The sequence below is a fragment of the Rhodoferax sp. GW822-FHT02D07 genome (assembly GCF_058802405.1).
In genome coordinates, this window is sequence record NZ_JBXAOD010000002.1 from 284,406 (window position 1) to 340,376 (window position 55,971).

Here is a 55,971-nt window from a genome sequence, read left to right on the forward strand (position 1 = left end):
GAAACGGGCGTCGGTATCGGGGAAATGCTTGCCAATATCACCCAGCGCAGCAGCGCCCAGCAGGGCATCGGTGATGGCGTGCAACAAGGCATCCGCGTCTGAATGGCCCAGCAGGCCCTTGCTGTGGGGAATCTCCACACCACCCAGTATGAGCTTGCGCCCCTCCACGAGCTGGTGCGTGTCCCAGCCCTCACCGATACGGATATTCATGCCTTGCATCCTGTGTTCAGACCACCGCAAAGGTGGTGACCTCCATGCCCGAAATGGAGACTTGCATCTCCGAAAAGCCTAACGCCGTGTCGGCACCCAGTGCCTCACGCACCGCACGCGTCACCAGCACCTCGCCTGGGCGCGCAATGTCCTCGCCCAGCTTGTAGGCCAGATTGACCGCATCGCCAAAGCAATCCTCCTCGTGAATCAGGAGGATGTCTCCGACATCAATACCCACGCTGAAGGCCAGCACCGGGATATGGCCTTCTGTCACCGCGCCACGGACCATGGCGAGACCGGCGGCCACTGCATCCGCCACGTCATCAAACACAGCCAGCAGGTTGTCGGCCTCGTTTTTTACGACTTCGCCCCGGTGCGCATGGACGATGGGGCGGGTGATCTTGTGCATGCGCCGGATCTGGCACAGATAGGCCAAAATGCCATCGCGCCGCACGGCCAGCGTGAACCCGCTCATGTCCAGCGCCAGCACCGCCTTGCGGCACTGGAAGGCGTCCAGAATCATCTGCTCCACGGCAGGCCGGCGTTCGGTCGGGGCCGCAATCAGGGTGTCCAGCAGGGCTGAAAATGCTTGCATACGGCTAGCCTCCGGGTGGTGTGAACCGCTACCTGCCGCGCGCCGCCAGCACTGCCTGGGCCAGCGCAAAATCTTGCGGATAGGTGACCTTGAAGTTCTGGGCACTCCCCTCGACCAGGCGTGGCGCCTTGCCAGCCAACTCCATCGCACTGGCTTCGTCCGTCACGGCATCCCCCGCTGCCAATAGCGCAGCCTGCAGGGCCTCCACGCGGAACATCTGGGGCGTCTGCGCCAGCCATTTGTCACTACGGTCCACCGTGGCCGCCACGCGACCGTCCCGGGCCTGCTTGAGGGTGTCTGGCAAAGGCAGTGCCAGTAAGCCCCCAACTGAGTCCTCCTGGCAGGCATCCATCAATTTTTCGATCTGGGCGGGCGTAATCAGACAGCGCGCTGCGTCGTGCACCAGCACCCAGTCCTGCGCTCTAGCACCTTGCGCGCGCAGGGCAGAAATACCGTTAAAAACACTCTCTGCCCTCGTAGAACCTCCGCAAGCAGCTATCGAAACCGTAGCATCCAGGGGCAGTTCCGGAGTCTCGAAAAACCGGTCACCGGGGCTGACCACCACTAGGGTGCCGCTCAATCTGGGTACGGCCGCAAAGGCAGCCAAGGTGTGCAGCACCATGGGCAAACCCGCCACCGGCTGGTATTGCTTGGGGCCGGCCGCGCCAGCACGGTTGCCGGTTCCGGCACAGGGAATCAGGGCAAAGAAGCGCGCGGGCAAAGCTGTCTGCATGGTCAGGACCACTCGCGGACCGGGATACTCAAATGGGAAGCAGGGAGAACCATGGGCGCAACAGGGGCAGAGAAAAAACGGGGCAGCTGTGGCAAAATTTTCGCATCCATCCGCAGGGCAGAGATTCACCACCGTAGGTGAACAATGGATGTCAATCCTTAGCAGCAATGCATCATAGCAACTGAGCCCATGCCCTATCTTGTGCCCCAATACGAACCCACTACCGTCGGCCTCTCGCTGCTGATTGGGTGTTTTGCCTCCTTTGTCACCCTGGAGCTGGCCAAGCGCATGCGCTCGCCCGACCAGTCGCTGGCCCGTTTCTGGTGGTTTGGCGGTGCCCTGACCATGGGCACCGGCATCTGGTCGATGCACTTTGTGGGCATGTTCGCCTTCTCGCTGCCCATCGAACTGGGCTACCGCGGTTTGCAGACCTTTGTGTCCTGGGTCGCCGCAGTCGTGGTCTCGGCCATTGCCCTGCGGGCGGCCAACTTGGGCGAGCTCAGCCGCCAGCGCCTGGTCGTCAGCGCCCTGCTAATGGGCGCCGGCATTTGCGCCATGCACTACACCGGCATGGCCGCACTGGACATGGCGCCAGGCATCGTCTGGAACTGGTGGCTGGTACTGGCTTCGGCCTTCATCGCCGTTGCTGCGTCGGCCGTGGCCCTGCTCATCTTCTTCTGGCTGCGCCGTGTCAAGCGCCAACAGCTGTGGGCCTACCAGCTGGCCGCCGCCATCGTCATGGGCATTGCCATTACCGGCATGCACTACACCGGCATGGCCGCCGCGCAGTTCCCGGCCGACTCCATCTGCCTGAGCGCAGATGCACTGGCGGGGCGGGATCTGGGCCTGTTCGTCATGCTCGGAACCGTGCTCCTGCTGAGCATGACCATGATCACCTCCATCCTGGACGCGCGTATGCAGGGCAAAGCCAACCGGCTCTCGGAAAAACTGCAGTCCGCCAACCAGGAACTTCAAAAAGCCAATCAGGAATTGCAGCAGCATGCCTTCACGGACGCGCTGACCGGCCTGTCCAACCGCCTGCTGCTGGAAGACCGGCTGCGCCATGCCCTGAGCCGCTTTGAGCGGCAGGAGCGTCCACCAGGTACGCGCGGCCAGCAGCGCATCGCCGTGCTGTTCATCGATTTGGACGGCTTCAAGCCCATCAACGACACCTTTGGCCACGCCACGGGCGACCTAGTGCTCAAGGAAGTGGCGAGTCGCCTGCTGCAGTGCGCGCGCGACGCAGACACCGTGGCCCGCATAGGCGGCGACGAATTCGTACTGCTGCTGGAAGACCTGGGTAACGCGGCAGACGCCGTGGCCCTCGCGCAGCGCATCATCAGCCTGTTTGACAACCCCTTCGAGATCAACGGCCGCGCCCTCCAGTTAGGCGCCTCCATCGGCATTGCGCTATGCCCGGACCACGCGCAAAGCGAGAAACTGCTGGTGCACGCCGATGCCGCCATGTACGCCGCCAAACGCCTGGGCGGCCGGCACTATGCCCTGTTTGAAACCCATATGGACGCCAGCCACCATGGCGAGGTGGGCCTGCATGCCGACCTGAGCCAGGCCTTGGCGCGCGGCGAGATGAGCCTGCACTACCAACCCAAGGTAGACAGCCGTCGAGGCAAGATCCGCGGTGTAGAAGCACTGCTGCGCTGGCAGCACCCGCAACGCGGTGCTGTGGGCCCGAATATCTTCATCCCCATCGCCGAACGCTATGGCCTCATCAATGCGCTGGGCGACTGGGTCATCAACGAAGCCTGCCGGCAAATGCAGGTCTGGCAAGCCATGGGGCTGAACATCTCGGTAGCGATCAATCTCTCGGTCTACCAACTGCGCCAGGAGACGCTGGGTGAGCGCATAGCGGCGGCTCTGGAGCGCCATCAGATTCCAGCCGAACGCCTGGTGTGCGAGATCACCGAATCGGTCGCCATGGAAGACATCCGCGCCACCCAAGCCGCCTTCGACGCCATCAGCCGCCTGGGCGTGCTGCTCTCCATCGACGACTTTGGCACCGGCTACTCCAGCCTCAGCTACCTGCGCCAACTCCCGGCCAAGCAGCTCAAGATCGACCGCAGCTTCATCCTAGACATTCACGACAACGTGGACGCGCGCGCCATTGTGGACGCCGTCATCAAACTTGCCCATGCCCTAGGCCTGCGCGTGGTCGCTGAAGGCGTGGAGACGGCAGGCCAGCGCGACATCCTGCTGGAGCTGGGTTGCGACGAAATGCAAGGCTATCTGTTTGCGCGCCCCATGCCCTCGGATGCCTTGCAGGCACTGGCGCAAAACCTGCAGGGCGACAACGGCACCAGCTTTTCGCCTTCGGTGTTGGGCCAGGGCCCAGCCACTTAAAATACGTCTGATCCTTTTTCACACCCCCACACTTTTGTGTTTGGGGGTGTTCTGCATTTCTCGCCGCCCTGCATACCCCTATGGAACTCCCCAAGCTCACCAGCGGCAAACGCTTCACCCTGCCCCGCCCCGCCGGTTCGGCCGACGCCCTGCTGCTGGCCCGCCTGGGCGAGCGTGAAAAGGCTGCCGGCCGGCCCATGACCGTGGTCACGGCCAACGCCGGCGACGCCCAGCGCCTGCTGGAAGAAATTGCCTTTTTCGCACCCGCGCTGCGCTGTGCCCTTTTCCCCGACTGGGAAACCCTGCCCTACGACACCTTTTCGCCGCACCAAGATCTCATCAGCGAGCGCCTGGCCACTCTGTGGCGCATCAGCCAGCGCGACAAGGACACAGGAGCTGACGTGGTCATCGTGCCCGCCACCACCGCGTTGTACCGGCTCGCTCCGCCGAGCTTTCTGGCGGGCTACACGTTTGAGTTCAAGGTCAAGCAAAAGCTGGACGAGGCCCGCCTCAAGGCCCAGCTCACGCTGGCGGGTTACAGCCATGTGACGCAGGTGGTGAGCCCTGGCGAATACGCGGTGCGCGGCGGGCTGATCGACCTGTTCCCCATGGGCAGCCCGGTGCCCTACCGTGTCGACCTGTTTGACGACGAAATCGACAGCATCCGCACCTTCGACCCCGACAGCCAACGCAGCCTCTACCCCGTACCCGAAGTGCGCCTGCTGCCGGGCCGCGAGTTCCCCATGGACGACGAGGCGCGCGCCAAGTTCCGCAGCCGCTGGCGCGAACTGCTGGACGGGGACCCGACCAAGAGCCGCATCTACAAAGACATCGGCAACGGCGTGGCGACGGCCGGCATCGAGTACTACCTGCCGCTGTTCTTTGAAGAAACGGCCACGGTATTTGACTATGTGGGTGCGGACGCCACCGTGGTGCTGCATGGAGACCTGGAACCCGCCTTCCAGCGCTTCTGGCAAGACACCAAGGACCGCTACCGTCTGGTGCAGGGCGACCCCGAACGCCCCGCGCTGCCGCCCGAGGCCCTGTTCCTGGGTACCGAGCAGTTCTTTGCCACAGCCAATGCTCACGCCCAACTGGCCATCCGCGCCCAGGGCGAGGGCACCGAGTTTGTGGAATGGACCGGTTTGCCGCCGCTGTCCGTGGAGCGCGGCACCGAAGACCCGCTGGCCCGCCTCAAGACCCATGCGCGCAACACGCAGCACCGCATCCTGGTGCTGGCGGAAAGCGATGGCCGCCGCGAAAGCCTGCTGGACTTTGTGCGCGCCAGCGGTATCCAGCCACCAGCCTTTGATTCCCTGCAGGAATTCCTCTCCAGCGACGAGAAGTTTGGCATTGCCACCTCTGCCCTGACCGTGGGCTTCAGCTGGCTGGAAGCTGGTATCGACCTGGTCACCGAGACCGAGCTGTTCGCCTCCGGCCCCACCACCCGCCGCCGCAAGAAGCAGGAGCAGGTCAGCGATGTGGAAGCGCTGATCAAGGACCTGAGCGAGCTGAACCTGGGTGACCCGGTGGTGCACAGTGCCCACGGCATAGGCCGCTACCGCGGTCTGGTGAACATGGACCTGGGCAACAAGAACGCGGCCGGCGAGCCCGAGCTGCAAGAGTTCTTGCACCTGGAGTACGCCGACAAGGCCACACTCTATGTGCCCGTGAGCCAGCTGCAGCTCATCAGCCGCTACACCGGCGTCAGTGCCGACGAGGCACCGTTGCACAAGCTGGGCAGCGGCCAATGGGAAAAGGCCAAGCGCAAAGCGGCCGAGCAGGTGCGCGACAGCGCAGCCGAGCTGCTCAACATCTATGCCCGCCGTGCCGCACGCGAAGGCCACGCCTTCCGCTACAGCCCCGGCGACTACGAACAGTTCGCTAACGACTTCGGCTTCGAGGAAACCGCCGACCAGAAGGCCGCCATCCACTGTGTCATCCAGGACATGATCTCGCCGCGCCCCATGGATCGCCTGGTCTGCGGCGACGTGGGCTTTGGCAAGACCGAAGTCGCCCTGCGTGCGGCCTTTGTGGCGGTCACGGGTGGCAAGCAAGTCGCCTTTTTGGCACCCACCACGCTGTTGGCCGAGCAGCACTACCAGACGCTGGTGGACCGCTTCAGCAAGTGGCCCGTCAAGGTGGCGGAGATGAGCCGCTTCCGTTCGGCCAAGGAAATTACCGCCGCACTCAAAGGCGTGGCCGATGGCACAGTGGACATCGTGGTCGGCACCCACAAACTGCTCTCCGAATCCACCCAGTTCAAGAACCTGGGCCTGCTCATCATCGACGAGGAGCACCGCTTTGGCGTGCGCCACAAGGAGCAGATGAAGGCGCTGCGCGCCGAGGTGGACGTGCTCACGCTGACCGCCACCCCCATCCCGCGCACGCTGGGCATGGCACTGGAGGGCCTGCGCGACCTCAGCGTGATTGCCACCGCACCGCAGCGTCGCCTGGCCATCAAGACCTTTGTGCGCGCCGAGGGCAACGGCGTGATCCGCGAAGCTGTGTTGCGCGAACTCAAGCGCGGCGGGCAGGTCTACTTTCTGCACAACGAGGTGGAAACCATCGAGAACCGGCGCCAGAAGCTCGAAGAGCTGCTGCCCGAGGCCCGCATTGCCGTGGCCCATGGCCAGATGCCCGAGCGCCAGCTGGAAGCCGTGATGCGCGACTTCATCGCCCAGCGCTACAACCTGCTGCTGTGCTCCACCATCATTGAGACCGGCATCGACGTGCCCAGCGCCAACACCATCGTCATGAGCCGCGCCGACAAGTTCGGCCTGGCGCAGCTGCACCAGTTGCGGGGCCGCGTGGGCCGCAGCCACCACCAAGCCTATGCCTACCTCATGGTGCCCGACATCGAGGGCCTGACCAAGCAGGCCCAGCAGCGCCTGGACGCGATCCAGCAGATGGAAGAGCTGGGCAGCGGCTTCTACCTGGCCATGCACGACCTGGAGATCCGCGGAGCCGGCGAGGTGCTGGGCGAGAACCAGAGCGGCAATATGCTGGAAGTGGGCTTCCAGCTCTACAACGAGATGCTGAGCGAGGCGGTGCGTTGCCTCAAGAACGGCCAGGAGCCGGACCTGCTGAGCCCGCTCAACGTCACGACGGAGATCAACCTGCACGCCCCCGCCCTGCTGCCCGACGACTACTGCGGCGATGTGCACCTGCGCCTTTCCTTCTACAAGAAGCTGGCCACGGCCAAGAACACCGACCAGGTGGATGCGCTACTGGAGGAAATCGTGGATCGCTTTGGCAAGCTGCCGGCCCAGGCACAGACGCTCATTGATGTACACCGCCTGCGCGTCATCGCCAAACCCTACGGCGTGGTGAAGGTGGACGCGACGCCCGGCGTGATCACCATCACCTTCAAGAAAGATGCGCCCATTGACCCCATGGGGGTGATCGCGCTGATCCAGAAGAACAAGCACATCAAGCTGGTGGGCAACGAAAAGCTGCGCATCGAGCGCGAGCTGCCCGAGGTGAAGGCCCGGGTGCAGATGGTGCGGGACGTGCTGCGCAGCCTGGGCACACCGGTCGCAGCGAAATCCGGCGCCTAGAGGCGGCCTGTCACGGAATCCGCCACTTTTCCGGCTACATTTTCGGCACAACTTTTTACCGGGGAGCCCATGGATCAAGACAACACCAACATCACGGCCAAGAATGTGCAAGAACTGGGCGGCAAGTCCTGGACCGCCTACATCGGGACCGTGATTCTGACCCTCATCCTGGCGATCCTGGCCTCCATGTTCCTGTACGCCAACATCATCGGCGGCCTGATCGTCTCCAGCGTGTTCACGATCGGCATCATCCTGCGCATCTTCTCCATCAAAAGCCACCGCCTCTACATGGACGACATCGGTGTCTGGCGCTCGTCCGGCTTCCTGCCCTGGACCAAGGGCACCAGCGGCGTGAAGTGGCGCGACCTGGACGAGGCGGTGTTCTACAAATCCCTGTTCAGCTGGATGTTCAAGTCGTATTCCATCCGCATCGGCCACCGCTTCACCAAGGACAGCGAAGTCTTTCTGCACCACTGGGACCGGGGCGACAAAGCCGTGATGGCTATCAATGCCCGCCACCAGGAGCTGGTGCGCGCCAACGCGCTGCATTGAACGCCAGCCGGGCTATGAAAGAAATAAGCCTCTAACCCCCGTGGAATATGCGCAAGCAGCTACCAAATACATAGCAGTCGATTCAATCATGTCAGAACTCTCTCCCGGCCTTGTCGTCCAGAACCTGCCCGCTGCGCTGCGCCTGAGCGACTACAAGCTCATCGCCTTCGACATGGATTCCACGCTCATCAACATCGAGTGCATTGACGAGATTGCCGACGCCGTGGGCCGCAAGGCCGAGGTGGCTGCCATCACCGAAGCGGCCATGCGCGGGGAGATCACCGACTTCAAGGACAGCCTGCGCCGCCGCGTGGCGCTGCTCAAGGGCGTGACCGTGGCGGACCTGGAGGCCGTCAAGCGCGAACGCCTGCAACTGAACCCTGGCGCAGCTGCGCTGGTAGCCGCCTGCAAGCAGGCTGGACTCAAGGTCTTGCTGGTCAGTGGCGGCTTCACCTACTTTGCCGAACATGTGCGGGAACTGCTGGGCATCGACTACACCCGCTCCAACGTGCTGGAAATTGCTTCAGGTCCCAACTGCGGCGAATTGACAGGCGGCCTGGTACTGCAAAGCTGGGGCGACATCTGCGATGGCGCCGAGAAACGCCGCACCCTGCTGGAAGTAGCCTCGCTGCTGGGCATTGAGCCCGCGCAGTGCATCGCCATGGGCGACGGCGCCAATGATCTGCCCATGATGGGCGCTGCCGGCCTGTCGGTGGCTTACCACGCCAAGCCTGCCGTGCGCGCGCAGGCCCAGGTCGCCATCAACACGGGTGGGCTGGACCGGCTGCTGGAAGTCCTGAGGTAGACCCCTTGCGCCGGGCACCTCAGGCCCGGTGCAGCTCTGTCCTGCCCGGCTCCACCGCGAATGCCGCCAGCGTCTGGACGCCGGAATCCGCACGCGTCGCATCGACCACCGCACGCAAAGTCACGCTGAGCTGTTTGGGCGTGAACTCCGCCACGCCATAGCCCCGTTTTTCCCGGTCTGCGAACACAAAGTGCGGGTTTTCGGCCAGCACCTCTGGCAGGTTCTCGTTGCTGCCACCACGCGAAGTAATGCTGGTGCCGCAGAACTCCACCCCCACCGCCTTGCTCTGCGGCTTGGCGTAATCAGCCTTCACGTGGCCCACCCAGCTGGAGTGCACATCGCCCCCCAATAGCACCGGATTGCTCACTGCGTGACGCTGCAAGGCATCCGTTACGCGGATTCGCGCCGCCGCATACCCGTCCCACCCATCGTTGGAGACACGTACGCCCTCGCCCATGTGGAAATCCCGTTGGCCAAATGCGGTCTGCTGGCCCAAGACCGTCCATTGCCCGCCTCCGGTGGCCAGGGACTGGTCCAGCCAGCGCTCCTGCGTTGCGCCCAGCAAGGTGCGCTTGGGATCAGCCAGCGCCGCACAGTGGGCCGGATTCACGGTACTGGAACCTGGCCCGCCTCCTTTGGTGCAGGCCTGAGGGTCACGGTACTGCCTGTCATCCAGCAAATGCAGTGTGGCCAGGCGCCCAAACGCCACGCGGTCATACAGGCGCAGCTCCCGGTTGGCGCCCCATACGCCGTTGAAAGCGCGCCCCAGCGTTGCCGCGCGCAGCGGCATGTGTTCGTAATAAGCTTGGTAAGCAGCGGCTCGGCGGGCGGCAAAGTCGATCCCCTCGGGCCCCTTGTTGCCCGGCGTCTCACCCGCGTAGTCGTTCTGGACCTCGTGGTCGTCCCAGGTCAGCAACCAGGGGCAGGCCGCATGCATGGCCTGCAGATCGGCATCGGTCTTGTGCAGGGCGTAGCGGGCACGGTATTCGTCCAAGCTGACGGCCATGCCGCTGGTCACGCTACGAACGGCTTTACTGCTACCGGCGTACTCGTAGATGTAGTCACCGAGGAACAGCACCGCGTCCAACTGCTCGGCCAGCATGTGGCGGTAGGCGCTGTAGTAGCCGTGCTCCCAGTGCTGACAGGAGGCATAGGCCAGGCGCAGGCGCTGTGCGGCAGCGGCGGGCGCTGGAAAGGTGCGCGTGCGCCCCACCGTGCTGGTCGCCGCCCCCAGCTGGAAGCGGTAGTGGTACCAACGGTCAGGCTCCAGGCCCTGTACCTCCACATGCACTGAATGGGCCAGCGCGGGCACGGCCTGCACCTGGCCAGATTGCACGGGACGGCGAAACTGCTCGTCCTCCGCCACTTCCCAATGCACCGCAATGGGCGCGCCACCCCATGGCGCAGTGCCCTGCGGGCCGTCCTGCACCAAGCGCGTCCATAACACCACAGACTGGTGCGTGGGCGAGCCGCTGGCCACGCCCAGCGCAAACGGGTTGCTCTGCAGCCGCGGCTGGCTCCAGGCACTGCGCGGCAGCCAGAGTGTGCTGGCGCTGGCAGCGGCCAGGCACACAATTTGCCTGCGATCCATCAACCCGCAGCGATCTGGCGCAGGGCCTGCTCAAACACCTCGGGCGGCTGCCCGCCAGAGATCAGGTGGCGCTCATTGATCACCACGGCTGGTACCGAATGGATTCCGTTTTGCAAATAAAACTGTTCCTGCTCGCGCACTTCGTCGGCGTAATCGCCCGAAACCAGCACGCGCTGCGCCTCGTCCACGTCCAGCCCGGCCGCGGCTACCGCACGCAGCAGCACCTCGTGGTTGCTGGGGTCTTCGCCATTCGTGAAATAGGCGGCAAACAAAGCCTGCTTGAGCGCCAGTTGGCGCCCGGACGACTCTGCCCAATGCAACAGGCGGTGCGCATCAAAGGTGTTGTAGATGCGCCCGCGCTTGTCCATGTTGAAGGTAAAGCCCAGGGCCTCGCCGCGCTGGCGGATGTTCTCGCGCGCGGCCGCAGCCTGCTCGGGGGTGGAGCCGTACTTCTTGTTCAGGTGTTCGGTGATGTCTTCACCCTCCGGAACCATCTGGGGGTTCAGCTCAAAGGGCTGGAAATGGATGTCGGCCTGGACCTCACCCTCCAGGCGCCCCAGGGCGGTCTGCAAGCTCTGCAGACCAATGGCGCACCAAGGGCACGATACATCGGAAACGAAGTCGATTTTTAGAGTCTTTTGCATCAATTTTCCTAGTTGCTTCATCGGTTTTTAACCGTCCGTACCATTATGCTAGGTGCTCCCTGATGGTGCCGCGTCAGGGGTTTGTCAGTCCTTTCAACCGCATGTCGACGTCATGTCCGCGATCCGTTTTCTGGTGGCCGATAGCAGCCCCGCCCTGCAAACTTTTCTGCGAAAACTTCTGGAAGGCCATGGGTTTGAGGCCGGCAGCATCAAAACTGCCAGTACGCCCCAGGCCGCGCTGGAAGTCGCCGCCGATCACCCGCCCCACCTGCTGCTGAGCGACCACTTTCCCAAGGAATCCCTGTCGGGCCTGGCGCTGCACGAGGCCGTGTTGCGCCACAACCCACAATGCAGGCTGGGATACATGGCCGAGCTTCTCGATGCCAACTTGCAAGCGAAGGCGGAATCGGCCGGAGCCCTGTTCGTGCTGGGAAAGCCATTCACCGCCGCAGACATCAAGACTGCGGTGGGACGGGCATTGGAAGTTTTGTCTTCGCACCACCCCCATGTGGCCAGCCTACTGCGCTCCACGGCAAGGGCACGTCTAAGCGTGCCTGCCCTGCCCCGCCTCCGATCTGGAGATGCAGTGATCTACCAAGGGCGCCAAGACATCGTCAAGACCGTGATCCTGCGGCAAGGTGAGCTGGTGGTGCACCTGCAGGGCACGCCGGGCATGGTGCCGGCGAGCAAACTCAGCAGGGTGTAGACGCGCCGCTCAGAGTGCCTGGCCCAGGCGGCCAATACCCTCTTCGATTTTGGCCACGTCGGCCGTGGCAAAGCTCAGGCGCAGCGAGCTCAGGTCCGGGTCGTGCGCATAGAACGGCGCGCCAGGCACAAAAGCCACCAGCTTGTCGATGGCGCGCTTGGCGAACTCGCCCGCATTCTTTTCCTTGCCATTCGCGCCGGTCAGACGTGCCCAGAAGAACATGCCGCCCTGGGGCCGGTCAAACGCAATCGCATCGCCCAGCTCGCGCTGCAGGCTTTCAGCCATCACACGGGCACGCTCGGCATAGGTGGCACGCACTGTGGCCAGGGCCGTGGGCAGGCGGTTCAGCGTGAGGTAATGGGCGGCGGTGGCCTGCGTCAGGTTGCTGGTATGGGCGTCGCTGAACTGCTTGCACATGGTGGCTTTGGCCAGCAGCTCGGCCGGGGCAATGAGCCAGCCCACGCGTAAACCCGGGCTCAGCACCTTGCTGAAGGAGCCGCAGTGCGCCAACCACGCACGGCTGCCGGACACGCTGTCGCTCAGCGCCAGCAGGCTGGGCGGCGGAGCCTGGTCGAAGAACAGTTCGCCGTAGGGGTCATCCTCGACCACCAGGGTCTGGGTGCGGACGGCGATCTCCAGAATGCGTTTGCGGCGCTCCAGGCTCAGCATGGCGCCACTGGGGTTGCCAAACGAGGGGATCAGGTAGACCAGCTTGGGTTTGTGCTCTTCGATCAGCGCTTCGAGCTTGTCCACATCCACACCGTTGGCGTCAATCGGCGCGCCGATGACCTGCGCGCCATACAGGCGGAAGCACTGGATGGTGGCCAGGAAGGTGGGCGCTTCCATGATGACCTTGTCGCCGGGCGAGATCATGGTCTTGCCGATCAGGTCCAGCGCCTGCTGGCTGCCCGTGGTGACGATCAGGCCATCGGGGGCTACCGTGGCACCCTTGCCGGCCATGTGGGTGCTGATGCCTTCACGCAGGGGCTGATAGCCCTCGGTGGCACCGTATTGCAACACCGGGCCGGGCGTGGCCTTGAGCACTGCATCCGTGGATTCACGGATGCCTTCGACGTCGAACATGGCGGGGTCAGGAAAGCCCCCGGCAAAGCTGATGATGCCGGGCTTGCCCAGCAGCTTGAACAGCTCGCGGATGGCGGAAGTCTCGACGTTGTTGAGGCGGTCGGCAAATTGCATGAAACTTTCTTTCGGCTGGCAAAGGACTTGAAAAATTTGTCGCAGGCCCGGGCTCAAACCGGGTAAAACAAGGCTGCGCTTGGGGTAAATTGTCACCGATTGGTGTCGCAATCTTTTTTGAGGGGAATCCATGGTCAACCTTGAGTCTTTCTTCGCAAGCGTCAAATTGCCATCCATGTCCGAGGTCGCGCATGCGCTGATCCAGACCCTCAACGATGACGATGCCTCGGTCGCCCAGATCCGCGATCTGATCGCCAAAGACCCCGCACTCTCTGCCAAGCTGCTGCGCCTGGCCAATAGCGCGCAGTTCGGTTTGCCGCGTGGCGTGGGCACGCTGGACGACGCCATCACCATGGTCGGCATGGCCAAGGTGCGCACCCTGGCGCTCGGGGCCTGTCTCAGCGAATCCTTCCCCAACCTGCCTGACCTGGACCGCCAGGAGTTCTGGCGCTCCAGTATGGCCTGCGCGGGCTACGCCCAGTGGCTGGCCAATCGCCTGGGCATCGACACCCAGCTCGCCTGGCTCACCGGCATGATGCTGCGCCTGGGCGAACTCCTCATTGCCCAGGCCGACCCGGCCACGCTGCATGAGATTGAACGGCTGCCCCACCTGCCCGGCGTGCGCTGGCAGCGCGAACAAAGCCTGGTGGGCTTTACCGAAGGCCAGATCACCGCCGAACTGGCACGCCGCTGGAACTTCCCCATGCAGATGGTGCAGGCCCTGCAGCGCTCAGCTGACCCCATTACCGAACAGGCCTTCTCGCGCCTGGGCGCGGTGATCCATCTGGCCGGCCTGCTGGCCGAAACCGACCACGCCGGCCCCGATGCGGTCGAAGACCTGCCCGCCGACGTGATTTCCGCCCTGACGCTGGACAAGGACTGGCTGCGCACCAAGTTTCCGGACCCCAGCACCTTCCTGGATGTAACCGCCTAGTGACTCCGGCCGCCGTAGAAACCTTTTTCGCCACGCTGCAGGCGGCCAATCCGCATCCGCAGACGGAGCTGGAATACAGTTCCGTGTTCGAGTTGCTGACGGCCGTGCTGCTCTCGGCCCAGGCCACCGACGTGGGCGTCAACAAGGCCACGCGCCGCCTGTTTGCCGTGGCAAACACCCCGCAGAAGATTCTGGCCCTGGGCCAGGAGGGGCTGGAGCAACACATCAAGACCATAGGCCTGTACCGCAGCAAGGCCAAACACCTGCTGCAGACCTGCCGGATGCTGACCGAGCTGCATGGCGGCCGGGTACCGCGCACCCGGGAGGCGCTGGAAGCCCTGCCCGGCGTGGGGCGCAAGACTGCCAATGTGGTGCTCAACGTGGCTTTTGGCGAGCCCACCATGGCGGTGGACACGCATTTGTTCCGCCTGGGCAACCGCACGGGCCTGGCCCCGGGGAAGACACCACTGGAGGTGGAGCTCAAGCTGCTCAAGCGTATCCCCAAGCCCTACCTCGTGGACGCGCACCACTGGCTGATCTTGCACGGCCGTTACATCTGTCAGGCACGCAAACCACTTTGCTGGCAATGTAGCGTGGCCAAGGTCTGTGGCTTTACACTCAAGACTCCGGCCCCCACCTCCTGAAACACGCCCTTCCCATGACGGACATCAGCGCCTTTATCCAAGCGGTCAAGCTGCCTGTCATGCCGGAGGTGGCCCATGCCCTGATCCGCACCCTCAACGACGAGGATGCCGACGTCGTCACCGTTCGCGACGTCATCGCCAAAGACCCCGCCCTCACCGCCACCCTGCTGCGCATGGCCAACAGTGCGCTGTTTGGGCTCTCCCGCTCCGTCACCACGCTGGACAGCGCGGTCAGCGTGGTTGGCATGTCCCAGATCCGCGCCCGCGCGCTGGGCATCTGCATGGCCCAGGTGTTCACCCTGCCTGCAGGCATGAACCGGCTGGAGTTCTGGCGTTACAGCATGGTGTGCGCGGGCTATGCCAAGTTCTTGGCCTGCGAAATCCATATTGATGAACAACAGGCCTGGCTGACGGCCATGATGATGCGGCTGGGCGAACTGCTGCTTGTGCAACACCGTCCCAGCCTGCTGGAGGCGCTGCAACAGCAGCCCAGTGCGCCCGGCGAACGCTGGCAACGGGAACGTACACTGGCCGGATTCGACGAAGGCCGCGTCACCGCCGAAGTAGCCCGCCGCTGGGACTTTCCCGATGACGTGGTCCAGGCGCTGGCGCATTGCGGCGATACCCAGTCTGCCATCGCACAGTCCAAGCTGTCCGCTGTCGTCCATCTGGCCGGCTGGCTGGCTGACCAGGCCGGCAGCCACACCCAGGTTCAACAGGGCATGCTGCAGCTGCCCGCCGGCTTGCAGCAGTACCTGGCACTGGTACCCGACACACTGCACAGCCCCCTGCCCGACCCGGATACCTTCAGTGACGTCTCCACGCTGCTGAGCTGAAGGAGATCTGTTGGGGGCCTTTCTGAAGCTGGACGCTCGCACGATTCTGGTCATGACAGCCCTGATGGGCCCGCTCATGGCGATCGTGCTGTTCTCGCTGCGGCGCAACTACCCGGTCAGCGTGCGCGGCCTGGGGTGGTGGGCCAATGGGGCGCTGGTCATGTTTCTGGGCATCGTGCTCATCGCCACGCGCGACCTGCTGCCCATGGGTTTCTCCATCTTGCTGGGCAATGTGCTGCTCATGTCCGGCAGCCTGATGTGGGTCGCGGGCACCGAGAAATTCCTGGGCCTGCCCTCCAGCATGCGGCTGTGTGTGCCACTGCTGGGCCTGTCCAGCCTGGCCGTGGCCACCCTGCTGCTGGTGTGGCCAGACTATGCGATCCGCGTGCTGGTCATTAACTGCAGCATGATTGCCATTGCCCTGCTGCATAGCCACCGCCTGGTGCTGCACAGCCGCTTCGAGTTTGCGGGCCGCTTTCTGGTGCTGGCGCTCATGGCGGGCGCCTGCACCTGGCTGGTCCACGCGGCCGGAGCCATGGTGGGCTACACCGGCGGCAGCGTGTTCGCCCCCACCAGCTTCAACATCATCTGCAACGCCGCCCTCACGGGAAGCACCTTGCTCACGCTGATCGGCTTTGTGCTGCTGGCCAGCGAGCGGGTCCGCGAAGAGTTTGAGCGCCTGGCCACGCGGGACTCACTCACCGGAGCGCTCATGCGCCGGGCCTGGAACGCGGCAGCCCAGCTGGAGCTGGACCGCCACCGCCGGCACCAGCGCGAGCTGTCCATGGTGGTCATGGATTTGGACCACTTCAAGCGCATCAACGACACCTATGGCCACCAAGCTGGCGACAAGGCGCTGGTGGATTTTGTGGAGCGGGTCAACGCCCATTTGCGCAGCCAGGACCAGATGGGCCGCCTGGGTGGCGAGGAGTTTGTACTGCTGCTGCCCGAAACCACGGCCGACGAAGCCTGGGTGGTGGCTGAGCGCATCCGCGAGTCTTCGGCCAAAGCCGGCAACGATGTGCGCTACACGGTGAGCATGGGCATTGCCACACTACGCGAGGAAGACCATTCCGTTCAAGCCCTGCTGGCCCGGGCGGACGAAGCCCTGTACCGCGCCAAGGGCAACGGACGCAACCGCATCGAGTTTGCGTGAAGCTAAACGCGACAGACCTCAGGGCAGCACGCGCATCCATTGCCCATAAGCCGGGGCCTGCGCCGGCCACTGCTCGGCACAGTCCACCCGACGTATGCCCTGCGCCAGCAGCGTCACCGCCCGGGCCACGCCCGCATGGGTAATCCAGACCTGCGCCTGGCCCACTGCCCGTGCAGGCTGGCAGGCGTCCCACACCTCGCCCACGCGACCCATGAACTCCGCCAGAGACTCCTGCCCGCCAAAGCGGTGGTTCCAGAAGTCTGCTGTCCAGGCGTCCAAGGCCGCCTTGCCAATGTCCGCCCAGGCCGCGCCCTCGTGCAGGCCAAAGTGCATCTCCACCAGCCGCTGCTCGGGCTTGAAGGTCAAATCAGGCCGTAGCCCTCGCAGATATTGCGCGAGCAGCTCACATCTTTGTAGCACCGAGGTATGCACAAGTGCCCCTTGCGGCAGCACCTGGGCCAGTGCGTTTGCCGCAGCCTGCGTCGCCTCAGGCTCGGCTGGCAAGTCCAGCGCGCCATAGCAAACACCGGGCGCCACCCGCGGCTGCGCATGGCGCACCACCCACAGCGTCATGCCAACCCGCCGCGCGACGCCGCACCCCAGGCCAGCGCTAGGCCCAAGTAGAAAGCCAGCTCGCAAACCTGCTGCGTGGCGCCCAGACAGTCGCCCGTGAAGCCCTGCAAGCGTCGCGCAAACCAGCGCAACATGCCCCACCAGGCCAGCCCGCTGGCCACAACCCCGGCGGCGAGCCACGGCATGAGAGCTTGAACAGCTGATACCGGCACTACAAAAACCATAGCTGCTTGCGCAATCAGCACGAGGGCTAGAGCACCAAAAGACCAAAAACCGGCCACCCACAGGCTACCCAGGCTGATCTGGTCCGCCAGCGGTTTGGATTTGGACCCCGCCACATCGCCCACATGCGGCAATAGGCGGATGGTCAGCAGCGGCCAAAAGCGCGACACCACATGGCCTGTGAACAGCGCCACGCACAACACAGCACCGTGTAGCGCCCCCAGCAGCGCCAGCAGGCTCACCTTTGCCAGCAGCGCCAGCACCACGGCAATGGCGCCAAAGGCACCGACGCGCGAATCCTTCATGATCTCCAGCGCACGTTCCCGGCTCTGCGTGCCGCCCAGGCCATCGGCCACATCGGCCAGGCCATCTTCGTGGAAGGCGCCCGTCATCAGCACGCTGACCACCGTGCCCAGCACGGCGGCCACCAGCGGCGCAAACGGGCTGGCGGGCAGCAACGCGAGCAACACCCAAGTGACCAAAGCCACCACGCCGCCCACCAGCCAACCCACGCCCGGCAGGTGCGCGGCACTGGCACGCAGCATGGCGGGGCTGAAGCCCACCCACTCCGCCAGCCGGCCGGTCACCGGCACGCGGGTGAAGAACTGCAGCGACAGCAGGTAGTGGCGGAGAAAACGGGCCATGGCGGGCTTAGTGCGCGGTCACGGGGTCGGCGCTTTTTTCGGACACCCCGGCCGAGGCAAAGCTGGCCATGTCGCGCAGAACGGTGCAGGCCGACTGCAGCAACGGCCAGGCCAGTGCGGCGCCCGAGCCTTCGCCCAGGCGCAGGCCCAGGTCCAGCAGACCCTGCACGCCCAAGTGCTGCAGCATGAACTCATGCCCGCGCTCGCCCGAGCGGTGCGCGAACACACAGCGCTGCAACACCAGCGGCTGCAGCGCGTGGGCCACCAGCACCGCGCTGGTGGCGATGAAACCGTCCACCACGATCACGCGCCGCTCATGAGCGGCTTGCAGCACTGCGCCCACCATGGTGGCAATCTCAAAACCGCCCAGAGCCGCCAGCGCATCCAGCGGCGCGGTGGCGTCCGCATGGCGCGCCAGCACCTCGCGCAGCACTTCGGTCTTGCGCTGCACGGCGGGAGCGTCCAACCCGGTGCCGGCGCCGGTACAGACGGTGATGTCCAGCCCGGCCAGACGCGACAGCAGCAGCGACGCGGCCGAGGTATTGCCAATGCCCATCTCGCCCAGCAGCAAGGCATTGCCCGGCAGGGCCTTCACCAGATCGACACCGTGCTGCAGCGCTTCGTCGCACTGAGCCGTTGTCATGGCTGGTTGCACTGACGAATCCGCCGTGCCCAACTCCGCACCCGCAGCCTTGCGCACTTGCAGGCCGGGCCGCGTGCTGCCGGCGGGCAAACCCGCCAGAAAGTCGCGCTTCACGCCGCAATCCACCACCGTCAGCGCAATGCCGTTCTGCTTGGCCAACACGCTCACCGCCGCACCGCCCGCCAGAAAGTTCTCCACCATCTGCCACGTCACGTCACTGGGAAAGGCCGAGATGCCACGCGCCGTTAGCCCATGGTCCCCCGCAAACACCACCATCTGCGGCTGTTCCAGTACCGGTGCAGTACTGCCCAGAATCTGACCAATCTTTAAGGCCACGTCTTCCAGGCGGCCGAGAGAACCGAGCGGCTTGGTCTTGTTGTTGATCGTCGCCTGCAGGGCTTCGGTGAGGTTGGCGTCGGAGATATCGGCGAGGATAGGGAGGGAGAGAATCATGCTGATGTCCTAAGAATTGCAATCAAAAGAATTGCGGGGAAACGTAAACCACCTTGCCCAGCAAATTGGCCTGCGGCACAAAGCCCCAATAGCGACTATCGAAACTATTGCTGCGGTAATCACCCATGAAGTAGTAATGCCCTTCGGGCACTTTGCAGATGATTTCATGGACTTCGTAGCGGCAGTTCTCCATGTGCGCGAATTTCTCTTCCGGCGCGGAGATAGGGGCTAATTTTTCATCTAGCAAGATGTCATAGCTATGTGATCCCAGACGCTCCTGAAAGCGTTTGATATAGCGCATGGAGGACTCTTCCATGTAGTCCGCCTTCGGAGTAAGCGGCACGATTTGCCCATTGATCGTGAGCCGTCCATCACGAATCAGCAGCGTGTCTCCGGGTAGAGCGACAACGCGCTTTATATATTGCGTTTTTTGCAGCGGAGGTAATTCAAACACCATGAGATCGCCACGCTCCACAGGCTGCGTGAGCGCAGCGCGAACGATGTGCATCCCATAGGTTCCGTAATTACCGTAACCCCACTTTTGCACTATCAGGCGTGCACCAGCGGAGATCCCGGGCTGCATGGAACCAGATGGCCCCCTGAATGGTTCGTATAAAAAAGCGCGAAACGCCACGATGGAGGCAACTATGACAAAACCGCAAAGCAACAGCCCAGGCCAGCGGCTGTAGCCCGGCCGGGGACGCTCAGGATCAAAGTCACGCGCCTGCACGTACGCAAAGCGACTAACCGTAACGGCTACTGCCAAGTTAAAACAGGTAGCAATTTCCGGTAACCCCGAGAGATACAGGACGTCCAACAAGGCCATTGCCAGCACAGCGACGGTAACAACCACAGCCCAACGCCAACGAGCTACATACAACAGGCCAAGCGCTGATACAAAAAAACCCAGCACAGCGGCCAACCATTTGTTCGGACGATTCTTCAATTTTTTTTCTCCCTATTTTTTACTTATCAACTGCATCAGATAACCTGTTGCAAAGTGCCTTTCCACATAGTCCGCCAAGCCGTCAAACACCGTCTCCAACGTAGGCACGGCGCCGCCGATCTGGGCGCCGAACAGGGCCTGCAGCACGGCTGGGTCTTCAAACATGCCGTGCAGGTACAAGCCCAGCACATTGCCCCGGGCGTTGATCCAGCCTAGATCGTTGGGCAATACAGCCTTAGCCACATTGCCAGCGGCAGCCATGGCGGCATGAGGGGCGGTCTGGCCGTGGTGGATTTCATAGCCAGAGACAGATACACCCGCAAGGGAATACCAAGGCGATGGCGTCGAGTTCGCCGATCGCACGCCCTGGTCCAAGCGCGAGGCGGCGAAGCCGGGGGCCGATTTGTGCGCATTTGGCACCATGAGGTCCCCGGTTTCGCCGCCTCGCGCAGGCGAAAGCGAAGGAAAGAATGCCGCAGACGTATGCCGCACCGTCTTGTCCTCCGCAAACACCGTCACCGCCGGCAACAAGCCCAGCCCAGGCGCATTGCCATCAATCCCATGCGGATCAATCAGCGCCTCCCCCAGCATCTGCAAGCCACCGCAAATGCCCAGCACCGCCCCACCCTGCTCCGCATGGCGCGCAATGGCGGCATCCAGCCCTTGCGACCGCAGCCAGGCCAGATCGCCACTGGTGTGCTTGGAGCCGGGCAGGATGATCCAATCCGAAGGCGTGAGCCCAGCCAGTTCTGACGGGCTGCGCACCCATTGCAACCGCAGCCCCGGAATATTCTTGAGCGGCTGGAACTCGTCCAGGTTGCTGATGCGCGGATAGGCCACCACCGCCACCGTCAGATTTACCGAGCCCTTGGCCACACTACGGTCGTCAAACACACCGTCTTCTTCCGGCAAGCCGTGCTGCCACCACATGGGCAGCGTGGCCACCGTGGGCACACCCGTCAGGTCCTGGAGCATCTGAGGCGCAGGGGCCAGCAGTGTGGTGTCACCGCGAAACTTGTTCAGCACAAAGCCCTTGATGAACGGCCGCTGCTCTTCCGGCAACAGCGCCCAGGTGCCATACAGGTGGGCGAACGCACCGCCCCGGTCAATGTCGGTGACCAGCAGACAGACTGCGTCGCCATGCTGGGCCACGCGCATGTTCACCACATCACTGGCCGCCAAGTTGATCTCGGCGGGCGAACCCGCGCCCTCGATCACCACCACATCGTTCTCGGCCCGCAGCGCGTCCAGCGCCGCGGCAATCTGCGGCCAGACCTTGAGGCTTCGGCCGCGCCATGGCATGGCGCTCAGCTCGGGGCTCACCTGCCCCATGAGTACCACCTGGCTGTGCGTGTCGCGCTCGGGCTTGAGCAGCAGCGGGTTCATGCGCACATCGGGTACGGCATTGGCAGCCAAGGCTTGGAAGTACTGGGCTGAACCAATCTCGCCCTGGCCATTGTCCGACGCAACCACCCGCGCGTTATTGCTCATGTTCTGCGCCTTGAAAGGTGCCACCTTGAGCCCCTGGCGCGCGTAGTAGCGGCACAGCGCCGTGGTGAGCCAGCTCTTGCCAGCGCCGCTGGTGGTGCCCAGCACCATGATGCATTTGGCGGTCATGCAGCAGTTTCCAGGGCCTGGACCAGCGCCTCTTGCGCTGCCGGGGCCAGCGCCCCCAGCCGTACCCAGCCCGGCAAGCCAAACGAGGTGGCGTCACGCAGCTTGATGCCCTGCGCGCGCAGGCGCTCGCACAGTGCAACCGCATCCACACCCTCGGGCGGGCGGGCGCATAGATAGTTCGCGTCCCCCGGCATGCACTGCCAGCCCAGCGCTTGCAGCGCATCGCATTGCCGCGCTTTCCAGTTGCGCAAGGTGCCCAGGCTTTGGGCCAGCCAGCTCGCGGTTTGCGATTGGGCCCAGGCCTCCAGCATGGCCGCGCCGTGCGCACCCAGCACCCAGGAGGGGGCCATGGCGTCCAGCGCGGCTGCGGTATCCGCGCTGTGCAAGGGCGCGATGGCGTAGGCCGCGCGCACGCCCGTCAGCCCCAAGGCCTTGTTGGGCGAGAACAGTTGCCACACGGCATCGCGCTGCGCGCCCTGCAGGGTGGGCAATCCGTCCAGGCGCAGGGGTTCATAGGCGCAATCCAGCACCAGCGGGCTGCGCGCCAGTGCTTCGGGCCAGCCGGCATGGGCCTGACCGGTAGGGCTGGCGGGCTCGCAGGCCCAGACCAGATCGGCCACGTCCGCACCATCCACGCGGCGCAAGCCCCATGCATTGGCCGCCGCCGCATAGTCGCCATAGGCATGGGCTGGCAGGTGCACCGTGCCTCCGCCCGCGCGGCGCACCCAGGCCGTGATGCGGAAGATGAATTCGCTGGCGCTGCCGGCCAGCACCACGCGCCAGACATCCACACCATGCCGGTGCGCCAGATCGGCGCGCAGGCGGGTGTAGGCCGGGTCGGGGTAGCGCGTGGGGTCCGCCGCCTGCACGGCCGCCAGGGCATGGGGGCACGGGCCGCAGGAATTGCTGTTGGTGGAAAAGTCGTATTGCGGCGCACCTTGGGCGTCGGGGCCGCCATGAACGCGCGGCAAAGGCGGAGGCGTCATGTCCATGACTTGCCTCCCATTACTATCAAAACCATAGCTGCTTGCGCAATCAGAACAAGGGCTAGCAGTGCTTTGGATGCATAGACCAGCGCACCGGCTGTGTCGGCCACCGCCGCCGCGCGGCCGGTGGGGTTGAGCACATAGACGCCGGGCTTGCGCAGCGCCACATCCAGATTCAGCGCCATGGCGGCCATGGGCCAGCCGCTGTTGGGCGACGGCGTCTGGCGCGCCTGCGTGGGCAGTTGTCGCGCCAGGCCCCATCCCCGCCAGCCGGCCGCCAGCAAGAGCATGGCAGCGGTAATGCGCGCCGGCACCCAGCTCAAGCCATCATCCACCCGGGCCGCCCATTTGCCAGCCCAGGCCCAGTTGCGGCCCTTGTAAACGCCGGGGTAGCCCCACATGGCGTCGGCCGTGTTGGCAAAGCGGTACAGCGCCGCACCGGGCAGGCCCAGCAGCACAAACCAGAAGATTGGCGCGACGACCGAGTCGTTGAGGTTCTCGGCCAGCGTTTCAATCGCGCTTTCGCGCACCTGCGTGTCGCTCAGTTGCGCCACGTCCCGGCTTACCAGCCAGCGCAGGCGCTCGCGGCCCGCGTCCAGCGATTCACCCAATGCGGACTCCACCGCCAGCACTTCGCGCCTGAGCATGGCCCAGGCCAGCAAGGGCTTGAGCGCGAGGCCCAGGCCCAGGCCGGCGGCCCACCAGGGCAGCGTGAGCAAGGCAGCTTGCAGCGCCCATGCCGCTCCTGAAACCATAGCTGCTCCCGCACACCAGACGAGGGCTGCAAGCCAAAAAGCCTTGAAATCCCGGGCTTCAGGCTGCTGCAGTGCATGGCCTTGCACCCAGGCACCCACGGCGCCCAGGTAGTTACCCATCCACACCACAGGGTGCAGGCGCAGGCGCGGCTCGCCCCACCAGCGGTCTACCGCCAGTGCGACGAGCAATGCCAAGGCCAGCGCTTCCATGCTCGGTGGGCAGCTCTTCAGGGCGCAGGCTCGGGCTTGCCGGTGCGCAGACCCAGGCGCTGCAGCAGCGCGACGTCGGCATCCACATCGGGGTTGCCAGTGGTGAGCAGCTTGTCACCGTAGAAGATGGAGTTGGCACCGGCCACAAAGCACAGGGCCTGCACCGCGTCGCCCATGCTTTTCCGCCCGGCCGACAGGCGCACGCGGGCACGGGGCATGGTGATGCGCGCCACCGCGATGGTGCGCACAAACTCCAGCGGGTCCAAGTTGGGCTGGTCAGCCAGCGGCGTGCCCTCCACCTTCACCAAGTGGTTGATGGGCACCGACTCCGGGTACGGCGACAAGTTCGCCAGCTCCGCAATCAGCCCCGCACGCTGCAGACGCGACTCACCCAGGCCCACGATGCCGCCGCAGCAGACGCTGACGCCTGCGTTGCGCACGCGCGCCAGGGTGTCCAGGCGGTCCTGGTAATCCCGCGTGGTGATGATGTCGCCATAGAAGTCGGGCGCGCTGTCCAGGTTGTGGTTGTAGTAGTCCAGGCCGGCATCGCGCAGGGTTTCCGCGTGGCCGTCATTCAACATGCCCAGCGTGGCACAGGCTTCCAGACCCGTGGCCTTGACGGCCTTGACCAGCTCGGCCACGGCCTCCACATCGCGGTCCTTGGGCGCGCGCCAGGCGGCACCCATGCAGAAGCGCGTGGCACCCGCGGCCTTGGCACGCTCGGCCGCCTCGCGTACTGCGTCCACGCCCATCAGCTTGCCGGCCTCCACGCCGGTATCGAAGTGCACGCTTTGCGGGCAGTAGCCACAGTCCTCCGGGCAGCCCCCGGTCTTGACGGACAGCAGCGTGGCCAGCTCCACGAGGTTGGGGTCGAAGTGCTGGCGGTGCACCGTCTGGGCCTGGAACAACAGGTCGTTGAAAGGCAGTTCAAACAGGGCCTGCACTTCCTCCACGCTCCACACCCGCTGCCCCGCATCGGGGCGCTGCACCTTGAGGTGCGCGGGCGTTTTGTGGGGTGCGTGGAAATGCAGGGTCTGCGGCTTGTCGAGCGTGGTATCCATCGTCAAACGGTCGCTCACTGGGGTGCCTGCACCGAGCCCACGGCGGGAGACTGCAGACGCTGCAGCACGGTCAGCAGTGCCGGGCGTACCCAGCGCTGGAAGGCGAAGCCGCTTGCCAGTGCCATGCACAGCCAGAAGGACAGCGACACCCAGGTGGTGGCCCAGATGAACTGCTGGCCCAGCACGCGCAGGCTGGCCTGGGCTTCACCGCTGAAGCCTGCCAGGGGGTCGGCCGTGATGTGCGGAGCGCCCACCACAAAGGGCAATGCCAGCCACGCAGCAGCGGCTACCCAGCGCCAGTGGCTGCGCAGCAGGGACAGCGACACACAGGCCAGCGCAGCGCTGCCAGCGGCCAGCACCCACCAGCCCTGGCGCGAGCCCAGACGGGCAGCGTCCATGCCGGGGATCTCTGCATGCAGCCCCAGCGAAGGCCAGAAATGGAAGGCCAGCCAGCCCGCAGCGGCGACCCAGCCCGCCAGCGCCATGGAGCGCAGATTGCTGTTGCGCGCCAGGCTCAGGCCCATCACGGCAAACACCAGCAGCGCCATGCTGAAGGCGTGCAGCACATTGGCCACCCAGGTCCAGAAGATGCGTTCTGCGCCATCGGCGGGAGCCCATTCTTCAGCGGCGTCGTGGCTATGGGCCGCTGCGGCGTCACCATGCTCGTGGGCCGCGGCCAGGGCCACAGGCTCAGGCGCTTCCACCTTCTGGTTCTCGAACACTTCGGCGGCCAGGATGATGGGCACGGCCTGCAACTGCTGCACACCGGTCTGCACGCTGCCTACCAGCAGGGCCACGGCCAAACCGGCCCAGATCAATCGTTGAAAAATCATGGCTGTCTCCTTGGGTAGCGGGTGCTCAGTGGCAGGGCTTGACGGTCACGTGGCGCACATCGTGCGCGGCGTTATGGGCCAGCGGGCTTTCGGCAAAAGCCACGCCGTACAGGACCACCAGGCCCAGTGCGGCCGCAGCCAGCAGCGGGCCCACCAGGGCCAGGGTCAGATGGGCGCCCTGAGAGGGGCTGTGGGTCAGCGTCGTCGGATCGGTCATCGGGTTCTCCTTGGGGTTACGGGTTGAAAAAACGGTTCGACTAAAAAACAACTCATGCCTGCGCCCGGTGGTGCTCTGCGCCCCAGCGCATCGCCCAATCGGCACACCGGCCCAGATTCTTGCGTGGATCATCAAAATCCACGATCACCACATGTTGCGGCGTGCGCGGCGCCCGGGGCTGCTCCAGGGTACGCCCATCGGTCAGCAGCCACAGCCAGCTCTCCTGCGGACCGCTGGTGCGCGCAGCGCGCTGCAACAACTGCTCCGCCTGCGCCAGTGCCTCGGCCAGTGGCGTGCCACCACCACCGCCCACCGGGCGCAGGCGCTGGCTGCCAGAGGCGCGCGCGCGGCCAGGGGGCAGCAGCAGCTCCACGCCCTGCCCGCCAAAGCGCAGCAGCGCCACATCATCGCCCTGGCGCGCGGCCTGCTCGATCATCAGCGCCGCATGGCCCTTGGCCAGGGCCAGACGGCCGCGCTGGCGCATGGAGCCCGAGGTGTCGAGCACGATGCAATGCAGTCGACCCGTGCGCAAGGCGATGGGCTGGTGGCGCAGGTGCGCGCGCTGCAAGGGCACCGGGCCTTTGGCGACCAGCGTGGGCAGCCAGGCAATGGCCGAGCCGTGCTGGCGCGCACCAGGCCCGATGCGGCTTGCAGAAAGATTCTGGGGCGGAGGCCACCGCCAGCTGCCAGGCCCGTTGTGCGGGCGGCGGCTGGGGTGGCCTAGACTTTTTTTGGCGGCCACCCGGCGATTTTCTGCACCTTAGTCGTGCCCTCGGGCTGGGCGGGCAATGCGCCCCAGTCTCCCTGGGGGGTGGGAGCGGCGGCTTGCGGGTCGTGCGGACGTTGCGGGTTCTGTGGTGGCGTCTGCGATGCGCTGGTGCCGCTGGGTTGCTGCGCCGCACTGCCCTCGGGGCGTCGATGCGCCAGCGCCAGTTCAGCCACGGCGTCCACATCGGCCGTGGTCACGTCGCCGCGCCCCTCCAGCGCTGCCAGCGCACGCGCCGCACGCAGCATCACCAGATCGGCTCGCATGCCATCCACCCCGGCGGCGATGGCGCAGGCCGCAGCGTGGTGCAGCACCTCGTCGGACCAGGTCAAACGCGGCAGGACTTGGCGCGCGCTCACCAGCGCGGCGCTCAGGGCCGCTTGTTCTTGTGCATGCTGCTTCGCCAGCGCAGCGGGGTTTTCATCAAAGCCCAGGCGGGCGCGCAGGATCGCCGTGCGCTGCGCAGCGTCGGTGGGGTTGGCCAGCGCCACCGACAGGCCAAAGCGGTCCAGCAACTGCGGGCGCAGTTCGCCCTCCTCCGGGTTCATGGTGCCCACCAGTACGAAGCGCGCGGCGTGTTGCTGGGAAATACCGTCGCGTTCGACTGTATTGACGCCACTGGCGGCAACGTCCAACAAGGCATCCACCAGCGCATCGGGCAACAGGTTCACCTCATCCACATAGAGCACACCATCGTGAGCCCGTGCCACCAGGCCGGGCGAGAGAACGACCTTGCCATCGCGCAACACGTCTTCCACATTCAAGGTGCCCACCAGCTGCTCCAGGCTGGCGGCCAGAGGCAGCGTCACAAACGGGGCGCCGGGCAACAGCGCCGCCAGCGCGCGCGCCGCCGTGGACTTGGCCGTGCCGCGCGGGCCGCTGATGAGTACGCCCCCAATGCCGGGGTCAATGGCGGCGAGTTGCAGCGCGCGTTGCAGTTGCGGCTGGCCCACCAGGGCGGTGAATGGAAAGGCCGGGGTCTTTGTCGATGTACTCATGCCAGAGGTCCTTCTCCGTATTCTTCAACGCGGCGCTCCAGCGCCAGCAGATGGTCTTCGATGCGTTCGCGCTGGTCGCCCGGCTCGGCCCACAGGCCGCGCTGCATGGCCTCCAGCAGGCGCTCGCCAATGCTGCGCAGCGCACCGGGGTTGTGCTGTTCCAGGAACGCGCGGTTGGTGTCGTCGTGCAGATAGGCATCGGCCACCAGCGCGTACTGGTGGTCGCCCACCACGCCGGTGGTCGCGTCAAACGCAAACAGGTAGTCCACCGTGGCCGCCATCTCGAACGCGCCCTTGTAGCCATGGCGGCGCACGCCCTCCAGCCACTTGGGGTTGACCGCGCGTGAGCGCACGACGCGCGCCACCTCTTCGCCCAGCGTGCGGATGCGCGGCGCACCGGGCACGCTCAAGTCGCCATGGTAGAGCGCCGCGGGGCTGCCGGTCAGGGCTTCCACGGCCACCGCCATGCCGCCGTGAAACTGGTAGTAGTCGTCCGAGTCCAGCACATCGTGCTCGCGGTTGTCCTGGTTGTGCAGCACCGCGTCCAGCCCGGCAATGCGCTGCTCAAAGCTGCCGCGCGCCGCCGCACCGTGCTCGCCCTGCCCGTAGGCAAAGGCCCCGGCGCGCAGATAGGCCTGGGCCAGATCGGCGCCATCGTTCCAGCGGCCGCTGGCCATGAGTTCCTGCAGGCCGGCGCCATAACCGCCGGGCCGCGGGCCAAATACCCGCCAGCTGGCCTGCCGTTCTGCCGCCTCCGCGCTCAGGCCCTTGGCCTGCGCATCGGCCGCCTCGCGGCGCACGCGGGCGCGAATGGGGTTCACTTCATCCGGTTCATCCTCTTCGGGGATCGCGGCCACGGCGCGCACCGCGGTATCGAACAGGTCGATCACATTGGGAAAAGCATCGCGGAAGAAGCCCGACACGCGCAACGTCACATCCACGCGCGGGCGGCTCTTGAGACTCATGGGCAGCACCTCGATATCTGTTACCCGGCTGCTGCCATCAGCCCACTTGGGCCGAACGCCCAGCAGTGCAAAGGCTTGGGCAATGTCCTCGCCGCCCGTGCGCATGGTGCTGGTGCCCCAGACCGACAGGCCCACCTGGCCCGGCATGCAGCCATGGTCCTGCAGGTGACGCTCGATCACGCGGTCCGCCGCCGCCGCGCCCATGGCATAGGCGGTCTGCGTGGGCACGGCGCGCGTGTCCACCGAGTAGAAATTGCGCCCCGTGGGCAGCACATCGGGACGACCACGGGACGGCGCACCGCTGGGGCCGGGTGGCACCAGGCGGCCTGACAGCCCGCGCAGGCATTGGGCGATTTCCTGCGGGCCACAGGCATCCAGGCGCGGGCGCAGCACGTCGCGCATGCGCTGCAACACGGGCGCCGCATGCGGCCAGGTGGCGTCATCCACCGCCACATCCGCCAGAACAACATCCATCACCAGCTGCCGCGCCAGCAGCTCCAGCCGCTCGCGCGTATGGCCTGCGTGGCGCCAGGCGTCATCACGCTGTGCCTGCAACACGGCGGGGCGTGGACCATTCCAGGGCGTAGACCACTCGGGGCTCAAGGCGTTGAAACCGTCCGCGCCTTCCAAACTCAGATCCTGCGACAGCGCCACCAGCAGGCTGCGCTGCCCGGCCGCCGTGCCGCCGGGAAAACGCGCCAGTGCCACCAGTGTGTCAACCTGCTGGCGCCCCTGGGGCGATGTGCCCAGAATATGCAGGCCATCGCGGATCTGCGATTCCTTGATCTCGCACAGATAGGCGTCCAGGCGCTGCAGCAGTGCCTCGCGGCCTGCGTCGTCGGCGGGTTTGGCAAAGCCCAGGTCGGTGTGCAGGTTCTCGGTCAGCACGCGGTCCAGAATGTCGCCGCGCAGGCGCTGGGCACGGCGCGGGTCCAGCGACAGGGCCTCGTAGTACTCGTCCATCTGCCGCTCCAGCTTTTGCAGCGGTCCGTAGGTCTCCGCGCGCGTCAGGGCGGGCATCAGGTGGTCGATGATGACGGCCTGCGTGCGGCGCTTGGCCTGGCTGCCCTCGCCGGGGTCGTTGACGATGAAGGGGTACAGATGCGGCAGCGGGCCCAGGATGGCATCGGGCCAGCAGTTGGCGCCCAGGGCCACACTCTTGCCTGGCAGCCATTCCAGGTTGCCGTGTTTCCCCACATGCACCACCGCGTCCACCACAAACTGACGGCGCAGCCAGAAGTAAAACGCCAGATAGTTGTGTGTGGGCACCAGATCGGCATCGTGGTACGTCGCCACCAAATCCAGATCACGTCCGCGCGCGGGCTGGATGCCGACAAACACCTGCCCATAGCGCTGGCCGGAAATCATGAAACGGCCGCTGCGCACCATGGGGTCCTGCTCCGGCTGCCCCCACAGCGCATTCACCGCATCGCGGCTGGCGGCGTCCAGGCGGTTGAAGTCCTGCAGATAGTCCAGCATCGCCAGGCTCTGGCCCGCGGGGCGCATGTCATTCGCGTCCAAGTTGTTGGTCACGCCCGCCACCAGCGCGGCAATCAATGCGTCGCCGCCCTCGGGCAAATCGCCCGTGGCGTAGCCTGCCTCCTGCATGGCGCGCAACAGCGCTACGGTGGAGGCCGGGGTGTCCAGGCCCACGCCGTTGGCCAGGCGCGCGTCGTCATTGGGGTAGTTGGCCAGAATCAGCGCCACGCGCTTGTCGGCATTGGGGGTGTCACGCAACGCGCACCAGCGGCGCGCCAGCTCGGCCACAAAGGCGATGCGCTCGGGCTCGGCCTGGTAGCGCACCACATCCACCTCGGTGCGTTCACAACGCCAGGCTAGGCCTTTGAAGCTGATGGCGCGTGTGCCGACGCGGCCGTCCACCTCGGGCAGCACCACCTGCATGGCCAGATCGCGCGGGGCCAGGCCATGCGGATCAGCCTGCCACTGCTCCTGCGCGCAGCCGGCGGTGATGAGCTGCAGCACGGGCGCATCACCCGCCAGAGCCTGCACCTGCGTGCCCAGCACGCGGTCGCTGTCATCCACGTCCAGAGCGCTCAGCGCAAAGCTGGTGGCGTTGAGTACCACACCCACGCGGTGCTCCTGCGCCAAAGATTGCAGCAGCGCCAGGCTGGCAGGGTTCTTGAGTGAATCCACCGCCACGGCCACCGGGTTCAGCCCCTGGGCCGACAAGGCAGCCTGCAGGGCTTCGAATACAGCCGTGTTGCCGGCCTGCCAGTGCGCGCGGTAGTACACCAGCACGGCCACTGCCGCGTCCGCGTGCCAGGGCAGATCAGCCGCCACACCCTGCGGCGGCACCAGCAGCGCGGAAGGCAGCGGCTGCGGAGGCGCAGGCCGCGTACCCAGGCCAAATGCGGCATGGCCAATCAGCGCAAAGAAGCTGCGCGCATTGTCCGCCCCACCCTCGCGCAGGCAGCGCCAGAGGTGGCGGCAGTCCTCATGCGCGGCGGTGCTGCGCAACAGCAGCTGCAGGTCTTCGCCAAAGTCACCCGAAAACAGCGCCAGCCACTGGCCACGCTGCTGCGCCAGTTCGCGCACTTGCTCCACCAGATAAGCCCAGTCGCTGGCCGCGCCCAGGTGGTCGATGACGATGACGCGCGCGTGCTGCAGCACCTCGTCGATGTACATATCGGCCGAAGCCGGCTGGCGCAGCCACATCAAGTTGGCCAGGCGCACCGTCGGAAAATCCGCTGGCAATTGGCGCGCGGCATCCGACAACAGGGCCAGCGTGGTGTCCGCCGCGCTGAGGATCACGATGCCCCCCCGCGTCTGCTCCACGCGCACCACGCCCTGGCCACCGTCTTCAACGTGGCCTCCGGGGCGGGTGGAAAGCAGATGCATGGTGCGCGTCTTTCTGTTTAAGCGGCCACGGGTGCGGCCAGCGCCGCGTTCAGTTCGGCCTGCAACACGGCGCCATCCAGTTCGGAACCGATCAGCACCAAGTGTGATTGGCGGGCCTCGTCTGCGGCCCAGGCGCGATCGAAGTAGCTGTCAAAGCGAGTCCCCACGCCCTGCACCACCAGGCGCATGGCCGCACCGGGCAGCGCCACAAAGCCCTTGGCGCGGTAAATCTCGTGACTGGTCACCAGGTCACGCAGCGCGGCCAGCAGCGCTTCGCGGCTGGATACATCCACCGTGACTTGCACCGAGTCAAAGGCGTCGTGGTCGTGGTCCTCTTCCTCGTCGTGGTGGGTCTTGCGCTGGTCGATCTGGTCTTCCACCGCGCGCTCCAGGCCCAGCAGCAGGTCAATGGCGATGCGTCCATGCTGGCCATGCACCAGCTTCACACCGGGCTGGGTCTCGGCGCGAATGGCGGCTTCCACGGCCACCAGTTGCTCTGGCGTCACCGCATCGGTCTTGTGCACCACCACCAGGTCGGCGGTGGCGAGCTGGTCTTCAAACAGCTCGTGCAGGGGGGAGTCGTGGTCCAGGTTCTCATCAGCACGGCGCTGGGCGTCCACGGCCACGGGGTCGTCGGCAAAGTCACCGGCGGCCACGGCAGGCGCGTCCACCACGGTGATGACGGAGTCCACGGTAAAGGTGTTGCGCAGCGCGGGCCACTGGAAGGCCTGCACCAACGGCTTGGGCAAAGCCAGGCCCGAGGTCTCGATGACCAGGTGGTCGATCTGATCACGGCGCGCGGCCAACTGCTCCATCACCGGGGCAAACTCTTCCTGCACGGTGCAGCACAGGCAGCCGTTGGCCAGCTCAAACAGCTGGCCGTTTTCTTCACCGTTCTCGTCGCAGCCAATGCCACAGCCGCGCAGCAGTTCGCCGTCGATGCCCAGCTCGCCAAACTCGTTGACGATGACGGCGATGCGGCGGCCCTGGGCGTTGGCCAGCAGTTCACGCAGCAGCGTGGTCTTGCCGCTGCCCAGAAAGCCGGTGACGATGGTGGCAGGGATTTTTCGGGTTTGCATAAGCGTCTTTCGGTACAGAAAATTAACGGGGTGCTTAACGTGGAGGCAAGGCCTTGAGGCAGTCCACCAGCATTTGCGCGGCCTCGCCCAGGCGCGGGCCGGGGCGGGACAGCAGGTCCATGCGTTCGGTGTCTAGCAGGCACAGCTGCTGCTGGCGCACGGCGGGCAGGCTGGTCCAGCCCGGGCGGTCGGCCAAATTGGCCAGCGTGGCACGCGGGCCGATGATGAGGTCCGGCGGGCGGCGCAGCAGCAGCTCGGGGTTGATGCGCGGGAACAGGCCCAGCTCGCCCCCCACCACGTTCACCAGGCCGAGCTTGGCCACGGTCTCGCCGATAAAGCTCTTGTCGCTGGCAGCGGAGTTGGTTCCCACCTCCACATACACGGTACGCCCGCGCAAGGCGGCGGGCATGCGGGCCGCGGCGGCTTCCAGCTCGGCGTCCAAGCGTGCGATCAGCTCGGTGGCACGGGTCGGTTCACCCAGGGTGTCGCCCAGCTTCACAAGCATGCGTTTCAGGTCGGCGTGGGTGCGTGCGTCCAGCGTCATCACCGGCACGCCCAGGGCCTGCAGGCGCTCCCCTGCCCGGCTGCGCGGGCCCAGCAACACCAGGTTGGGCCGCAGCGTGACGATGCGTTCGATCTGCGCGTCTTCCAGTCCACCCACCTTGGGCAGCGCCTGCGCGGAAGCGGGCCAGCTGGAGTGGCGGTCCGTGCCCACCAGCTGTGCGCAGCGGCCCAGCGCGCACACGGCCTCGGTCAGCGAGGGGGCGAGCGTGACGATGCGGGACACAGGCTGCGGCGCCTGGGCGCCCGCCACACTGGCAAGCAGCCACAAAACCCATCCAACGACGAGGGGAGGTAAGCGCAACATTTAATCTTCGATGCCGCGTTGAGCCGGGATGCCGGCCTTGAAGTGGTGTTTGACCAGGGTCATCTCGGTCACCGTGTCCGCCAGGTCCACCAACTCGCCCGGCGCGTTGCGGCCTGTCAGCACCACATGCACATGCGGCGGACGCTCGCGCAGGCAGGTGAGAATGGTTTCCAGCGGAATCCAGCCGTAGCGCAACGGGTACATGATCTCGTCCAGCACCACCATGAAATGCTCGCCCGCGCGGATGGTGGCCTCGGCCTTGGCCCAGCCGTCCAGCGCCAGCTGCGCGGAATGGTCCAGGTCCTTGCTCTTCCAGCTGAAGCCGTCGCCCAGGCCTTCGATGGGAATGCCCAACTGCTCAAACAGCCGGTGCTCACCAAACCGCGCGCTGGGTACTTTCATGAACTGGTAGACCTTGACGGCCTTGCCGCGACCATGGGCGCGCAGCGCCAGGCCGAAGGCGGCCGTGCTCTTGCCCTTGCCGTGGCCGGTGTGGACCAGAATCAGGCCGCGGCGCTCGGCCGTGGGAACAACGCGCTCGTAGTCGACGGGTGGGGTTTCGATCTGCATGGAGGCTCTCTTGGGTGTGGAGGTGACTTTGGGCAGCGCAATCCACTGCCCCTGCACGGGGTGAACGGCCAGGCGGCCGTCGAATACATCTTCCAGCGCGCGGTGCGTGGCCAGGTCCACGCAGGCGCCCTGGTGGGTGACGCAGCCTGCGGCCATGATGACCATGCTGTCGGCCTGCAGCGCCATGGTGATCTCGTGCAGCACGCTGACCACGGTCTTGCCTTCGGCCACCAGCGCACGCACCACATCGAGCCAATCGGCCTGGTGCGGCGGGTCCAGATTGGCCAGCGGCTCGTCCATCAGCAGCACCTGGGCCTGCACGGCCAGCGCTCGCGCCAGCAGCACACGCTGGCGCTCACCGCCCGACAACTGGCCCAGCGCGCGCGCACGCCAATCCCAGGCGCGCGTGGCGCGCAGGGCTTGTTCCACCGCCGCATGGTCGGCCGCGCTGGGCGGCGCCAGCCAAGCCTGGTGCGGCAAGCGGCCCAGCATGGCCACGTCCCACACCGTCAAATCGTCGGCCGAGGTTTCGTTCTGGCCCAGCCAGGCCAGCTGCCGCGCGCGTTCGCGGTGCGGCAGGCTGTGCAGCGGCTGGCCCAGCAAGGTGACGCTGCCACTATGTGGCATCACTCCGGCCAGGCACTTGAGCAAGGTGGACTTGCCCGCGCCGTTGGGGCCCACGATGCTGGTCCACTTGCCGGCTGCAATATCGAGACTGATGCCGTGCAGGATGGCTTGCTTTTGCACACCATTCCCGAGGCTAACCCCTATGGAATCTGCGCGAATAGCTATGGTTTTCGTAGCGCCACTCATGCCACACGCCCTCCGCCCAGGGTGCTGCTGCGGTGCATCAGCCACAAGAGATAACCACCACCCAGCACGGCGGTGAGCATGCCCACGGGCAACTCCTGCGGTGCAATGAGTCCGCGCGCCAGCGTATCCGCCGCCATCAGCAGCACGCCACCCATGAGGCTAGAGAGCAGCATCAGGTGCGCATGCGTGGTCTTCACCACCGAGCGCACCAGGTGAGGCGCGGCCAGGCCGACAAAAGCAATCAACCCGGTCTGCGCCACGGCAGTACCCGTGGCCAGCGCCAACACGGCCACCAGCGCCGCACGCATGGGCGCCACCGGCAGACCCAGGCTGAGGGCGGTGGCGTCACCCAGACTCAGGCCGTCCAGCACGCGTGCCAGCAGCCAGGCCGCCAGCACACACAGGCCCCAGACACTGGCCATGAGCACGCACGAAGTCCAGCCCACAAAGGCCGTAGAGCCCAGCATGAAGGCCTGCATGGCCTGCAACGATTCGGGCGAGAACAGCAACACCAGATGCGTCATGGCGCCCAGCACCACGCCCACCACCACACCGGCCAGCAGCAGGCGCAGCGTGTGGCCCACGCCGCGCGACAGCACCAGCGTGAGCAAGACCGCAAACACCGCGCCCAGGAACGCCGCACCGGTCAACCCCAAGCGCACCCACAGGCTGCTGGAGAACACGCTGACGGCCACGCCGCCACTCATCATGCTGGCGGCCGAACCACCCAACATACCCGCACCACCGCCCAGCGCCGCCAGCGCCAGGGCCACGCCCAGCGAGGCGCCGGATGCGCTACCCAACAGATACGGATCGGCCAGCGGATTGCGAAACAGGCCCTGCGCCACCGCACCGGCCAGACCCAGCAAAGCGCCGGCCGCCCAGGCCCCCAGCGTGCGCGGCAGGCGGATCTGCCAGACGATTTGCTGCGCCATGGCGGTTTGCTGCAGGTCCTGCGCGGGGTTCCACAGCGGGGTGATGAGGTTCTCCAGCCCGGCGCTGCCCACACAGATGCCCAGCACCACCAGCACGAGCGAGCCCAGCACACCGGCCCAGACCAGCCACCACACGCGGCCTTGCATCATGGTTTGGCTCCCGGTGCTTTCGTGCCCAGGCATTGGGCCATCAGGCGTGCGGCCTCGGCCATGCGTGGGCCGGGGCGTACCAGCATGTCGGCCTCGGCTGGCGGGAAGATGCAGACGCGCTGTTCGCGCAGCGCGCGTATGCTTTGCCAGCCGGGCCGTGCGGTGAGCCCGTCAGCGCTGCGCTGGCCGATCATGATGAGGTCCGGGTTGGCACGAACGATGTACTCGGGGTTGAGCTTGGGGAACGGGCCCAGATTGGCCGGCACGATGTTTTTGGCACCCAGGCGCGCCAGGGTTTCGCCAATGAAGGACGATTCGCTGGCCGCATACGGGCCCTGGTTCACTTCAAAGTAGACCTTCACAGTACGCACGCTGGCCGGCAGCGACTGGGCGGCGGCCGATACACCGGCATCTATGGCGCGCCAGATGCGGGCCGCGTCAGGCACTTCCAGCAATTGGCCCAGTTTGAGCATGACGCGCTGCACATCGGCATGGCGCTTGGGTTCCATGGCCAGCACCTTGATGCCCAGCGCCTGCAGCCGGTCGCCTGCACGTGACGAGGTGGCCATGAGCACCACGTCGGGCTTGAGCGCCACGATCATCTCGATGTTCGGGTCCAACCCGCCGCCCACTTGCGGCAGCTTTTGTACGCTGACTGGGAAGTTGGAATAGCGGTCCACGCCGACCAGGCGCTGGCACTGACCCAGCTCACAAACGGTTTCAGTCAGGGAAGGCAGCAGACTCACGATGCGTTGCGGCGCGGCGGGCAGCGTGACGGTGACACCGCGGTCGTCGGTGACCTGCAGGGCGTGGGCTGTCCCCGCAATAGTCAAGGTCAATACGATGGCCCATCCGGCCAGGCGACGGAGTACCGGCGCGTTTTGCTCCGTGTCCCCCGCCCGCTTTGCGGGCTCCTCCTTTACCTGCGCAAAACGCACCGGTACTCCGACGCTTCGCAGCGCGGCATGTCGCAAGAAACAGCATAGTTCATGGAACTTCATGCGGGGTCTTTCAAAGTCAGCGGCAGGCCGGCGGCCATTAGCGTTACGCGCTGGCACTGTGCGGCCACGTCCTGGTTCAAACGACCCAGAGCGTCCACAAAGGCACGCACCTCGCGCCCCATGGGGATGACACCCAGGCCAATCTCATTGCCCACCAACACCACGGGGCCAACGGACTTTTCAATTGCTATTAAAAGAGAAGCTGCTGGCGCACTATCCACGGGGGCTTGCGGCCATTTTTCTTCATGATCCGCTGGCATCAGCCGATTGGTCAGCCACAACGTCAGGCAGTCCACCACCACCAGCGTATCGGCCCGGCCGTGCTTTTGGATGGCTTCGGCCAACGCCAGCGGCTCTTCCACCGTGGCCATGCCGGGCACCCGCTCCGCGCGGTCGGCCTGGTGGCGGGTGATGCGCTGGCGCATCTCTTCGTCCCACGGCTGGGCGGTGGCGATCAGCACGGCGCGGTGGGCGGAACTCTGGTCCATCCACTGGCGCGCCAGTAGCTCCGCGCGGCGCGACTTGCCGCTCTTCTGGCCGCCCAGAATGAGTTCGCTTTTGGCAATCGTCAGCGTGCTCATGCGGCAAAGGCTCCTTGCTGGTCTGCGTCCATCCACTGCGTGATGATCTGGTGCATCTTCGCCACGCCATCGGTCAGCGCGGCGGGGCCGGGCTGCAGGATGTCGGGAGACTTGATCTCGAAAAGCTGCTGGTGGCGCACCGCATTCACCGCGCCCCACCCCTCTCGTGCCACCACGTTCTCGGGCCGGAATTTTTTGCCGCACCAGGAGCCGAGGATGATGTCCGGGTTGCGGCGGACTATCTCGGCGCCGTCGGCAACTATGCGCTGCTTGCCCAGGGGTTCCGCGGCCAGCTCGGGGAAACAATCGTCACCACCGGCGATGCCCATCAGCTCGGACACCCAGCGGATGGCGCTGATGTGCGGGCTGTCCCATTCCTCAAAAAACACTTTCGGACGACGCGCACCCGCAGCCACCTTGGCAGCCACTGCGACCTGCATGGCCCGCAGATCGACCTGTATCTGCGCAATGCGCCGCGCGCCCTGCTCTGCCTCGCCCACCATGGCGGCCAGCTGGTAGAGCATGGAGAATATCTCGGCCACGCTGCGCTGGTTGAAGATGGTGACCTGCACGCCGCACTTGACCAGATCGGCCGCAATGTCAGCCTGCAGGTCCGAAAAGCCCAGCACGCAATCCGGCTGCAGCTCCATGATCTTGTCCAGCTTGGCGCTCAGAAACGCGCTGACGCGCGGCTTCTCATCCCGCGCGCGCTTGGGACGCACGGTGTAACCCGAGATACCGACAATCCGTACCTCTTGCCCCAGCAAATACAGCCACTCTGTCGTCTCCTCGGTCAGGCAGACGATGCGCTGCGGGCCTGGCGTGTAGTGCAACAGATCGATGCTCATGCTGCTACCCCCACCCGGGCCGTGAACAGCTCCACCACTGCCTCGGGGCAGGACGGAAACCAAGCATGGAAGTAGCTGGCACGCACGCTACCAAGCTGCCACAAAGCCTCCCCCACATCCGGCGCAGGCACCTCGCCGGGACGACAGGTGCGCGCAACGGCTGACAAGAGCGTCGCCGCAGTGGAGTAATGGAAGGTATGACCGCGCAACGTGCCACTCTCCAGCGTCAACTGCTGCGGGCCTAGCGCGGCCAGGCGCTTGTGCATGGTGACCTCCCCGGGCAGCAAGCCCCATTGGGCATGGCGCTGGCCGTCGGATATCACCAGGGTTTCAAACAGGGCCATCATGCCGCCGCACTCTGCCCACACCGGCTTGCCCGCAGCCGCGTGCGCCACCAGGCTGGAGCGCATGCCGGTGTTGGCAGCAATGGTGTCCGCGTGCAACTCGGGGTAACCGCCGGGCAGCCAAAGCGCATCGCAGGACGGCAGTTCGGCGTCCGCCAGCGGGGAGAAAAACACCAGCCTCGCACCCAGGGCACGCAGCGTGTCCAGGTTGGCTGCGTAGATGAAGCAAAAGGCCGCGTCGCAGGCCACGGCCACCGTCAGGCCTTGTAAGGCCGGCCCCGACACTGGGGCAAACATGGGCGGCGCAAAGTCCACCATCCAGCGCTGCTGGAGGGCAGCCAAGTCCATCTGGCCCAACGGTGTGGCCGCCAGTGCATCGGCCGCCGCATCCAGACGCTGCAGGGCGTCCGGCAGCTCGCTGGCCACAGTCAGGCCCAGGTGGCGCTCGGGTAGAGTCATGGCCGGGTTGCGCAGCACAGCACCCAGCCAGTGTTCCGGCGCCACGCTGGCCTGCAACATCTCTGCATGCCGGGTGCTGCCCACACGGTTGGCCAACACACCGGCCCAACGCAGCCCGGGGCGGTAATGCTGCAGACCGAAAGCCAGCGCACCAAAAGTCCCGGCCATGGCAGACGCATCCAACACCGCCAGCACCGGCAGGCCAAAGCGCTGCGCAAGATCGGCCGCGCTGGGTTCACCGTCATACAGCCCCATCACCCCTTCCACGATGATGAGATCCGCCTCCTGCGCTGCAGCATGCAGACGCGCACGGCAATCCGCCTCCCCCGTCATCCACAGGTCGAGCTGATATACGGGCGCACCACTGGCCAGGCTGTGCCAGTAGGGATCGAGAAAATCCGGCCCGCACTTGAACACCCGCACCCGCCGCCCCTGGCGCGTGTGCAGCCGCGCCAGCGCCGACGTAACCGTCGTCTTGCCCTGCCCGGAAGCGGGCGCGGCAATCAGGATAGCGGGGCAGGACGCAGGAGCGTGCATAGGTGTCAGGGGGCCCACTTCAGGCCGACATAGAGCGTGCGGCCGGCCGTGGCATAGGTGTCAGCCAGTTGGTATTTGGTATCCGTGGCATTGTCCATCTTCAGCAATACCGACCACTCGCGCGACACGGCACGTTGCGCCGACAGACTCAGCAACACATAGCCCGGCAAGGCATTGGTGTTGGCCGCATCGTCATAGCGCAGGGACGAGAGCTGCATCTCTGCGCTCAGAAACCAGCTGTCCAGGCGTGAATCCAGGCCCACCACCGCGTGGTGCGTCGCACGGCGTGCCAACAGCTTGCCGGTCACGCTATCGCGCGGGTCCTGCAAATCCAGCGAAGCCCGAAGCCGTCCCAACTCCAGGGCACGTTGTGCCGTGAAACTCACACCCTGGTACTGCGCCTGGGCGGTATTGGAATAGCAGCCGGTGGCTGGCACGGGGCAGCCCGCCGCCGTTGCGCCCGACAGAAAGCTCAGCAGGTTGGTCAGCGTATTGCGGTACACCACCACGCCAAAGGCATTGGCGCCTTCGGTGTAGTTCAGCCCCACCTCCATATTGCGGCCTGATTCAGGTACCAGCGTGGACACACCGTACTTGCTGAAACGCTGGTACAGCGTGGGCACGCGGAAAGAGCTGGCTGCGCTCGCCGAAGCACGCCACTGCGGGTTCAATGCGTAGGCGTAGGCCACCGAGGTCGTGGTTTGCCCGCCAAACTCGCTGTCGTTGTCATTGCGGGCGCTAAGCTGCACAGTGTGCACCTCACCCGACCAGGCGTAGCCCAGGCCAGCGCCAGTCTGCGACTTGGCCTTCTCGATACGCGGTGTGCCCGAGAGCTGGAAGGCGTCATTGCGCTGCTCCAGCGTCGCGCTGAAGCTTTGCGGCCCCAGGCGGTATTCGTTGAACCACAGTGCGCTGTCGATCTGCGTGCGGTTGTTCGAATCGGCCGGCAGGTCACGCCCCAGGTCCAGGCCCTGGCTCAAGCTCACCTTGGTCGCGTAGCGCTCGGTCCACTGTGCACTCCACTGCAGGCTCTGCGTGCTGTTGCTGTTGATGGTGCGGTAGTCCTTGGTCAGGCCGCCGTCGTACTGGGCATCCATACGGCTTTGCAAAGCGGTCAGCTCCAGGCGCTGGTCTGGGTTGATCTGCAGCCCCAGGCGAACATTGCCACTGTTACTGATGTACCCATCTGCATCAGGGTTCTGCGTACTGACCGTGCGGATGTTGTAGCCGTCACTGGTGGCGCCGGAGATACCGAAGGAGTAGTCCAGCAGGCCAGCGCTGCCACGGGCAGTGAAGTCCAGCGTCTGGGTGTTGTAGCCGCCGTAGCCAAAGGCCAGCGAAGGTGCGAAAGCGCCCTCGCCTTTCTTGGTGAAAATCTGGATCACACCGGCCACGGCGTCAGAGCCATAGACCGCACTGGTCGGGCCCCGCACGATTTCGATGCGGTCAATCTGCGACAGGGGAATCGTATTCCAGTTGGCGCCACCGCTCACGTTCTGCGAATCCAACCGCACACCGTCCACCAGTACCGCCGTGTGCCGGCTCTCGCCACCCCGTACAAACACCGACGTGGCGTTGCCGAGACCGCCATTGCGCATGATCTCCAAGCCGGGCACACGCGCCAGCACGTCGGCCAAGCCGACCGGGCCGGCCCGCTCCAGGGTTTCCCGGTCAATGACAGTGACATCGGCCACCACATCTCCAGCCGGTCGCGCCATGCGCGTGGCCGTGACCACCACTTCTTTCAGGCTGACAACAGGCGTACTCGCCTCTTCCGCCTGCGCGGCCAAGCCGCACAGGCCCAGGGCGACCACAAGGGTTTGGCGCGCCCGCAACATGCACAATTTCATGAAACAACTTCTGACAAGGCACCCTCCCCGGCTTCCCCGCCAGGGCTTGGGCGTTACGGAAATGCGTCAGGCGCACTTCCACCACATTGGCCGGTATCCGGGCTGGTGGAAACAACCTCCATCGTCTTCCCAGGCGCATGTTCAAGCGCCCAGTGACCATGATGAAAGCAGTGTCAAAACGACACGTCCACTTACCGTTGCGGGGGCAGCGCAGGTTAGGCGGCTGTGGCACAGCGTCACCCTCCTGCTTCCCGTTGAACTGCGGCGTGTGAACCACACCGCGAGCACCAACGCGCGCATTTTACGCTGCCCCAGCTTTCGCTCACCCTACAATGCGGCTTCTATGTCGAACCCGACCCCCATCGACCAAATCGCCGAACGTGTGGAGCGCCTGCTGGTGCGCTACGAGGAACTGCAGCGCACCAATGCCCTGCTCGCTTCCCAGGTGGAAACGCTGACCCACGAGCGTGACGGGCTGAAGTCCCGCCTCAACGCGGCGCGGGCCCGGGTCGACGCGCTGCTGGAACGCTTGCCCGATGCACTGGCAACGCAAAAAGACCCAACATGAAACAGCTAGAAGTCCAAATCATGGGGCAGAGCTATCTGCTGGGCTGCCCCGAAGGCGGCGAAGCGCGCTTGCTGGAAGCCGTGGAGCGCGTGGATACCGCCATGTGCAAAATCCGGGATGCAGGCAAGGTTCGCGCCCGCGACCGCATTGCCGTGCTGGCCGCCCTCAACCTCGCCTTTGACCTGGCGGAGCGCCCCGCGATCGCTGCACCCGCCGCGGCTGAAACGACTCCCGCAACCGTCGGTGCTGGCCAGAACCCTGCGGGTGACGGCACGCTGCTGCTGAGCTCCCTGCTCGAACGCCTGGATGCAGCGCTCGGCGAAGACGGCCGCCTCCTGTAAAGCACTGATTTTTTGCCAGCACGACGCTGGCCGGCGGCCTACAATAGAGGCGTCTGTGAAGCTGCCGGGCTTTATATTTCCTTGAACCAATGCTCATTGAGCCAGGGCTTGGAACATGGCCCAGCGAGCGTGATCATCTCGCGTCAGATGAACCCAATGCTGGTGCTGACCTCGCCCACCTGAACCCCGGTTCAGGATGCGGGTCCGGTGGACTTCGCAGACACCCTTCACCTTCCCGCCTCGCGCCCCCTCTTCTTGCTTCCCGCATGACATTCGAACCCCTGCTCATCGTCGAGTTGGCAGCCCTGGGGCTGGCCACCGGATTTCTGGCTGGCCTGTTGGGCATAGGCGGCGGCATGCTGATCGGCCCCTTTCTCACACTGATCCTCTCGGCGCGTGGCATTCCGGCCGACCTCGCCGTCAAGATGGCCATTGCCACCTCCATGGCCACCATCATGTTCACCAGCATCTCCAGCGTGCGCGCCCACCACCAGCGTGGCGCCGTGCGCTGGGACTTGGTCAAGGGCTTGGCCCCGGGCATCGTGCTGGGCGGCGCCCTAGCCAGCCTGGGTGTGTTCGCCTTGCTCAAAGGCACCACGCTGGCGCTGTTGTTTGCTGCCTTTGTGGGCTACTCGGCCACACAGATGTTTCTGGACAAAAAGCCCAAGCCCAGCCGCCAGATGCCCGGCTTTGTGGGCCAGACGGCCACGGGCAGTGTCATCGGGTTTCTCTCTGGTTTGGTAGGCGCAGGTGGCGGCTTCGTCAGCGTACCCTTTATGGTGGCGTTTAACGTCCCCATCCTCAATGCCGTGGCCACCAGTGCCGCGCTGGGCTTTCCCATCGCACTGGCCAACACGACCGGCTACATCTGGAGCGGTGCCAGCGTCTTGGGCCGGCCGGACTGGTCCCTGGGCTATATCTGGCTACCAGGCCTGCTGGTCATCGCCTGCTGCAGCGTGCTCACCGCCCCCCTGGGCGCCAGTACGGCGCACCGCTTGCCGATTGCGAAACTCAAGCGGATTTTTGCCATCGTGCTCTACGCACTGGCCGCCTATATGCTCTACAAGGGACTACACGGCTAGAAGCCCAGAGCGCCTGGCTGCGGGCTCGCCGCAAGCTGCCGGGCGAGTGCATCAAACTCCTTGACTGGCAGACCCGGTGCGCACAAAAAGCCTTGATACGACGCGCACTGCACTTCACGCAGGTAATCACGCTGAGCCTCAGTCTCCACCCCTTCCGCCACCACTGAGAGCTTGAGTGCGCGCGCCATTGCGATGGTCGCGCCCACGATGGCGCGGTCGCTTTCGTCCTCTGGCAAGCCCATGACAAAGGTGCGGTCGATCTTGAGCTTGGAGATGGGAAATTTCTTGAGGTAGGCCAGGCTGGAATAGCCCGTACCAAAGTCGTCAATCGCCAGACTCACGCCCAGACCCGCCAGCGCGTGCAGGCGAGAAAGGGCTTCATTGGCATCCTGCACGAGAATGGATTCGGTCAGCTCCAGCTCCAGCAAGGCAGGATCGAGTTCCGCTTCGGCCAGACAGTGCGCCACGCGCTCCACAAAGTCCGGCTGCTGAAACTGCAAGGCAGACACGTTGACCGACACCACCAGCGGCCGCCCCGCGCGCTGCCACACAGCCGCTTGGCGCACGGCCTCCTGCATGACCCAACTGCCGATGTTGATGATGAAACCCGACTCTTCCGCCAGCGGAATAAAGGCACCCGGCGAGACCTGACCCAGCTGGGGGTCGGTCCACCGCACCAGGGCCTCGGCCCCCAGCAGGCGACCATCCTCCAGCGACACCTGCGGCTGGTAGTGCAGACGGTACAGGCCAGACTCCATGGCCTGGCGCATGGCGTGGTCCATCTTCATGCGCGCGAGCAGGTCCACATTCATCTGCGGCTGGTAGAAACGGAAGTTGCCGCGCCCGCGGTCCTTGACACGGTACATGGCCGTGTCTGCGCATTTGATAAGGTCGTCCAACGAGCGGCCATCGGCCGGGTACATGGCAATGCCAATGCTGCAACCCAGCGAGAAGTTCATACCGTCGACAAGGAAAGGCTGGGCCAGTGCATCCAGAATGCGGCGCGCAGCCACCTCGGCACCCAGGGCATCGGCGTCCTGCAGGAAGGCGACGAACTCGTCTCCGCCCATGCGGCTCAGGGTATCCACATCGCGCATGCAATGCAGGATGCGGTCCGCCACCTCGATGAGCACGCGGTCGCCAAAGGCATGGCCGAGCGAATCGTTGATGTTCTTGAATCGGTCCAGGTCGATGAACATGACGGCAAATGTGCCGCCGCCGCGCTCGGCCAGACGCAGCGCAAAGTCCACGCGCTGGCCCAGCAGCAAACGATTGGGCAGGCCAGTCAGCACATCGCGGTAAGCCAGCTTTTCGATGCGGCGCTGGGCCTCCAGACGCTCGGTCATGTCCTTGAAGAACCCCACCGTGTGGCTTATCTGCCCGCCTGTATCCTGCAGGGCTACCCAGGACACCTCGACCGCCACCACCATAGCGTCATCCCGCCTGCGCCAGACCTCACCGGTCCAGAAGCCGTTGGCCAGCAGCGCCATCTCGATGTCGGCAAACAGCTGGGGATGCGCTGGGTCGTGAAAGAAATCACGTGCCGAACTGCCCAGCAAGCGGTCTGAATGGTGGCCCGCCAGGGCTTCGCAGCGCGGGTTGACCTGCACGACCTCGAAGGCCGCATTGGTGATGAAGACTGCCTCGGGGCTGGACTCAAATACCTTGGCAGCAAGACGCAACTGATGGTCCGCCTGCAGCTGGGCACTGATGTCGCGGAAGGAATCCACCCTGCCCCGCACACGCAGACCGCTGCGCTGGGGCACGCTGCGCCGCTCCAGCGTAGTGCCGTCGCGCAGCTGCAGCACATCCACGGCATGCAGGTTCTCATCAGCCCGCCGCTGCGCTTCGCTGGCCAGATAGGCCGGCAGGTCCAGCACCTGTTGTTGCAGGTAAGCCTGCAGATCCGCATCCGGCTGCAACATCGCCTGTGGCAAGGACCACAGCTCCGCAAACCGGTGGTTGAAGTTGCGGACCTGCCCGTCAAGGTCCGTCACCAGAATGCCGTCGCCAGTGGACTCCAGCGTAGCCCGCAACTCGGAGAGCCGATGCTCCAGCAGGTCCTCCGTCACCTTCTCGGCACGCATATCGCGCAGGGCCACCAGGTAGCAGGGCTCGTCCGGCTGCAGCCAGATACGGCGCACCTTGCGCTCCACGGCAATGGCTTCGCCATCAACCGCGCGCACCATCGCATTGGAATGGATCTCGTGCACCAGACCGGCGGCCACATCCTCCCAGAAGAACATGTCTTCCGGCGTCACTGCCAACGCGATGGCCGGCATGCCCGCCATGGCCTGGGCATCCATACCCACCAGACGGCCGGCCGCAATATTGGCAGCGGTGATGCGCAGGGTCTTGGGATCCACCAGCCAGATGGCATCCAGCGTGCTGTCAAGCAGCTCCGCCAGGCCCTCGCGGGTCATGCCCCAGGCTCAGGCGACGCGGAGTCGGGAGCCTGTTCAAAGAAGTAGCAGATTCGCTGACGCGGGGACAGATAGTCCAGCGCCGAAGGCGGCAGGGCCGACGGTTTGAGACTGCGCCGGATACCAAGCTGGGGCGTGTGTTCCAGGTCCAGAATCAAGGCCTCATGCTTGGGCACGCTGGGCTCATGCACGATGACGCGCGGTTTGAGCGGACGTGCCGAGTTGACCGACACCACGATGGCGTAGCGGTCATCAATCAGCTGCACCACCGAGCCCGGCGGGTACACGCCCATCATGCGGATAAAGGCGCTCAGGGCCGCCGCGTCAAAACGCGTCTTGAGCTGCGCAAAAATCAGTGACAGCGCTTCGTGGGGCGTCAGCGCGGTGGCGGGGCGACTGGGGTTGCAGAGGTTGTCGTAACGGTTCACCAGCGCCACGATGCGGCCGCCCACCGACATGACCTCACCCTTGATGCGCGCCGGGAAGCCGCTGCCATCAGCAAGTTCATGGTGCTGGGCCAGCGCCAGCAGCGCACCGGGGCGCAGCTCCATGGCGCGCCCAAGCAAAACACCTTGGGCCACGTGCTCTTGGTACATGCGGTACTCGGCAGTGGAAAAATTTTCTTCCACCCAGCGCACGCGGTCGGGCACCTTGACCTTGCCAATGTCGTGCAGAAAGGCCGCCATGCCCAGATCCTGCAGCTCCGCCGCGCCCAGGCCCATGGCCTTGCCCAGCAGCAGGGACACGATGGTCACATTGACCGGATGCATGGAGGACTTGTCACCCGCCGCCTCAGACAGCAGGCGGATCGATGCCTCGCCCTTGTCCATCAGCTCGCTCACATAAGTGCCCACCATGGCCTGGCACTGCTCGGCAGCCAGCTTGGGTTGGGTCTGCACCAGGTCCATGGCTTTACGGTACAGGCGCACCGATTCACCAAAACGGCGTTCGCACACCACCAACGCGCGGTCCTGCGCAGCCAGATCGGCAATACGCTGGCGGCGCAGCTCTTTCTCGCGCAAGGCGGCCTGTGCGCGCTCTTCGGCAGCGGCGGCCTGTGCGCGCGTCTGCGCCGCAAGCTGCTCGGCCGCAGGATCAGGGTCACTCTTGGAGGGAATGCTGCGGATGCGGGGCTGGCCCAGCCCCTGCAGGGTTTCGATCTGCTTCTGGGAGCTGATCTTGAAGCTTCCCGTGGGAAAGGGATGGGACATCCAGCCCACATCCAACTCGATGTAGAGCCCGATGCGCAACTGCCCTACATCAACCCAAAGGGAGTCTTCAATGGTCATATTCTGTGCTTGCAATACCTGCAACAGATTTGTCATCTGCCGCGCTGAGCGAGCATACCCCACGCACCGAGGGGAAAATTGGACTTGGGGCTCCAGTTTGTGCATATCTGCAACAGTGTCAGCCGCCGTTTACACAAAAAAAAGGCCCGCACATGGCGGGCCTTGGAACAGACGCAAATCGGGAGCATCAGCCCATGTGCAGACCGCCGTTCACCGAGAAGTCTGCGCCGGTGGCATAGCCGCCTTCTTCGGACGCCAACCACGCAATGATGGAGGCGATTTCGGACGGCTCGCCCAGACGCTTGACTGGCACCGTTGCCACGATCTTGGTCAGCACGTCCTCGCGGATGGCCTTGACCATGTCGGTGCCGATGTAACCGGGGCTCACGGTATTCACCGTCACACCCTTGGTGGCCAGCTCCTGTGCCAGCGCCATAGAGAAGCCGTGCATGCCGGCCTTAGCTGCGGAGTAGTTGGTCTGGCCAGCCTGGCCCTTCTCGCCGTTCACCGACGAGATGTTGATGATGCGGCCCCAGCCCTTTTCCACCATGTCGGGCACCACTTGCTTGGTGACGTTGAACATGGAGTCCAGGTTGGTGCTCATCACGGCGTCCCAATCCTCGCGCGTCATTTTCAGGAACATGCGGTCGCGCGTGATGCCGGCGTTGTTCACCAGCACATCGATGGCGCCATGTTCGGCCTTGGTCTTGCCAAAGGCCTCCACGGTGGAATCCCAGTCACCCACGTTGCCCACGGAGGCGTAGAAGGTGTAGCCCAGCGCCTTTTGCTCGGCCAGCCATTTGGCGTGGTCGCGTGTGGGGCCACAGCCGGCGATGACCTTGAAACCATCCTTGTGCAAGCGCTGGCAGATGGCGGTACCAATGCCACCCATGCCGCCGGTGACGTACGCTACTTTTTGGCTCATATTGTTTCCTCGTTTTTCAATTGAATACTATTAAATCCATAGCCGCTTGCGCATATTCCATGCGGGCTGGCAGCCAAACTCCCTAAAAATCAGCGCTCCACAGCCAGGGCCACGCCCATGCCGCCGCCAATGCACAGCGAAGCTACGCCTTTATTGGCGCCGCTGCGCTGCATCTCGTGCAGCAGCGTCACCAGAATGCGGGCGCCGGATGCACCGATGGGGTGGCCGATGGCGATGGCGCCACCGTTCACGTTCACCTTGGCGGGGTCGATGTCGAGCAGCTTGTTCACGGCGCAGGCCTGCGCGGCAAAGGCTTCGTTCAGTTCAAACAGGTCCACGTCCTGCGCCTTCCAGCCGGCACGCGCCAGGGCACGCTGGGTGGCGGACACGGGGCCCAGGCCCATGAGGGCGGGGTCAAGACCCGTTGTGCCAAAGCTGGCAATGCGGGCCAGCGGCGTGAGGCCCAGGGCAGCCGCCTTCTTGGCGGTCATGACGACCACGCCGGCCGCGCCGTCGTTGATGCCGGAGGCATTGCCCGCCGTCACGCTGCCAGCCTTGTCAAAGGCGGGGCGCAAGCCGGCCAGCGCTTCGGCATTGGTCTTCTTGTTGATGAACTCGTCGGTGTCAAAGACGATGGGATCGCCCTTGCGCTGGGGGATGGAGACGGGAACGATCTCGGCCTTGAACTTGCCGGCGTCCTGCGCAGCGGCAGCCTTTTGCTGGCTGCCCAGTGCCAGGGCGTCCTGCTGTTCGCGCGTGATGCCCTGGGCCTTGGCCACGTTCTCGGCGGTGATGCCCATGTGGTACTGGTTGTAAACGTCCCACAGGCCGTCGGTGATCATGGTGTCAGCCATCTTCCACTCGCCCATGCGCTGGCCGTCGCGGCTGCCCAGCAGCACGTGGGGCGAAGCACTCATGTTTTCCTGGCCCCCGGCGATCACGATTTCGCTGTCCCCCCAGGCCACAGCCTGCGCCGCCAGCATCACAGCCTTGAGGCCGGAGCCGCAGACGGCGTTGATGGTGAGGGCCGGGGTTTCCTTGGCAAGGCCGGACTTGATACCTGCCTGGCGCGCGGGATTCTGACCCACGCCTGCGGCCAGCACCTGGCCCAGGATCACTTCGCCCACAGCATCTGCGGGCAGGCCACTGCGCTCCAGCAGGCTCTTGATGACGATGCTGCCAAGCTCGGTCGCGGGGGTCTTGGCAAGTGAGCCACCAAATTTTCCGACTGCAGTACGGGCCGCAGCAACGATAACGATGTCTTCCATCAGGTGTCTCCTTCTCTCTTGGTAAATCAAAAAACTCTCAAGCCCTGGCTTGAACATAACGACCCGGAGCCGCCTCTATGACTTTGTACTTCCCTTTGCCATAGCCCTTGGGTGCAGCAATTTGCTTGCCAGCATGGCCCTTGAGCCATTGGGACCAGTCGGTCCACCAGCTACCGGCATGCTCCGTCGCACCCTCCAGCCATTGGGCATGCGTCTTGGGCAGCTTGCCGTCGGCGCGAATCCAGTGGCTGCGTTTGTTTTTGGCCGGCGGGTTGATCACGCCAGCGATATGGCCCGATGCGCCCTGCACAAAGCGCTTCTTGCCGGGCAGGAGTTGGGTGGACGCGTAGGCGCCGCCAATGGGCACGATATGGTCCTCGCGCGAGCCATAGACGTAGACAGGAATATTGACCTGGCTGAGGTCCAGCTTTTCGCCGCAGACGGTCAGCTTGCCGGGCTTCTTGAGGTTGTTTTCCAAGTAGGTGTTGCGCAGGTACCAGGCGTACCAAGGGCCGGGCAGATTGGTGCTGTCGCTGTTCCAGTAGAGCAGGTCAAAAGGCGGTGGGGTTTCGCCCTTAAGGTAGTTGCCGACCACATAGTTCCACACCAGGTCATTGGGGCGCAGGAAGCTGAAGGTGCTGGCCAGGTCCTGACCCTTCATCAGGCCGCCCTTGGAAAACTCAGCCTCGCGGAACTTGACCATGGCTTCGTCGATGAAGACGTCCAGGATGCCCGTGTCCGAAAAATCTAGGAAAGTGGTGAGGAAAGTGGCACTGTCCACCGGCTGTTCACCACGCGCCGCCAGTACACCGAGGGCGGTGCCCAGCATGGTGCCGCCCACGCAAAAGCCCAGTGCATTGATGGTGGCTGAGCCACTGATCTCCTGCGTCACACCAATGGCGCGTATCACGGCGTCCTCGATGTAGTCGTCCCAGGTCTTGGTCGCCAGCGTGGCGTCAGGGTTGCGCCAGCTCACTACAAAAGTCCGGTGACCCTGCTCCACCGCGTAGCGGATCAGCGAGTTCTCGGGCTGCAGGTCCAGGATGTAGAACTTGTTGATGCATGGGGGCACCAGCAAAAACGGTTTCTCGTAGACCTTGGCGGTCAGCGGCTTGTATTCGATGAGCTGGAACAGCTCGTTCTCGAACACCACGGCGCCCTCGGTGGTAGCCACGTTCTTGCCGACCTCGAACAGGCTCTCGTCCGTCATGGACACATGGCCCTGGCGGATGTCGTGCACCAGGTTCTTCACACCCTGGGCGATGCTCTCGCCCTTGGTTTCGATGGCTTTTTTCTGCGCTTCGGCGTTGAAGGCCAGGAAGTTGCTGGGCGCGGCAGCCGCCATCCACTGCTCCACCGCAAAGCGGATGCGGCTCTTGGTCTTGGCGTCGGTGTCCACCGCCTCAGCCAAGCCCATGAGGGTGCGCGCATTGAGCAGGTAGACCGCAGCGGCGTAGGAGGCAACGGGGTTGTCACCCCAGGCGGGCGCGGCAAAACGGCGGTCGCTGCTGGCGGGAGACTGCGCTGGCTGGGTCAGGCCCTGGCTGAACAGACCCATGGCCTCCTGCAGGTACTGCTGCTGCAGCGCCTGCAGTTTTTCGGGGGCAAAGTGAATTTCTGGCGGTTTCTCCGCCATGGCCGGAAAACCGGCTCCAGCCGCCCCAAGATCGAGGCCCTGGAAAGATTCGAGCGCCTTGGACCAGCTCTGAGTGAATGCCTGCTGGAACTGTTGCGTAGCCTGGGCCAAAAAGTCGGTATTGGATTGGGTCACGCCATCACCTTCGGAATTAGTGTCTCTAGTCTAACGCCCAAGTATGGCAATCTGCGGCCCGCGCTATGCTGCGCCCTGCTAAGAGAAACCCTATGTACATAGTCCCTATTGCCTGGCTCTACGTGGCCCTCATGATGGCCGTGGCCGAAGCCACCAACACCACTGGCACCGTGCTGGGAGCCATCGTCACCTTTATCCTCTACGGCCTGCTGCCAGTGGCGCTGATGGTGTATTTCATGGGCACTCCGGCCCGCAAGCGCAAGATCCGGGCGCAGGAGATGGCCGAACGCGAAGCCGCGATTGCCGCCCACGCAGCGGCAGCAGCCGCTGCCTCCCCCATTGCCGCGGCAGCGGCCTCAGTCCAGCCAGATGCAGGCGGCCAGCCGCCCGCTGACCCGGTCGCGCCGGTGGGAAAAGAAGTGTGACGGGTTGTTAACCGTGCACCACGGCGCGCTGCCGTCATTGCCGTAAACCGCCTTCACGCCCGCCGCCGCCAGGCGCCGGCGCGCCAGGGCCGGCAGGTTGGCCAGCCACTTGCCGGGGCTTGCCGGGGCAAAGCAGTCCACCGCCGCCGCATCGCCCGCAACAAAGGCAGCCCGCACCTCGTCCCCCACCTCAAAGGCCGTGGGGCCAATGCAGGGGCCCAGCCACGCTATGGTTTCAGGAGCTGCTTGCGCACTATCCACAGGGGCTAGAGCCTCTTTTTCCTTAAAAACAGCCGCCAGCGTGCTTTCCACCACGCCCACACCGCCCTGCCCCGCCAGGCCGCGCCAGCCCGCATGGGCGGCAGCCACCCAGCGGCCGCTGGCGTCGCACAGGAAGATGGGCAGGCAGTCCGCCACCATGATGGTGCAGGCCACGCCGGGTTGGCTGCTGAGGCATGCATCGGCCACCACCCCATCGGGCGTGTCACCGGTCAGAACTTGTACCTGCGTGCCATGCACCTGCTCCAGAAACACCGGCCTCACGCCCAGGGTACGCTGCAAGACGGCGCGGTTGGCCAGAACATCGGCCAGGTCATCCCCCACATGGGTGCCTAGGTTGAGGCTGTCGTAGGGCGCGCGGGACTGGCCACCCTGGCGCGTGGTGAACAGCGCCTTGACCCTTGCGGGCGCAGGCCAGTCGGGCACCAGCCAGTCTGCGGGAACGCTCATGGCGTGAAATCCGGGCAGCGGCTGGGTTGGGCTGTGTCGAAGGCAGGCAACGCCATGCAGGCATCGAATGCCGCCAGCGTCAGCGGCAGGCCGCCAAGGTCCGTGTCAAAGCGACGGGCGTTGAAGATTTGCGGTACCAGCAGACAGTCCGCCAACGTGGGCGCGTCGCCATAGCAAAAGCCCGTTGGCCGCAGACCGCCAGCACTCAGGCGCTCCAACTGGCGCTCAAAGGCCAGCAGGCCCTGGCGCACCCAGTGGCGGTACCAGGTGTTCTTTTCACCTTCCGAGCATTCCAGCGTGCCCGTCAGGTACTTGAGCACGCGCAGGTTGTTGATGGGGTGGATCTCGCAGGCAATGGTCTGGGCCAGCGCACGCACCTGGGCACGGCCCAGCGCAGTAGCGGGCAGCAGGGGCGGCGTGGGACGGGTTTCGTCCAGGTATTCGATGATGGCCATGGACTGGACCAGCGCGTGGCCGTCCACCTCCAGCACCGGCACCAGGCCATCGGCGGACAGCGCGCGGTAGCCGTCCTGCAGCTGTTCGCCGCGCACCAGGTGCACGGGCAGGTAGTCATAGGGCAGGCCCTTGAGGTTGAGCGCAATGCGCACCCGGAACGAGGCCGAGGACCGGCAGTAGTTATGCAGCTTCATGCCCGCGAGGATAAACCCGAAGCCGTTACCATTGGAGGCTCTCTCAACGACCTATCCCCTGCCTGGAGCCCCCATGATTCTGGAACTCGCCGACATCCGCATCCACCCCGGCCAGAACGCCGCGTTTGACGAAGCCATCGCGCGCGGCCTGCGTGAGGTCATCTCCAAGGCCAAGGGCTTCCAGGGTTACAAGGTCAACAAGGGCATTGAGAGCCCCGAGCGCTACATCCTGCAAATCTTCTGGGACACGCTGGAAGACCACACCGTGGGCTTCCGCGGCGGCGACCTGTTCCCCCAGTGGCGCGCCATCGTGGGCCCCTTCTTTGCCCAGCCGCCGGTGGTGGAGCACTTTGACCTGGTCGTGAAATCCGCCTGAGGAGCCGCACCATGGACTACGTCGTCACGCCCCCGGCCCTGCCCAGCCTGCCCGTGGTGGGCAGCAGCGCGCGCTTCCCTATCCACCGCATGTACTGCGTGGGCCGCAACTACGAAGACCACGCCAAGGAAATGGGCCACACGGGTCGCGAGGCGCCTTTCTTCTTCATGAAGCCGGCCGACGCCGCCCTGGTAGCCGAAAGCCCCGAGGGCGTGTCCATGCCCTACCCCACGCTCACCAGCAACCTGCACCACGAGGTGGAGCTGGTGGTGGCGATTGGCAAGGGCGGCAGCAACATCCAGGCAGCCGACGCCCACCAGCACATCTACGGCTACGCCGTGGGCCTGGACATGACGCGCCGCGACCTGCAAAACGAGATGAAGAAACAGGGCCGCCCCTGGTGCATCGGCAAGGGTTTTGACTTTGCTGCCCCCCTGGGCCCCATCACGCCTGCGGCCCAGGTGCCCGGCATTGGCAACGCCACCATCGCCCTGCAGGTCAACGGCCAGGACCGCCAGCGCAGCACCATTGCCAAGCTGATCTGGAACATTGCCGAGACCATCGAGCAACTGTCCACCGCCTGGGCGCTGCAGCCTGGCGACCTGATCTTCACCGGCACGCCCGAAGGCGTGGGCGTCGTGGTGCGCGGCGACGTGCTGCTGGCCAGCGTGGACGGCCTGCAGCCCCTGCGCGTGCAGCTGGTCTGAGCCGGGGCATGCTGCGTCCCCCCATCCGCCATTGCCGACAGTGCGGCACCGCCGTGGTCTACCGCATCCCCGATGACGGCGACACCAAGGAACGCGCCGTCTGCCCGGCCTGCGGCACCATCCATTACGAGAACCCACTCAATGTGGTGGGCACGGTGCCACACTGGGGCGACCAGGTGTTGCTGTGCAAGCGCAATATCGAGCCGCGCTTTGGCAAGTGGACGCTACCCGCCGGTTTCATGGAGCTCAATGAGACCACGGCCGAAGGCGCCGCGCGCGAGACGGATGAGGAGGCCGGCGCGCGGTTCGAGCTGGAAGGACTGTTCACGCTGCTCAATGTGGCGCGCGTGGGCCAGGTGCACCTGTTCTACCGTGCCCGCCTGACCAGCGACCAGTTCAACCCCGGCACCGAGACCATCGAGGCCCGCCTGTTCCGCGAGGACGAAATCCCCTGGGACGAGATTGCCTTTCGCACCGTCAAGGAAACGCTGGAACGCTACTTTGCGGACCGGCGCGCGGGGCACTACGGCATCCACGCCATCGACATCATCTAGCCCAGCCATGCTGCCCTGCTTTGTCATGCTGGACCTGGAGACCACCGGCGGCAGCGCGGTGCGCGACCGCATCACCGAGATTGCCGCGGTGCGCGTGGAGCATGGGCAGGAGGTCGCGCGCTGGAGCACGCTGGTGAACCCCGGGGTGCCGATTCCTCCCTTCATCGAAAGCCTGACCGGCATCAGCGATGCCATGGTGGCCGATGCACCTACCTTCGACGAAGTAGCGCCGGATCTGCTGGCGCTGCTGAAAGACGCAGTCTTCGTGGCCCACAACGTGCGTTTCGATTACAGCTTTGTGCAGCAGGAACTGGCGCGGCTGAACCAGCCGCTGGATATCAAGACCCTGTGTACCGTGCGCCTGGCGCGCAGGCTCTACCCGCAGCACAAGGGCCATGGCCTGGACGCTATCATGCAGCGCCACGGTCTGCGCACCGAAGCGCGCCACCGCGCCATGGGCGATGTGGATGTGGTGCTGCAGTGGCTGCGCCTGGCCGAGGCCGAACTGGGCGCGGCAGCCGTGGAGCGCGAAGCCCAGGGCCTGCTGCAGGGCAACGCCAGCCTGCCGCCCCTGCTGGAAACCCCGGTGCAGGACATTCCAGAGTCGCCCGGCGTCTACCTGTTCTACGGTGACGAAGCCAAGCCGCTGTACATCGGCAAGGGCAAGGCCCTGCGCACCCGCGTGCTTTCGCACTTCCAGGGCGCGAGCAAACCCGCGCGCGAGCAGCAAATGCTGCAGGCGCTGCGCCGTATCGAGTGGCGCGAGACGGCCGGAGAGATGGGCGCCCTGCTGCTGCAATCGCGCCTGGTCCGCGAGCTACAGCCGCGCTACAACCGCAAATCGCAGAAAAAAAACCAGCTGGACCTGGTGCAACAAACGCTTGCGCGCTGGCCCCATACCGGTCGTATCGCCATCCGCGAACACCATACTGCCAGCGAGCGCACCGATATCCATGTATTCGAACAGTGGTGCCACGTCGCCACAGTCCACTCGGAAGACGAACTGGACGATGCCCGCCGCAGCCGCGCCCCGCTGGCGTTTGACCTGGAGCTTTACCGCGTTCTGGAAAAGCGTCTGACGCCACCCTGGGGCCATGACCCCGCCGTCTTCCGCCTGGAGCCCGCCCATGGCTAAACGCAGCCTGCCCGTGCGCATGCAACTCGCCAGTGCCATTCTGGAGTTGGTGATGAAGGTGCCATCCAGCGACGAACCCATGCAGGAACACCCGGCCCAGCGGGCCCACGCCATCGCCCGCAATGCTGCGCGCCAGGCCAGCCTGCTGGCGGGCTCGCTCTCGCTGCCTGTGGGTGTGTGGGGCTGGGTCACCGTGCTGCCCGAAATGGTGGGCGTGTGGAAGCTGCAGGCCCAGATGGTGGCCGACATCGCAGCCCTCTATGGTCAACACCACCGCCTGCGCCGCGAGCACCTGCTCTACTGCCTGTTCAAGCAGATGTCGGCCCAGCTCTTCCGCGACTTGGCGGTGCGCGTGGGCGAACGCGTCGTCGTGCGTCCCACCACACTCAAGGTCTTGCAAGTGCTGGTGCAGAAGCTGGGCGTC

At 65.1% G+C, this 55,971-nt stretch carries 53 protein-coding genes, 1 pseudogene and 1 riboswitch (2 of these 55 running past the window's edge); of the genes and pseudogenes, 18 read left to right on the top strand and 36 right to left on the bottom strand.

Features of this window, described 5'->3' with window-relative positions; translation table 11 throughout:
- The 3 genes in view from ispF to ispD are tightly spaced (at most 28 nt apart) and all read right to left on the bottom strand, a layout consistent with a single transcriptional unit that may run on beyond the window.
- Nucleotides 1-210: the 5' end (the start) of a 2-C-methyl-D-erythritol 2,4-cyclodiphosphate synthase gene (gene ispF, locus AC1RNN_RS05990; RefSeq protein WP_493087782.1), read on the bottom strand. Its footprint begins 273 nt before the window's first position; the window shows 210 of its 483 coding nt (coding positions 1-210); the start codon lies at nt 208-210; its stop codon lies off the left edge, out of view.
- Nucleotides 211-226: 16 nt separating this feature from the next.
- Nucleotides 227-805, bottom strand: coding sequence for an adenylate/guanylate cyclase domain-containing protein (locus AC1RNN_RS05995; protein WP_493087780.1), 579 nt, complete (start codon nt 803-805; stop codon nt 227-229).
- A 28-nt stretch (nt 806-833) separates the two neighbouring features.
- Nucleotides 834-1,538, bottom strand: coding sequence for a 2-C-methyl-D-erythritol 4-phosphate cytidylyltransferase (ispD, locus tag AC1RNN_RS06000; protein WP_493087779.1), 705 nt, complete (start codon nt 1,536-1,538; stop codon nt 834-836).
- A 189-nt stretch (nt 1,539-1,727) separates the two neighbouring features.
- On the opposite strand from ispD, the gene AC1RNN_RS06005 reads away from it, so the two are divergent.
- The 4 genes from AC1RNN_RS06005 (at nt 1,728) to serB (ending at nt 8,813) form a co-directional block, all read left to right on the top strand.
- Nucleotides 1,728-3,896 (top strand): putative bifunctional diguanylate cyclase/phosphodiesterase, encoded by a 2,169-nt coding sequence (locus AC1RNN_RS06005; RefSeq protein WP_493087778.1) that lies wholly within the window; start codon nt 1,728-1,730, stop codon nt 3,894-3,896.
- Nucleotides 3,897-3,976: 80 nt separating this feature from the next.
- Nucleotides 3,977-7,456: a transcription-repair coupling factor gene (gene mfd / locus AC1RNN_RS06010; protein WP_493087776.1), complete on the top strand. Its 3,480-nt coding sequence runs from the start codon at nt 3,977-3,979 to the stop codon at nt 7,454-7,456.
- Between the two features lie 69 nt (nt 7,457-7,525).
- A complete protein-coding gene (locus AC1RNN_RS06015) occupies nt 7,526-8,008 on the top strand; it encodes a hypothetical protein (RefSeq protein WP_493087774.1) in 483 nt (160 codons plus the stop codon).
- A gap of 88 nt (nt 8,009-8,096) precedes the next feature.
- Nucleotides 8,097-8,813: a phosphoserine phosphatase SerB gene (gene serB, locus AC1RNN_RS06020; protein ID WP_493087772.1), complete on the top strand. Its 717-nt coding sequence runs from the start codon at nt 8,097-8,099 to the stop codon at nt 8,811-8,813.
- A gap of 19 nt (nt 8,814-8,832) precedes the next feature.
- Here the strand turns inward: serB and AC1RNN_RS06025 are convergent, their stop codons facing one another.
- Both AC1RNN_RS06025 and AC1RNN_RS06030 read right to left on the bottom strand, forming a co-directional pair.
- Nucleotides 8,833-10,404, bottom strand: coding sequence for an alkaline phosphatase D family protein (locus AC1RNN_RS06025; RefSeq protein ID WP_493087770.1), 1,572 nt, complete (start codon nt 10,402-10,404; stop codon nt 8,833-8,835).
- The gene (locus AC1RNN_RS06030; protein ID WP_493087768.1) at nt 10,404-11,048 is read right to left on the bottom strand and encodes a DsbA family oxidoreductase; all 645 of its coding nucleotides are present in this window, start codon (nt 11,046-11,048) and stop codon (nt 10,404-10,406) included. Before AC1RNN_RS06030 ends, AC1RNN_RS06025 begins: the two co-directional genes overlap by 1 nt.
- Nucleotides 11,049-11,160: 112 nt before the next feature.
- Between AC1RNN_RS06030 and AC1RNN_RS06035 the strand changes: the two genes are divergently transcribed.
- On the top strand, nt 11,161-11,754 hold the full coding sequence (locus AC1RNN_RS06035) for a response regulator (protein WP_493087766.1): 594 nt from the start codon (nt 11,161-11,163) through the stop codon (nt 11,752-11,754).
- A gap of 9 nt (nt 11,755-11,763) precedes the next feature.
- Here the strand turns inward: AC1RNN_RS06035 and AC1RNN_RS06040 are convergent, their stop codons facing one another.
- Entirely contained in the window at nt 11,764-12,951 is a 1,188-nt protein-coding gene (locus tag AC1RNN_RS06040; protein ID WP_493087765.1) for an aminotransferase-like domain-containing protein, read from the bottom strand.
- A gap of 130 nt (nt 12,952-13,081) precedes the next feature.
- Here AC1RNN_RS06040 and AC1RNN_RS06045 point away from each other — a divergent pair, with 130 nt between their 5' ends.
- The 4 genes from AC1RNN_RS06045 to AC1RNN_RS06060 are packed head-to-tail and all read left to right on the top strand — an operon-like array spanning nt 13,082 to nt 16,521.
- Entirely contained in the window at nt 13,082-13,885 is an 804-nt protein-coding gene (locus AC1RNN_RS06045; RefSeq protein WP_493087764.1) for an HDOD domain-containing protein, read from the top strand.
- Nucleotides 13,885-14,529, top strand: a complete 645-nt coding sequence (nth, locus tag AC1RNN_RS06050; RefSeq protein WP_493087763.1) for an endonuclease III — start codon at nt 13,885-13,887, stop codon at nt 14,527-14,529. The genes AC1RNN_RS06045 and nth overlap by 1 nt, the downstream gene beginning before the upstream one ends.
- 14 nt (nt 14,530-14,543) lie before the next feature.
- Complete coding sequence (locus tag AC1RNN_RS06055) at nt 14,544-15,365, top strand: HDOD domain-containing protein (protein ID WP_493087762.1); 822 nt, start codon at nt 14,544-14,546, stop codon at nt 15,363-15,365.
- A 10-nt stretch (nt 15,366-15,375) separates the two neighbouring features.
- The gene (locus AC1RNN_RS06060) at nt 15,376-16,521 is read left to right on the top strand and encodes a GGDEF domain-containing protein (protein ID WP_493087761.1); all 1,146 of its coding nucleotides are present in this window, start codon (nt 15,376-15,378) and stop codon (nt 16,519-16,521) included.
- An 18-nt stretch (nt 16,522-16,539) separates the two neighbouring features.
- Here the strand turns inward: AC1RNN_RS06060 and AC1RNN_RS06065 are convergent, their stop codons facing one another.
- From AC1RNN_RS06065 to AC1RNN_RS06175, 23 genes and pseudogenes are all read right to left on the bottom strand, one after another.
- Nucleotides 16,540-17,094, bottom strand: a complete 555-nt coding sequence (locus AC1RNN_RS06065) for a histidine phosphatase family protein (RefSeq protein WP_493087759.1) — start codon at nt 17,092-17,094, stop codon at nt 16,540-16,542.
- Nucleotides 17,091-17,960 (bottom strand): adenosylcobinamide-GDP ribazoletransferase, encoded by an 870-nt coding sequence (locus AC1RNN_RS06070; protein WP_493087758.1) that lies wholly within the window; start codon nt 17,958-17,960, stop codon nt 17,091-17,093. The genes AC1RNN_RS06065 and AC1RNN_RS06070 overlap by 4 nt, the downstream gene beginning before the upstream one ends.
- A gap of 7 nt (nt 17,961-17,967) precedes the next feature.
- Entirely contained in the window at nt 17,968-19,056 is a 1,089-nt protein-coding gene (gene cobT / locus AC1RNN_RS06075; protein WP_493087756.1) for a nicotinate-nucleotide--dimethylbenzimidazole phosphoribosyltransferase, read from the bottom strand.
- A 22-nt stretch (nt 19,057-19,078) separates the two neighbouring features.
- Nucleotides 19,079-20,002: a signal peptidase I gene (gene lepB / locus AC1RNN_RS06080; RefSeq protein WP_493087755.1), complete on the bottom strand. Its 924-nt coding sequence runs from the start codon at nt 20,000-20,002 to the stop codon at nt 19,079-19,081.
- 12 nt (nt 20,003-20,014) lie between these two features.
- A complete protein-coding gene (locus AC1RNN_RS06085; RefSeq protein WP_493087754.1) occupies nt 20,015-21,619 on the bottom strand; it encodes a cobyric acid synthase in 1,605 nt (534 codons plus the stop codon).
- On the bottom strand, nt 21,616-22,611 hold the full coding sequence (locus AC1RNN_RS06090; protein WP_493087753.1) for an aminotransferase class I/II-fold pyridoxal phosphate-dependent enzyme: 996 nt from the start codon (nt 22,609-22,611) through the stop codon (nt 21,616-21,618). The genes AC1RNN_RS06085 and AC1RNN_RS06090 overlap by 4 nt, the downstream gene beginning before the upstream one ends.
- Complete coding sequence (gene cbiB / locus AC1RNN_RS06095) at nt 22,602-23,570, bottom strand: adenosylcobinamide-phosphate synthase CbiB (protein ID WP_493087751.1); 969 nt, start codon at nt 23,568-23,570, stop codon at nt 22,602-22,604. The genes AC1RNN_RS06090 and cbiB overlap by 10 nt, the downstream gene beginning before the upstream one ends.
- Nucleotides 23,571-23,587: 17 nt before the next feature.
- The gene (bioB, locus tag AC1RNN_RS06100) at nt 23,588-24,631 is read right to left on the bottom strand and encodes a biotin synthase BioB (protein ID WP_493087750.1); all 1,044 of its coding nucleotides are present in this window, start codon (nt 24,629-24,631) and stop codon (nt 23,588-23,590) included.
- 14 nt (nt 24,632-24,645) lie between these two features.
- Nucleotides 24,646-25,464 (bottom strand): CbtA family protein, encoded by an 819-nt coding sequence (locus AC1RNN_RS06105; protein WP_493087749.1) that lies wholly within the window; start codon nt 25,462-25,464, stop codon nt 24,646-24,648.
- 25 nt (nt 25,465-25,489) lie between these two features.
- The gene (locus tag AC1RNN_RS06110; protein ID WP_493087747.1) at nt 25,490-25,681 is read right to left on the bottom strand and encodes a CbtB domain-containing protein; all 192 of its coding nucleotides are present in this window, start codon (nt 25,679-25,681) and stop codon (nt 25,490-25,492) included.
- Between the two features lie 52 nt (nt 25,682-25,733).
- Complete coding sequence (locus AC1RNN_RS06115; RefSeq protein ID WP_493087746.1) at nt 25,734-26,423, bottom strand: vWA domain-containing protein; 690 nt, start codon at nt 26,421-26,423, stop codon at nt 25,734-25,736.
- Nucleotides 26,402-27,445 carry a magnesium chelatase ATPase subunit I gene (locus AC1RNN_RS06120; RefSeq protein ID WP_493087745.1) on the bottom strand — a complete coding sequence of 348 codons (1,044 nt, stop codon included), beginning with the start codon at nt 27,443-27,445 and terminating at the stop codon, nt 26,402-26,404. The genes AC1RNN_RS06115 and AC1RNN_RS06120 overlap by 22 nt, the downstream gene beginning before the upstream one ends.
- A complete protein-coding gene (gene cobN, locus AC1RNN_RS06125) occupies nt 27,442-31,269 on the bottom strand; it encodes a cobaltochelatase subunit CobN (protein ID WP_493087744.1) in 3,828 nt (1,275 codons plus the stop codon). Before cobN ends, AC1RNN_RS06120 begins: the two co-directional genes overlap by 4 nt.
- 17 nt (nt 31,270-31,286) lie before the next feature.
- Nucleotides 31,287-32,348, bottom strand: a complete 1,062-nt coding sequence (cobW, locus tag AC1RNN_RS06130) for a cobalamin biosynthesis protein CobW (protein ID WP_493087743.1) — start codon at nt 32,346-32,348, stop codon at nt 31,287-31,289.
- A gap of 34 nt (nt 32,349-32,382) precedes the next feature.
- Entirely contained in the window at nt 32,383-33,216 is an 834-nt protein-coding gene (locus AC1RNN_RS06135) for an ABC transporter substrate-binding protein (RefSeq protein WP_493087742.1), read from the bottom strand.
- Entirely contained in the window at nt 33,217-33,786 is a 570-nt protein-coding gene (gene cobO / locus AC1RNN_RS06140; protein ID WP_493088232.1) for a cob(I)yrinic acid a,c-diamide adenosyltransferase, read from the bottom strand.
- 27 nt (nt 33,787-33,813) lie between these two features.
- Nucleotides 33,814-34,599, bottom strand: a pseudogene (locus AC1RNN_RS06145) (ABC transporter ATP-binding protein); the annotation flags it as partial.
- The gene (locus AC1RNN_RS06150) at nt 34,596-35,684 is read right to left on the bottom strand and encodes a FecCD family ABC transporter permease (protein ID WP_493087740.1); all 1,089 of its coding nucleotides are present in this window, start codon (nt 35,682-35,684) and stop codon (nt 34,596-34,598) included. The pseudogene AC1RNN_RS06145 and the gene AC1RNN_RS06150, both read right to left, overlap by 4 nt.
- Entirely contained in the window at nt 35,681-36,529 is an 849-nt protein-coding gene (locus tag AC1RNN_RS06155) for an ABC transporter substrate-binding protein (RefSeq protein ID WP_493088231.1), read from the bottom strand. Before AC1RNN_RS06155 ends, AC1RNN_RS06150 begins: the two co-directional genes overlap by 4 nt.
- A 152-nt stretch (nt 36,530-36,681) precedes the next feature.
- Nucleotides 36,682-37,266, bottom strand: a complete 585-nt coding sequence (locus AC1RNN_RS06160) for a bifunctional adenosylcobinamide kinase/adenosylcobinamide-phosphate guanylyltransferase (protein WP_493087739.1) — start codon at nt 37,264-37,266, stop codon at nt 36,682-36,684.
- The gene (locus tag AC1RNN_RS06165) at nt 37,263-38,114 is read right to left on the bottom strand and encodes an ABC transporter substrate-binding protein (protein WP_493087737.1); all 852 of its coding nucleotides are present in this window, start codon (nt 38,112-38,114) and stop codon (nt 37,263-37,265) included. Before AC1RNN_RS06165 ends, AC1RNN_RS06160 begins: the two co-directional genes overlap by 4 nt.
- Entirely contained in the window at nt 38,111-39,454 is a 1,344-nt protein-coding gene (locus tag AC1RNN_RS06170) for a cobyrinic acid a,c-diamide synthase CobB (protein WP_493087736.1), read from the bottom strand. Before AC1RNN_RS06170 ends, AC1RNN_RS06165 begins: the two co-directional genes overlap by 4 nt.
- 5 nt (nt 39,455-39,459) lie before the next feature.
- The gene (locus AC1RNN_RS06175; protein ID WP_493087735.1) at nt 39,460-41,304 is read right to left on the bottom strand and encodes a TonB-dependent receptor domain-containing protein; all 1,845 of its coding nucleotides are present in this window, start codon (nt 41,302-41,304) and stop codon (nt 39,460-39,462) included.
- A 71-nt stretch (nt 41,305-41,375) separates the two neighbouring features.
- A riboswitch (cobalamin riboswitch) is annotated at nt 41,376-41,610 on the bottom strand.
- A gap of 37 nt (nt 41,611-41,647) precedes the next feature.
- On the opposite strand from AC1RNN_RS06175, the gene AC1RNN_RS06180 reads away from it, so the two are divergent.
- The 3 genes from AC1RNN_RS06180 to AC1RNN_RS06190 all read left to right on the top strand — a co-directional run bounded on the left by AC1RNN_RS06180 (nt 41,648) and on the right by AC1RNN_RS06190 (nt 43,295).
- The gene (locus AC1RNN_RS06180) at nt 41,648-41,872 is read left to right on the top strand and encodes a DUF904 domain-containing protein (RefSeq protein WP_493087734.1); all 225 of its coding nucleotides are present in this window, start codon (nt 41,648-41,650) and stop codon (nt 41,870-41,872) included.
- Nucleotides 41,869-42,213 carry a cell division protein ZapA gene (locus tag AC1RNN_RS06185; protein WP_493087732.1) on the top strand — a complete coding sequence of 115 codons (345 nt, stop codon included), beginning with the start codon at nt 41,869-41,871 and terminating at the stop codon, nt 42,211-42,213. Before AC1RNN_RS06180 ends, AC1RNN_RS06185 begins: the two co-directional genes overlap by 4 nt.
- Before the next feature lie 266 nt (nt 42,214-42,479).
- Nucleotides 42,480-43,295 carry a sulfite exporter TauE/SafE family protein gene (locus AC1RNN_RS06190; protein WP_493087731.1) on the top strand — a complete coding sequence of 272 codons (816 nt, stop codon included), beginning with the start codon at nt 42,480-42,482 and terminating at the stop codon, nt 43,293-43,295.
- Here AC1RNN_RS06190 and AC1RNN_RS06195 read toward each other — a convergent pair.
- The 5 genes from AC1RNN_RS06195 to AC1RNN_RS06215 all read right to left on the bottom strand — a co-directional run bounded on the left by AC1RNN_RS06195 (nt 43,292) and on the right by AC1RNN_RS06215 (nt 50,971).
- Nucleotides 43,292-45,718, bottom strand: a complete 2,427-nt coding sequence (locus AC1RNN_RS06195) for a sensor domain-containing protein (RefSeq protein ID WP_493087729.1) — start codon at nt 45,716-45,718, stop codon at nt 43,292-43,294. The genes AC1RNN_RS06190 and AC1RNN_RS06195 overlap by 4 nt on opposite strands.
- Complete coding sequence (locus AC1RNN_RS06200; RefSeq protein WP_493087727.1) at nt 45,715-47,007, bottom strand: cyclic di-GMP phosphodiesterase; 1,293 nt, start codon at nt 47,005-47,007, stop codon at nt 45,715-45,717. The genes AC1RNN_RS06195 and AC1RNN_RS06200 overlap by 4 nt, the downstream gene beginning before the upstream one ends.
- Nucleotides 47,008-47,194: 187 nt before the next feature.
- Nucleotides 47,195-47,932: an acetoacetyl-CoA reductase gene (gene phbB, locus AC1RNN_RS06205; protein ID WP_493087725.1), complete on the bottom strand. Its 738-nt coding sequence runs from the start codon at nt 47,930-47,932 to the stop codon at nt 47,195-47,197.
- Between the two features lie 89 nt (nt 47,933-48,021).
- Nucleotides 48,022-49,200, bottom strand: coding sequence for an acetyl-CoA C-acetyltransferase (locus AC1RNN_RS06210; RefSeq protein WP_493087723.1), 1,179 nt, complete (start codon nt 49,198-49,200; stop codon nt 48,022-48,024).
- A gap of 37 nt (nt 49,201-49,237) precedes the next feature.
- Entirely contained in the window at nt 49,238-50,971 is a 1,734-nt protein-coding gene (locus AC1RNN_RS06215; protein ID WP_493087721.1) for a PHA/PHB synthase family protein, read from the bottom strand.
- A gap of 92 nt (nt 50,972-51,063) precedes the next feature.
- Here AC1RNN_RS06215 and AC1RNN_RS06220 point away from each other — a divergent pair, with 92 nt between their 5' ends.
- Nucleotides 51,064-51,396 carry a hypothetical protein gene (locus tag AC1RNN_RS06220; protein WP_493087719.1) on the top strand — a complete coding sequence of 111 codons (333 nt, stop codon included), beginning with the start codon at nt 51,064-51,066 and terminating at the stop codon, nt 51,394-51,396.
- Here the strand turns inward: AC1RNN_RS06220 and pgeF are convergent.
- Nucleotides 51,328-52,125: a peptidoglycan editing factor PgeF gene (pgeF, locus tag AC1RNN_RS06225; protein WP_493087717.1), complete on the bottom strand. Its 798-nt coding sequence runs from the start codon at nt 52,123-52,125 to the stop codon at nt 51,328-51,330. The genes AC1RNN_RS06220 and pgeF overlap by 69 nt on opposite strands.
- A complete protein-coding gene (gene maiA, locus AC1RNN_RS06230; RefSeq protein ID WP_493087715.1) occupies nt 52,122-52,775 on the bottom strand; it encodes a maleylacetoacetate isomerase in 654 nt (217 codons plus the stop codon). Before maiA ends, pgeF begins: the two co-directional genes overlap by 4 nt.
- A gap of 73 nt (nt 52,776-52,848) precedes the next feature.
- Between maiA and AC1RNN_RS06235 the strand changes: the two genes are divergently transcribed.
- The 5 genes in view from AC1RNN_RS06235 to AC1RNN_RS06255 are tightly spaced (at most 11 nt apart) and all read left to right on the top strand, a layout consistent with a single transcriptional unit that may run on beyond the window.
- Nucleotides 52,849-53,151, top strand: coding sequence for an antibiotic biosynthesis monooxygenase family protein (locus AC1RNN_RS06235; RefSeq protein WP_493087713.1), 303 nt, complete (start codon nt 52,849-52,851; stop codon nt 53,149-53,151).
- Nucleotides 53,152-53,162: 11 nt separating this feature from the next.
- Entirely contained in the window at nt 53,163-53,858 is a 696-nt protein-coding gene (locus AC1RNN_RS06240) for a fumarylacetoacetate hydrolase family protein (RefSeq protein ID WP_493087711.1), read from the top strand.
- A gap of 8 nt (nt 53,859-53,866) precedes the next feature.
- Nucleotides 53,867-54,412, top strand: a complete 546-nt coding sequence (locus tag AC1RNN_RS06245; protein WP_493087709.1) for an NUDIX hydrolase — start codon at nt 53,867-53,869, stop codon at nt 54,410-54,412.
- A 7-nt stretch (nt 54,413-54,419) separates the two neighbouring features.
- Nucleotides 54,420-55,547 carry an exonuclease domain-containing protein gene (locus tag AC1RNN_RS06250; protein WP_493087707.1) on the top strand — a complete coding sequence of 376 codons (1,128 nt, stop codon included), beginning with the start codon at nt 54,420-54,422 and terminating at the stop codon, nt 55,545-55,547.
- A protein-coding gene (locus AC1RNN_RS06255; RefSeq protein ID WP_493087705.1) for a hypothetical protein crosses the window boundary here: on the top strand, nt 55,540-55,971 show its 5' portion. The gene runs 156 nt beyond the window's last position; the window shows 432 of its 588 coding nt (coding positions 1-432); it begins with the start codon at nt 55,540-55,542; its stop codon lies beyond the right edge, outside the window. Before AC1RNN_RS06250 ends, AC1RNN_RS06255 begins: the two co-directional genes overlap by 8 nt.

Bases quoted from the DNA above. Each gene is read 5' to 3' on its own strand.
- maiA (WP_493087715.1), bottom strand. From the start codon at position 52,775: ATGAAGCTGCATAACTACTGCCGGTCCTCGGCCTCGTTCCGGGTGCGC.
- AC1RNN_RS06235 (WP_493087713.1), top strand. From the start codon at position 52,849: ATGATTCTGGAACTCGCCGACATCCGCATCCACCCCGGCCAGAACGCC.
- AC1RNN_RS06110 (WP_493087747.1), bottom strand. From the start codon at position 25,681: ATGACCGATCCGACGACGCTGACCCACAGCCCCTCTCAGGGCGCCCAT.
- cobN (WP_493087744.1), bottom strand. From the start codon at position 31,269: ATGCATCTGCTTTCCACCCGCCCCGGAGGCCACGTTGAAGACGGTGGC.
- AC1RNN_RS06195 (WP_493087729.1), bottom strand. From the start codon at position 45,718: ATGACCCGCGAGGGCCTGGCGGAGCTGCTTGACAGCACGCTGGATGCC.
- AC1RNN_RS06070 (WP_493087758.1), bottom strand. From the start codon at position 17,960: ATGGCCCGTTTTCTCCGCCACTACCTGCTGTCGCTGCAGTTCTTCACC.
- AC1RNN_RS06025 (WP_493087770.1), bottom strand. From the start codon at position 10,404: ATGGATCGCAGGCAAATTGTGTGCCTGGCCGCTGCCAGCGCCAGCACA.
- AC1RNN_RS06120 (WP_493087745.1), bottom strand. From the start codon at position 27,445: ATGAGTACATCGACAAAGACCCCGGCCTTTCCATTCACCGCCCTGGTG.
- AC1RNN_RS06105 (WP_493087749.1), bottom strand. From the start codon at position 25,464: ATGATTTTTCAACGATTGATCTGGGCCGGTTTGGCCGTGGCCCTGCTG.
- AC1RNN_RS06180 (WP_493087734.1), top strand. From the start codon at position 41,648: ATGTCGAACCCGACCCCCATCGACCAAATCGCCGAACGTGTGGAGCGC.
- AC1RNN_RS06200 (WP_493087727.1), bottom strand. From the start codon at position 47,007: ATGACCATTGAAGACTCCCTTTGGGTTGATGTAGGGCAGTTGCGCATC.
- AC1RNN_RS06165 (WP_493087737.1), bottom strand. From the start codon at position 38,114: ATGAGCATCGATCTGTTGCACTACACGCCAGGCCCGCAGCGCATCGTC.
- cobO (WP_493088232.1), bottom strand. From the start codon at position 33,786: ATGCAGATCGAAACCCCACCCGTCGACTACGAGCGCGTTGTTCCCACG.
- AC1RNN_RS06065 (WP_493087759.1), bottom strand. From the start codon at position 17,094: ATGACGCTGTGGGTGGTGCGCCATGCGCAGCCGCGGGTGGCGCCCGGT.
- AC1RNN_RS06210 (WP_493087723.1), bottom strand. From the start codon at position 49,200: ATGGAAGACATCGTTATCGTTGCTGCGGCCCGTACTGCAGTCGGAAAA.
- mfd (WP_493087776.1), top strand. From the start codon at position 3,977: ATGGAACTCCCCAAGCTCACCAGCGGCAAACGCTTCACCCTGCCCCGC.
- cbiB (WP_493087751.1), bottom strand. From the start codon at position 23,570: ATGGAAGCGCTGGCCTTGGCATTGCTCGTCGCACTGGCGGTAGACCGC.
- AC1RNN_RS06015 (WP_493087774.1), top strand. From the start codon at position 7,526: ATGGATCAAGACAACACCAACATCACGGCCAAGAATGTGCAAGAACTG.
- AC1RNN_RS06250 (WP_493087707.1), top strand. From the start codon at position 54,420: ATGCTGCCCTGCTTTGTCATGCTGGACCTGGAGACCACCGGCGGCAGC.
- bioB (WP_493087750.1), bottom strand. From the start codon at position 24,631: ATGGATACCACGCTCGACAAGCCGCAGACCCTGCATTTCCACGCACCC.
- AC1RNN_RS05995 (WP_493087780.1), bottom strand. From the start codon at position 805: ATGCAAGCATTTTCAGCCCTGCTGGACACCCTGATTGCGGCCCCGACC.
- AC1RNN_RS06170 (WP_493087736.1), bottom strand. From the start codon at position 39,454: ATGCACGCTCCTGCGTCCTGCCCCGCTATCCTGATTGCCGCGCCCGCT.
- phbB (WP_493087725.1), bottom strand. From the start codon at position 47,932: ATGAGCCAAAAAGTAGCGTACGTCACCGGCGGCATGGGTGGCATTGGT.
- AC1RNN_RS06005 (WP_493087778.1), top strand. From the start codon at position 1,728: ATGCCCTATCTTGTGCCCCAATACGAACCCACTACCGTCGGCCTCTCG.
- AC1RNN_RS06055 (WP_493087762.1), top strand. From the start codon at position 14,544: ATGACGGACATCAGCGCCTTTATCCAAGCGGTCAAGCTGCCTGTCATG.
- AC1RNN_RS06190 (WP_493087731.1), top strand. From the start codon at position 42,480: ATGACATTCGAACCCCTGCTCATCGTCGAGTTGGCAGCCCTGGGGCTG.
- AC1RNN_RS06030 (WP_493087768.1), bottom strand. From the start codon at position 11,048: ATGCAAAAGACTCTAAAAATCGACTTCGTTTCCGATGTATCGTGCCCT.
- AC1RNN_RS06135 (WP_493087742.1), bottom strand. From the start codon at position 33,216: ATGTTGCGCTTACCTCCCCTCGTCGTTGGATGGGTTTTGTGGCTGCTT.
- AC1RNN_RS06040 (WP_493087765.1), bottom strand. From the start codon at position 12,951: ATGCAATTTGCCGACCGCCTCAACAACGTCGAGACTTCCGCCATCCGC.
- AC1RNN_RS06245 (WP_493087709.1), top strand. From the start codon at position 53,867: ATGCTGCGTCCCCCCATCCGCCATTGCCGACAGTGCGGCACCGCCGTG.
- AC1RNN_RS06090 (WP_493087753.1), bottom strand. From the start codon at position 22,611: ATGGACATGACGCCTCCGCCTTTGCCGCGCGTTCATGGCGGCCCCGAC.
- serB (WP_493087772.1), top strand. From the start codon at position 8,097: ATGTCAGAACTCTCTCCCGGCCTTGTCGTCCAGAACCTGCCCGCTGCG.
- AC1RNN_RS06035 (WP_493087766.1), top strand. From the start codon at position 11,161: ATGTCCGCGATCCGTTTTCTGGTGGCCGATAGCAGCCCCGCCCTGCAA.
- AC1RNN_RS06240 (WP_493087711.1), top strand. From the start codon at position 53,163: ATGGACTACGTCGTCACGCCCCCGGCCCTGCCCAGCCTGCCCGTGGTG.
- AC1RNN_RS06220 (WP_493087719.1), top strand. From the start codon at position 51,064: ATGTACATAGTCCCTATTGCCTGGCTCTACGTGGCCCTCATGATGGCC.
- pgeF (WP_493087717.1), bottom strand. From the start codon at position 52,125: ATGAGCGTTCCCGCAGACTGGCTGGTGCCCGACTGGCCTGCGCCCGCA.
- AC1RNN_RS06185 (WP_493087732.1), top strand. From the start codon at position 41,869: ATGAAACAGCTAGAAGTCCAAATCATGGGGCAGAGCTATCTGCTGGGC.
- cobW (WP_493087743.1), bottom strand. From the start codon at position 32,348: ATGCAAACCCGAAAAATCCCTGCCACCATCGTCACCGGCTTTCTGGGC.
- AC1RNN_RS06175 (WP_493087735.1), bottom strand. From the start codon at position 41,304: ATGAAATTGTGCATGTTGCGGGCGCGCCAAACCCTTGTGGTCGCCCTG.
- cobT (WP_493087756.1), bottom strand. From the start codon at position 19,056: ATGATTCTCTCCCTCCCTATCCTCGCCGATATCTCCGACGCCAACCTC.
- AC1RNN_RS06160 (WP_493087739.1), bottom strand. From the start codon at position 37,266: ATGAGCACGCTGACGATTGCCAAAAGCGAACTCATTCTGGGCGGCCAG.
- AC1RNN_RS06045 (WP_493087764.1), top strand. From the start codon at position 13,082: ATGGTCAACCTTGAGTCTTTCTTCGCAAGCGTCAAATTGCCATCCATG.
- ispD (WP_493087779.1), bottom strand. From the start codon at position 1,538: ATGCAGACAGCTTTGCCCGCGCGCTTCTTTGCCCTGATTCCCTGTGCC.
- AC1RNN_RS06150 (WP_493087740.1), bottom strand. From the start codon at position 35,684: ATGATGCAAGGCCGCGTGTGGTGGCTGGTCTGGGCCGGTGTGCTGGGC.
- AC1RNN_RS06085 (WP_493087754.1), bottom strand. From the start codon at position 21,619: ATGACCGCCAAATGCATCATGGTGCTGGGCACCACCAGCGGCGCTGGC.